Raw genomic sequence first — 55522 nt, forward strand, 5'->3', positions numbered from 1 at the left:
TTCCGGGGCGCGGTGCGGCACGCTTGGTCCTGCCCGAATCTTGCCGTCCGCTGTTTGCAGGCACACTTGCGCCTGGCGTTCCGTTACAGCGCGCGTGCGATCGCCTGTTCCAGCAGCGACAGCCCGAGATCGATTTCCGCTTCGCTGACGGTCAGCGGCGGCGCGATCCGGAACACGCCGCCCATGCCCGGCAACTGCACGATGTTCATGCTGAGCCCGAGGTTCATGCACTCGCGCGTGATCTTCGCGCCGAGCCCGTCCGCCGGTTCCTTCGTCCGCCGGTCCTTGACGATCTCGACGCCGAGCAGCAAGCCGCGTCCGCGCACGTCGCCGATGCAGTCGAAGCGCTCCATCAGGTCGAGCAGCCCGCGCCGCAGCCGGTCGCCCATCACGTTCGCGCGCTGGACGAGGCCGTCGCGCTGCACCACGTCGAGCACGCGCAGCCCGACCGCGGCCGGCAGCGGGTCCGACACGTGCGTCGTGTAGAACAGGTAGCCGAGTTCGTGCGCGCGTTCCTCGATCCGCGCGGACGTGACGACCGCCGCGAGCGGCAGCCCCGCGCCGAGCGTCTTCGACAGCGTGAGGAGGTCGGGCGTCACGCCGTCGCGCTGGCACGCGAACATCGTGCCGGTGCGCCCGACGCCGGTTTGCGCTTCGTCGAGGATCAGCAGCATCCCGCGCTCCTCGCACTTGCGCTTGAGCGCCGCCATGTAGCCTTCCGGCAGTTCGATGATGCCGCCTGAACTCAGGATCGGTTCCGCGATGAACGCGGCGAGGTTGCCGCTCGACTGGCGATCGATCAGGTCGAATGCGTAGTCGAGTTCGGCGAGATAGTCGTAGGTGCCGTTGCGCTCGAAGCGCGGCCGGTACGTGAACGGCGCCGGAATCGCGAACGAACCGACGGCGGCCGGGCCGACGCCCTTGCGGCCGGCGCTGTACGTGGCGGACGCCGCCGCGCCCGTCATCCCGTGCCACGACTGCGCGAAGCCGACGATCTCGTACTTGCCGGTGACGAGCTTCGCCATCCGGATCGCCGCTTCGTTCGATTCCGCGCCGGTGCTCAGCAGCAGCGCGCGATCGAGCCCGGGCGGCGTGAGGTCGGCGAGGCGCGTCGCGAGCTCGACGACGGGGCGCGACAGCATCCCGCTGAACAGGTGATCGAGCTTGCCCGCGTATTCGTTGATGACGGAGACGATCTCCGGATGGCTGTGCCCGAGCACCGCGCTCATCTGGCCCGACGTGAAATCGAGGATCGCGCGGCCGTCCGCGTCGTAGACGAAGCTGCCTTGCGCGCGTTCGATGATCATCGGCTCGAACGTGCCGCCGTAGCGGATCAGGTGCTGCCTGGCGTTGTGCCAGAAGGTTGCGTCGTCGTTCAGGGACATCGGGCTTCTCCGGACAAGGGCCAAGGATCGCTTGCAGTCTAGGCGCCGGTCTGGTTTTATGGAAACGAATAGTTCTTATGCAAGGTAGAAAAGGAGCTAATACCTTGGCACGTTCGCTCGAAATCGATCTGCTGCGCTCGTTCGTCGTCATCGCCGAGGTGCGCTCGCTCAGCCGCGCGGCGGCGCGGGTCGGCCGCACGCAGTCGGCGCTCAGCCAGCAGATGCGGCGGCTCGAGGAAAGCGTCGACCAGCCGCTGTTCCAGCGCACCGGCCGCGGCGTGGTGCTCACGCATCCGGGCGAGCGGCTGCTCGTGCATGCGCAGCGCATCCTGCGGCAGCACGACGAGGCGATGGCCGACCTGTGCGGCACCGGGTTGTCGGGCACGATCCGGTTCGGCTGCCCGGACGATTACGCGGGCGTGTTCCTGCCGTCGCTGCTGCGGCAGTTCTCGAGCCAGCATCCGCAGGCGATCGTCGAGGTCGTGTGCGGGCCGACGCCGCGGCTGCTCGAACAGCTCGACAAGCGGGCGGTCGATCTGGCGATGGTGTCCGTGCCGGACGATGGTTCGGGCGGTGACTTCATCCGCCGCGAGCAACTGGTCTGGATCGGTTATCCGGGGCTCGATGCGGCGCGGTTCGATCCGTTGCCGCTCGCGCTGTCCGATCCCGATACGCTCGATCACATCGCGGCCTGTGACGCGCTGCATCGCGCGGGCCGCGATTATCGCGTCGCGTATGCGAGCAGCAGCCTCGCGGGGCTGACCGCGCTGGTGCGTTCAGGGCAGGCATTCGCGGTGATGACGCAGACGGCGGTGCCGGCGGATCTGGCCATCCTCACCGGCGATCGCGGGCTGCCGCCGCTGCCGGCGGTGGGCATTACGCTGCGGTTCGACCGGAAGCGGCCGTCGCATCTGACGGCGGCGTTTTCGGAGCATATTCGGATCACGCTGCCGTTGCTGTGACGCACGGTGCGAGGTCGATGCGGCATCGCGCTTCGAAATTAATCAGTAGATCTGATGTTGTGCGGCTGCCTCGTGATCGCAATCTCGTCTGCCGTGCGACGTCTCGCGCCGGCACGACGAGTCGTAAGCCGGTCCATATCGCGGATGCGACCGGGGCTCGCGACCCGTCCTACGACGTCGCGGGGCTTCTGTCCGATTTACGCGCGCCGACGGCGAAATAGACTTCCAATCGAGCGAAATGATCGTATGGGTCCGGACACGAAGCCGGCCGGCCCACGTCGCTCGTGCAAGGGCTTCGGCATGTCGCTCGACGGTCGCACGCTGCCGGCACCGTCGACGTCGAGCCGCTCTTGGGGGAGCGGCCCGCCCGAATCGGCAGACGAGCGGGCACCGCCCTGAAACGAGGCGCTGCCCGACTGCTTCCGCACGAAATCGTTCTGCTCCGATGTTCGACACGTGTCGTGCCGGTTCGCCGGCCGATCGTCGACGCGTTGCGACCGGATGCCGTCGCATCGCGCTGCGTCGGGTGGATGCCTACCGAGGGGGTCATCATGACCAGGTCATTTCGTATTGTCGGCGCCGGGGTGGTTGCATTCGCGTGTTGTGTTGCCAGCTTCCCGGGTCAGGTTTGCGCGGCGGCGCTTGCCGGTTACGCCGCGCCGTGGCGTATCGCGCATGCGCGATCGCGACCGGTCGCGACGACCGTGCCGGCGGCCGTGACGGTCAGGCCGGCAAGCGACGGCAGCGACCAGACCGATGCATTGCAGGCCGCGCTCAACGCACTGCAGGTCGGACAAACGCTGATACTCGCGCCGGGACGCTATACCGTTAGCCGCTCGTTGTCGGTGGCGGTGCGGGGTGTCGTGGTGTCGGGATACGGCGCGACGCTCGTCGCGACCAATCCGTCCGACCAGACGATCGTGATGAGCGGTGCCGGTTCGACGCTGGTCGGCGTCACGCTGATCGGCACCGGCACGACGCGGCTCACCACGCCCGGATCGAGCAAGGTCGAGGTGACGGGCACGGACGTCCAGGTGCTCGGCGTGACGATCCAGGGCGCTGCCAGCGGCGGGGTTTTCGTGTTCGGCGCGAGCAACGTCGCGATCGTGGGCAATACCGTGCGCGACACGTTGGCCGACGGCATCCACACCACCTACGGCTCGACCAACGTGCTCGTGCAGGGCAATACGGTGTCGGGCACCGGCGACGACCTGATCGCGGTCGTCAGCTATCTCGGCGACGGCCGCCTCAGCAGCAACGTGCTGATCGACCACAACACCGTGTCGGGGAATTACTGGGGGCGAGGCATTTCCGTTGTTGGCGGCCAGGCCGTGACGATCTCGAACAACACGGTCGACGGCGTGCAGAAGGCGGCCGGCATTCTCGTCGCACAGGAGGACAGCTGGCGTACCTACGGCGTGTCGAACGTCGTGATCGACAACAATGTAGTGACCAACATCCAGAATTCGAACGTGAACAACGGTTTGCAGCCGACGCAGCAGGGTGCTATCGAGCTGGACACGTGGTCGGGCACGGTGTCGTACGTCAAGGTGACGCGCAATCGCGTATCGGGATCGGGCTACGCCGGGTTCCGGGCAGCCGGCAACGTGTGCGAATTCCAGGTTTCCGACAACACGTTCGCGTCGATCGCCGGCACGCCGGTGTCGTTGCTGTCGCGCGGCTGCACGGCCAGCCGGATCGTCGTCAGCGGCAATACGATGGACGGTGTCGCGCTGGTTCAGCCGGTCGGTGCATCGTCGTCCGGAACGATTCAGGCTGCCGGCGCGGTGGCGGCAACGATGCCGCAGGTGCGAACCGGCCTGATGCGGTCGACGGGCGGCGCTGCGCCGGCAACCGGCGCGTGGCGATGAGATCGCGTGCACGTCGATGGAACGGCGCCGCCGGCATGGCCGGCGCGCGCCGGCCACGGCGCATGTACGCCGTCGGGTTCGTATCGCCCGGCGCGTCGATCGCGCACGCGCGACGAGGCCGGTCAGAGGAGCCCCAGGCGCTGGCCCGTCGCGGCGGCCTGGGTGCGATTGCGCACGTGAAGCGCCTTGAAGATCGCGGTGATGTGCGCCTTCACCGTCTTCTCCGACAGGCCGAGCCGGTCGGCGATGAGCTTGTTCGGCACGCCTTCGGCGATCAGGCGCAGCACGTCGAGCTGGCGCAGCGTCAGGCGCGGGCCGTCGGGTTCGTGTGCGGGCGGCGGATCGCGATGCGCCGACTGCGTTTCGAGCAGCAGCGGCGGCACGTAGCGCTCGCCGTTCATGACCATCTTGATGGCAGACAGCAGCGTGTGCGCGGTCGCGGATTTGGGGATGTAGCCGAGCGCGCCGTGCGAGAAGGCGGCACGCACGTCGTGCGGATCCTCGGACGAGGACAGCACGATGATCGGCAGTTCGGGCCGGACCTGCGTGATCGCCGCGATCGCGGCGAAACCGTCCATGCCGTTCATCTTCAGATCCAGCACGATGACGTCGAGGTCGGTGTGCTGTTCGAGCAGCCGCATCGCATCGTCGGCGTTGCTCGCCTGGATGTCGACCATCCCGCCGTGATCCTGGCGCAACAACGTCGCCACGCCATCTCGCAGAACCGGATGATCATCGACAATGAGTATTTTCATGTAAATAAAAATGAAGTCTGGAGGCGGACCTCTTCTGCTTTTGGAGAACCCGGTTGTTTCGAAAAGTCTTAATACTTTGGTCGTATTCGATTCTGTTTCGCCACGGCCTAACGTCGGATTTACATCCGGAAAGTCATGGCTGACACTAGATCGTGCGGCTTTCGGTGCGGTGAGGCGCACAACGAGCATAACGAAAATCGCGACAGCAAGGCCCGGGAAAGTCGCGGAATGCGACAGTTTTCGGGGTGCGATCGAAACCCGGGTGCAGACTATACGATAAAAATAACCGAACGTGCCAATACGGGGTGCGCTGATTATTTCAATCGATTGCTTTCTGAAAATCGGCAATTGACGTTGAGGTGGGTGATTTACCCCGCGAAACAGGGCATTTTCCTATGCGCGAATTTGCGAGACGTCTCCATCGGCTGATTCGATATCAATCAAGGTGCAATATGGGAACTATCAATGAAGAAGAGTCAATTCGCGACCTGAACCTGTCGTATCTGTGGCTGGCGCAGCGGCTGTTGCAGACGGATCGCGCGACCGGCATGTTTCGCCTCGGCGCCACGCCGGAAATGGCCGGCGCGCTGGAAAGCCTGACGATGCGATCGATGATGAGCCTGTCGTCGTCGGGGCAGTTGCTTTGTGTATTGCGCCTGAGCCGATGCGACACGGTCGCGGCACTCGCGCGGCCGGAACCCACGGGCGACGTGGCGCGGCTGCATGTCGCGATGGCGCTGTCGAGCCTCGGGGCGTTCGACCAGGACGCGCCGTGAGCGGCGGCCCCCGGCCGGTGCATGCCGCGAGTCTTGCCGACGACGCGCAGCACGTGCTGGAAGCCGTGACGCTGATTCGGCTCGGCGCGCGTCCGCAGATGCTCGAAATCGAACTGTCGCTGCCGCACGAGCGCCTGGTTCGGCTGTATCGCGAGGTGCGGGGCGTCGCGCCGCCGAAAGGCCTGCTGCCGTTTTCCAGCGACTGGTACATGACGTGGAAGGCCAACATCCACGCGTCGCTGTTTCATAACGTCTACCGCTTTCTGCGGAGCAACGCGCAGTGCGCGCGGCTTGATGCGCTCGTGAAGGCATATGAATGGTATGCGTCGCGATGCGGCGCGGCACACTGCGAGCCGCTGCTCGACCTGACGCGTGCGTGGCTGCTGATTCGTTTCGTCGACGGCGGCGTGCTCTCGACGGCGCGCTGTGTCCGATGCGACGCGGCATTCGTGACGTATCGCCACGACCTGCGGGCCAATCGCGTCTGCGTCGCGTGCCGTCCGCCGGCGCGGGCCGGCAAGCGCGCCGGCCGCACGAAACCGCAGCCATGTACCGCAAGCGCGTCCGGCACGAACACGCGCATCGAGCCGGAGCCGATCGCGGCCTGCGGGCCCGCGCAGTGCCGCTAGAGCGCGACGCCGTGTGCGTCCGCGTTCGCGTTGGCCGTCGAGCGTTGCCGCGCCCCCGCGGCGACGAGATGGCCGACCGCCGCGCGCAGTTTGCCGTTGGGCAACGGCCGGTGAAGCAGCACCAGCCCGCGCGCATGCGCTGCGGCCAGTTGTTCGTCGGTCGTATCGCCGCTGATCAGCAATGCCGGAAGGGCTGCGTCGAGTGCCGCACGCAGTCGTTCGATCACGGCGATGCCGTTTTCGCCGCGAGGCGGCAGGTAATCGCAGATCAGCAAGTCGGGGCGGCGGGCACCTGCCGACAGCCGGTCGAGCGCCTCCTTGCCCGAGCGCGCCGCGATCGTGTCGTATCCCCAGGTCGCCAGCAGTTCCGCCAATCCGGTACGGGTCGCGCGATTGCCGTCGATCACCACCACGAGCCCGGTCGAACCCGGTACGTCGCCATGACTGACGATCGGCGTGTCGAGCGGGGCGGCCGTGACGGTGGCGAGCGTCATCGCGACTTCGAAGCACGATCCGCGTCCGGGCGTCGAACGCACGGCCAGCCGGCACTCGAGCAGGTCGGCGAGGCGCCGCACGATCGCGAGTCCGAGCCCGAAGCCCTTTTCGTGATCGCGCTCGGCATTGCCGATCTGGTAATACTCGTGGAACACGAGCTTCTGCAGGTGATCGGGAATGCCGCAGCCCGTGTCCCAGACCTGGATCGCGAGGTGCGTGCCGCGGCGCCGGCAGCCGACGACAATCCTGCCTCGATCGGTGTAGCGCACGGCATTGGACACGAGATTGCGCACGATGCGCTCGACCAGCAGCGGATCCGATTGAACCACCGCGCGGCACGGCACGCGCGACAGCGCGATGCCTTTGGCCTGCGCATCGAGCAGGCAGTCGTTGCACACGTATTCGAGCACAGTATCGATCGCGAACGGCCGGCACTGTGCTTCGACGCGGCCGGCGTCGAGCCGGGACAGGTCGAGCAGCGCGCCGAAGAGCCGGCTCAGCGCATCCGACGAGCGCCCGATGCGCTCGACGAGCCGTCGTCCTTCCGGCGGCATCGGGATGCTGTGCAGCGCGCCGATCAACAGGTTCAGCGCATGCGCGGACTGGCGCAGATCGTGACTGGCGGCCGCGAGGAATTGCGATTTGGCGAGATTGGCGTGGTCGGCGATCTGGCGCTCGCAACGGAGATCGACGGCGAGCTGTTCGATCCGTTCGTTCTGCATTTGAAGATCGCCGGCGATCTGTTCCGCGCTGAAGCGCAGGCGGATGTTCTGCGTTGCGGCGCGGTTCGCCTGCAGCCCGAGATAGCCGACCACGCCGGCGATCAGCAGCATCATCGGCGCGGTTGCCTGCTGGATCGCATTCGGCGACATGACCGCGGCGCCGATGTACGGGACTGTGGCCGGCAACAGAAAGGCGATGAACGCCGGGAAATACGCACTGAACCCCGGGATCGCGCAGGCGACCACGGTGAATGTCGCGATGACCACGAGGCTCGCGATTCCGAAGTCGGCGCCTGTCGCGAGATGAATCGATGCCCATCCCCAGCCCATGCCGGCGGCCGTGCTGAACGCCGAGAGCCAAAGGGCCCAGCGCCGCCAGTGGCTGACGGACGTCGGCGAGCGGTGGTAAAGACGGGACAGGAATACCTGACCGGCCGAACACGCCGCAATGTAGATCATCCACGCCGGGCCGGACACGGTGTCCGGTTGGTCGAGCGAGTCGATCGAGAGGGTCGCGGAAACGGCAAGTAGCGCCCCGCCGACGACGTAGGGCGTCGCCGCGTCGTAGACGATCCTGATCTGTTCGGTGGCTATCTGGTCTCGCGACTGCATGTGCGCTCACAGGGGGCACGGCGGACTGCTGAGGGGAATATCGGCGCGCCCGGCACAGGCGCGTATTCCCGTAATAAAAGAATAGTCGCTGTGAGCGACGAAACAGGTCACATTTTTATATAGTCGAAAAAAATATATGGACTGCGAAATTACTGACGAAGGTTGCGTTCAATTCGATGGTGGCCGGTGCATTGTGTTCTGGCAGTGTGCAATCCGTTACATGCGCTCGGGATTCGTGCCACGGGAGCCGCCGTGCGAATTTCGCCGACGTTCGACTGAAGCCAGCTTCACGGGATGAGCCGGCCATATCCGATCAGGATATCGAATGGATGGTGAGGCCGGATTCGTGCTCGTGACGGTGTTCGGCGTGACGCGAGCATTGATCGGAAGATTACCTTTCCATAATCAAATTTTGTCAACTTTCTTTCTTGGGAACGGGCGTGGTGCTACCGTTTGAAACCACTACAGGCACCATGATCCTCACTCGCCGAATGGCGGATTCTGCAGGATTTCGGGGGAGACACGACATGAAGCGGCCAGGCTGACCGAACGAGAATAACGACCAGAGATGAAAAAATTCCTGTTCCTGGTACTGCTGTCGGCGCTTCCTTCCCTTGCCTTTGCACAACCCGTGGCGCAGTCCGGCGTGCTGCAATTTCCGGGATGTGCCGCGGGTGTCGTGCCGGGACAACCGGGATGTGGCGGAGACGTGGATGACGAGCCCGCTCCCTCGACGGCACGACGTCCTCCTCCAGGCGGCTGGAGGCCGCCCGGGGTGGGAGACGGCTGGCTGCCCTACGATTCCAGGCTTGAGCGCGGCCAGGACGATTGCGCTGAAGAGTTGCAAGGACGCGGGTTATTCGACGTGCAAGCTGCTTTATAGCGGCTGCAGTCTTCCAGTGAAGCGGCAATGACCGGGCGTGTCGTAGAGGTGCTGCGTCAAATGCGCAGGTTTTCATGCGAACTGAATCGCAAGTGATGGTTTAATTTCTGGTCAATATGATATCGATCGTCTCGATGGCGATCGAACAAATAATAGAGAGGGTCGACATCATGCAACGTGCTCGTTTTCCGGTTGGCACTGCCTTCACGTTCTCGCTCATCGTCGGGGCGGCTGGGGTCGGTCTTCAACCGATTGGAACGGCGCTGGCCGCGCCTCAATCGACGCGTTTCGTTTGCTCCGGCGTCTTCAGCTCCGGCTCGGGCATGGCGGGCTCGTCGCTGGAAAAGGACGGAAAGCCGACTTGCTTCTTCGAGGCGGATACCGACGCGGAAGCCAAGGTGCAACGCGAATGCGGGCAGAACGCGGTATGTGACGTCACGGCGATAACGAGAACGGAAGGCAATAGCCGCATCGTCGAACAGGTGCTGTCGGTCAAGCGGCTCGGCGGTCCGGCGGATGATCGCTCGACTCGAGCGGCCAATGAAGCCCCGCCGCTGGTCGACCCGGGTGCATGCCCGTCGAGCGAATTCGAGACCTTCGCGAAGAAATTCGCGAGCAGAATCTCGATCCAGTCTCATTTCACCCGCTGGCCCCTCGCGGTCACCAGGATTGATGCCGCTGCCCAGCCGGAGCCCAAGCCGGTGACGAAGCAAGTCGCCGAGCAGAAGATGTCCTATCCGCTGATGATGGATATCGAGCGTGCCAAGCGGGAAGGAAAGGTGGTTCGAATCGATCAGGATAACAAAACGACGGGACATGTCGAATATTCCGGATCGGATAACGGCCAGAAGATTCGCTATCTTTTCCAGCGGTCGGGATCGTGCTGGCAACTCGTGGCTATCGATGACCAATCGTTGTAGCCGTTCGCGAAGTGAAAGCCGGACGCTGAAATGAACGATCCGTTGTGTGCTTCCGTCTCGATCGGGTGAGGAGTGTGATCGATGAAACCTTGCTACGTGCTTTTGCTGTGCCTGTTCGCCTTTGCCTGCAAGCCGCATTCGATGTCCGGCAGCGCAGCAGCGGGCGGATCGAAATGTGCGGCAAGTCTGGCACTGTACAAGACCCAGGTGGACAGCGCGCTTGCGGAAAAGACCATCGACCAGCCCGTCTACGACAATCAGCAAAGGCACATCGCGAAAGTTGAGAAAATCTGTGCGGCGGGCGACGAGCAAGCCGCCCTGACGTTGCTTCTCGACGCGGCTATCGCCCTGAACGTCGGGGCGGACGATGCCTACGCACGCTCGCTGAATAAGGGCAGCGATCCGGCCGTGCCGCGCGGGGCGAGCGAGAAATGAATGCGTCGGGAAATCGCGTGGCCGGGTACCGGGCAGCATCGAAGCGCAGGGTGCAACGATGAAGCAGGCGATTATCACCCTCCTGATCGGAGCGAGCGCCGGGCTTGTTGCGTTCGTCGGCGCCTTGAACAACAGCCGGCGTGTCAAGCAGGTACGAGCGGCGGCACGCAGACCGGGGCCGGCGGCATCGTCATCGCTGGATTTTCGATACTATCCCGGCGAACCGAAAGGCTATGCGGGATATACCGATCACATCGCGATGCTGCAAACCATCACCGACGATCTCGTCGGTCGCGATGCCGAATGGCAATTCAGGAGGATAGGATTCGCGGAGGGATTTCTGGGAACGGTACTGCTCCGGGCTGGCGACTCGGAGGGCGCGCCCGGCATTTTTCGCATGACGGATGTGACCGAGGACGACGCGGCAGCAATCGGCTGGATCGCGCTCATGCAGACGGAAGGAACCGACAACGCGCTTCCGTCCACGTCGAATCTGAAGTCGATCGTGTGTGGTATCGCGTCCGAGCTTGTTTCGACCGGCCCGTGCCGCAGCAAGTTTTGGAGCGAGACGCGAGACGATCGTGAAGAGAATCCGGAAGAAGACGGGCTGGCTTCCGAACGATTGCGCGAACTCATGAACATCATGAAGAACGCGGAACGCCGGGGCGCGTCGTTGGCGGCGGGTGCGCAGATCATGCCCTTGGCATCCGGTCGCCCAAGGGTTTCCGGTGTCACCGGGGATCAAGTGTGAGAGCAGTTGCAATGAAACAAAAAAACCGCGAAGCCTTGCGCTGTCGCGGTTTTTTGCTAGTGCCCCGAAACACGGAGCAACCGTGTTCTGGTGCCGACGGCGAGACTCGAACTCGCACAGCTTTCGCCACTACCCCCTCAAGATAGCGTGTCTACCAATTTCACCACGTCGGCACTTCAGTACTGCAAGGGGCGCAATTCTAGCGTCACATTGCGCGTTTGTGAAGGGGGTATGACGCGATCGCGGGGCAGGCGACGGTGAACCCGGTAAAATTCGCCGGATCGATCCGACGATCCTCGCAACCGCAACCCGTTTTCTCCCCGTGACGACGACCCTCGAACAACTGCAGGCCGGCCAGCTGTCGGGCGCCCGGCAACTGAAGCTCGCGTGCGGGCTGACCGAATTCCCGCGCGAGATCTTCGATCTGGCGGACACGCTCGAAGTGCTCGACCTGTCCGGCAATGCGCTGTCCGCGCTGCCGGACGACCTGTCGCGGCTGCATCGCCTGCGCATCCTGTTCGCGTCCGGCAACCGCTTCACCGAATTCCCCGACGTGCTCGGCACGTGCGCGCAACTCGACATGATCGGCTTCAAGGCGAACCGGATCCGCACGGTGCCGCGCGATTCGCTGCCGCGTGCGCTGCGCTGGCTGATCCTGACCGACAACGAAATCGACGCACTGCCTGCCGAGATCGGCGATTGCGCGCGCCTGCAGAAGCTGATGCTCGCTGGCAACCGGCTGCGTGCGTTGCCGCCGGAAATGGCCGCCTGCCGTTCGCTGGAGCTGGTGCGGCTGTCGGCGAACCGGCTCGACGCGCTCCCGGACTGGCTGCTGCGCCTGCCGCGCCTCGCGTGGCTCGCGTCGGCGGGCAATCCGTTCGGCGCCGCGCCGGAAGCCGCGGCCTCGGCCGAGCCGGGCGTCGCGGACATCGATTGGACGTCGCTGACCTGCGACGAGAAGCTCGGCGAAGGCGCGTCGGGCGTAATCTACCGCGCGCAATGGCGTGTGGACGGCGCCGCGCCGCGCGCGGTCGCGGTCAAGCTGTTCAAGGGGGCGGTGACGAGCGACGGCCTGCCCGATTGCGAAATGGCCGCCTGCCTGCACGCCGGGCGCCACCCGAACATGATTCCGGTGATCGGCAAGGTGCGCGGTCATCCGGACGGTACGCACGGCCTCGTGATGGCGCTGGTCGATCCGGCGCTGACCAACCTCGCCGGGCCGCCGAGCTTCGCGTCCTGCACGCGCGACGTGTATGTGGCCGATGCGCGATTCGCGCCGGCCGACGCGTCGCGGATCGCGCTCGGCATCGCGTCGGTCGCCGCGCATCTGCACGCGCGCGGCATCATGCACGGCGACCTGTACGCGCACAACATCCTGCACGACGGCAAGGGCGGCGCGCTGCTCGGCGATTTCGGCGCGGCGTCGGTCTACGACGTGAACGACCGCGAGCGCGCGGCGCGGCTCGAACGGCTGGAGGTCAGGGCGTTCGGCCATCTGCTCGGCGAGTTGCTGGCGCGCTGCGAGCCGCGTGCGTGGGAAGGCTCGCACGCACTCGACGCGCTGGCGGCCGCGTGCCTGAACGAAGATATCGACGCACGGCCGTCGTTCGGCGAGATTGCGGCAGCGCTGGCCGCATCGAAGGACTGACGATTCCGCCCGCGCCGCGGCGCGGGCCGTCGCCGTGCGGATGCTTACGCCTGCCGCGCGGTCAGCAGCTTGATCCCGAGCCCGACGAACAGCAGCCCGCTCGCGCGCTTGGCCGCGCGTACCCACGGGCTGATGCCGAGGCCGCGATGGAGGCGGCGCACGCCGAACGAATAGACGCTGTGCACGATGACGACGGTGCAGGCGATCGTCGCGTACATCGCGACGAACTGCATCGCGAGCGGGCGATCGTGCGCGATGAACTGCGGCATGAATGCCGACAGGAAGATCATCGTCTTCGGATTGCTGCCCGACACGAACAGCGCTTCGCGGAACAGTTTCCTGCGGTCGGGTTCGACGATCGCGGCCTCGCCGTCCGGCGAACGGCGGTTGCGCCCGCCGCGCAGTTGCCGGATGCCCAGATAGATCAGATACGCGGCGCCGACGACCTTCATCGCGATGAACAGCGGCGGCATCTCGGCCAGCACGGCGCCGACGCCGAACGCGACGAGCATGACCACCGCGCCTTGCGCGACGAGGTTGCCCGCGATTGTCGCGGCGGTGCCGCGCGAGCCATAGCGCACCGTGTTGCGGATGACGAGCAGCACGTTGGGGCCCGGCGACAGCGTGGTGGCGAGATAGGCTGCGGCAAACAGCATCCAGGTCTGAATGGACATGCGGCGCTCCGAAAGGCGGGTTCTGCGGTCGGGGTGAATCCGTGCATGATGCCACGGCGGCGCGGTTCACCCCGACTCACGGCGTCAACGCGCGTCGCGCACGCAGTAGGCGGCGATCGACGACGGCGAATCGATCGCGGACGGCCGCGTCATCCAGGCGATCCACCCCGCCCATAGCCCGCAGACGGTCAGCACGGCGACATTCAGCGGCGTCCGGTAGCGGACGATCAGGTTGGCCAGCGGCAGGCGTTCCTTGCTCATGTGTGTCTCCTTCGGTCGTTGCGCAGGCGGCGTTACTGGCCGGTGTAGGACGGCGCCTTCGCGTCGCAGGTCACGGATGCCGTCGCGCCGTCGGCGAAATGCAGCCGCAACGGCACCTTCGCGCCGGGCGCGACGGGCTGGCGCGGCTCCTCCAGCATCACGTGATAGCCCTTCGGCCTGAACGTCACCGTGCCGTGCGCGGGCACGTCGACCGCGTCGACGTGAACCATCTTCGCGGTGCTGCCGGCCGTCTGCGTTTCGTGCATCATCGCCATCCCGAACGCGGGCGTATCGATGCCCGTGAGCGTGACGGGCTTGTCGCCGTCGTTCTTCAGCGTGAAATAGCCGGATGACGGCACCGTCGCCGGCATCGTGCGGATCCAGCATGCATCGGCCTGGACGGCCGACGCGGCGAACGTGGCGGGCGCCTGCAGCGCCAGCAGTGCGAACAGCAGGCTGGTCGGAATCGAGCGTTTCATTGTTTGTGTTCCTGATCGGGTAGGGAAGCGCGATGCGGGCAGCGTGTGCGTTACTTCAGCGTGAACGCGTAGCGGCCCTGCGTGCGATGGCCGTCGCTCGCCACCGCGACCCATGCGACCGTGTACGTGCCGGGCGTCAGGTTCGCCAGTGCGACCTGCATCCGCTTCCGGTTGCCGGCGTCGACCGCGGATTTCCCGTCGGCGACCGACTGGCCGTGGCTGTCGGTGACGGCGATCGAACTGAATGCGGGTTCGAGCGTTTCGCTGAAGTCGATCGTGACCGCGTGCGGCGCGCTCGACAGCGTGGCGTCGGCAGCCGGTTCCAGGGTTTTCGGGTGCGCGTGCGCGTGTGCGGCCTGGGCGACGACGAAGCCGAGAGCGACGAGTGCGCCGCGGAGGAATGCAGTGGTTTTCATGACGGGATGATCCGGTTGGAAATGATAAGGAAAGCGATGTATTCGAATTCGGCACACGGCCGCGCGTTCGCGCATGCGCAACCGCCTGAAGCGGGCGAGCGCACACACGGCACGGCGCCGCGAGCAATACGGTCGAACATGATCGTCCTTCGAAACGAGACACGGCATGCACGCGCGTGCGGACGGCGCGCTGCGCTGCGGCATCACGCGCGGTGACGACGAATCAGGACGCGAACGGCGGGGCGCGCGGCTGCGCGGCCGTGAGCGGCAGCGCGCGGCGCAGGCTTTCGAAGCGGGTTGCTTCGCGGTGCTGGAGCGGGTGGACGTTGGCCGCGAACGTCAGTTCGGGCGCGGGCAGGGCCGGCGTATGGGCGAGCAGGCTGCAATAGCCGCAGGCCTGCAGATGCGCCTGCAGGCTTTTCGACGACGCATCGCCGGCATGGCCGCCGTCAGCCGGTGCGGCCGTGCAGTGGCCGGCAAGCAGCGCGTCGACGCGGCCTTGCGTCGTCAGCGCTTGCGAGATCGTCGGCGCGAGCGCCGTCATCAGGATGGCGAGCATCCCGATCAGACTGACGATCTTCCGGAAACGACGACTCAGCATGCGATGCGCGGGGCGGCGGAGGGACAACGATGGAGCGGATTATGCCACGCACCCGCAGCGAGGGCATGCGGGCACGCGGATACCGGGAATGACGCGCGCCGCGCTTACGCGTGCTTCGCCAGATATTTCGTGATCAGCATCATCTGCGCGGCCCAGCCGTGATCGTTCATCTCGCGCGCCTTCGCACGGCGCGCTTCGATCAGCTGGTCGAAACCCGTCTCGGTGACCGTCAGCAGCGTGCCGCCGTCCTTTTCCGCGAGCGCGAACGTGACGAGCGTCATCGGCTCGGACGTGTAATCGAAGTTCGGGTCGATCGCGAACGGATGCCAGCGAAAGGAGAACAGTTGTTTCGGCTCGACGCGATCGACGACGATTTCGAACACAGTGCCCGCATACGGCTCCTGTGCCTTGGCGACGTCGTCGTCGACGCGCGTCGGCGTGATGCGACCGAACAGCGGCTGGTCGGGCACGAACGGCCCGTCGAACGACACGCCGAACCAGGTGCCGAATTCCCCGGCATTGCTGACGGCTGCCCAGACGCGCGCCAGCGGCGCGGCGAGCAGGGCTTGTTTCTCGATGCGATCGGTAGACTGGGTCATCATCTTCTCCAGACAGGCATCATCGTTGCGGGACGGCGCGCGGCCGCGCGCCGCGTTCAGTCGATCATCACCGCGTCGGGCACGTCGAGCACGACATCCGAAGTCGCGACGGCCACGCACGGCAGCGTATAGCCGTCGGCCTTTTCCTCGCGGCTCAGACCGGGCCATTCGATCGTATAGCGTACGCTGCCGCTGACGATCCTGCACAGGCAGCTTCGGCACGTGCCGTTGCGGCACGAACGCGGCAGCCGGACGTGCGCGAACGCGGCGGCCTCGAGCAGCGTCAGCGAATCGGGCGCGTCGAACGTCGTGCCGAGCGGCTCGATGCGCACGAGAGGCGGGTGGTCGGGATCGGTCATGGGTGAAAGCGGGCGGCGAATCGGCAGCGAAGCGAGGCAAGGCAGCGCGATGCTGGAAGGCAACGCAAGCGCCAAGCATACCCGAAGCCGCCAGCGGCCGGCGCCCGTCGGGCGGGCAACCGGCCCGGAACGTGTCAATGCCGGCGCAGGTAACGGTAAACGGTATTGCGCGCGAGCCCGAGCTCCCGCGCGGCGGCCGATACGTTGCCGCCGTGCCGTGCGAGCACGGCATCGATCACTGCGGCCTGGTGGCTCTGCAGCGTCGTCGCTTCGCGCACGTCGGCCGGTGCGGCTTCTGCCGCGGGTGTGTCGTCACAGTCGAGCCAGAAATCGTCGGGCAGGTGCGCGAGCGTGATTTCGGCTTCGTCTTCGGCGAGCATGCCGGCCGTGCGCAGCACGTTGGTCATTTGCCGCAGGTTGCCGGGCCAGCGGTGCCGCATGAACGCGTCGAGCACGTCGGCCGCGAGGCGGCCCGGCATCGGCTCGCTGCGCGCCAGCCGCGCGAGGATCCGCTCGACCAGCGCGGGCAGGTCGGTGCGCGCGGCGAGCGGCGGCAGCGTGACCGCGAGCCCGTTGATCCGGTAGAACAGGTCTTCGCGGAACGTGCCTGCGGCGATCATCGCGCGCAGGTCGCGGTGGGTCGCGCAGACCACGCGCACGTCGACCGGCACCGCGCGTGCGCCGCCGAGCGGCATCACCGCGCGCTCCTGCAGCACGCGCATCAGCCTGACCTGCTGCGCGAGCGGCATGTCGCCGATTTCGTCGAGAAACAGCGTGCCGCCGTCGGCCTGCACGATCTTGCCGGGGCTGCCGCGCTTGCGCGCGCCGGTGAACGCGCCGTCCTCATAGCCGAACAGTTCGGCCTCGATCAGCGAATCCGGCAGCGCCGCGCAGTTGACCGCGACGAACGGGCCGTCCGCGCGCGGCGATGCCTGGTGCAGCGCACGCGCGAGCCATTCCTTGCCGGTGCCGGTCTGGCCGAGGATCAGCAACGGCAGGTCGCGTCCGCGGATCTTCGCGACGCGTTCGAGCACGGCGGCCATCCGCGCGTCACCGGTGTCGAGCGTCGCGAACGTGATCGCGTCGGGGTCCGGCGCGCGCGTGCGCACGGCGGGGGCGGGCGGCGTGACGGCGACGGTCGTCTTGTGCGCTTCCGCGAATTCGCAGCGGGCGAGCACGCGCACGCCGGTCGACAGCGTGAGGCGGAACGGCGTGCCGGCCGCGCGGGCCGCCTGCTGCGCGAGCTGGCCGAAGTGCATGCCGAACAGCGCGTCGCAGCCTTGATGTTGCAATGCATCGAACGTCGCGCCGAGCTGGAATTGCGCGCTCCGGTTCGCGGCGATCAGCCCGCCGTCGGGGCCGAACGCGACGAGCCCGGCGAACAGCGAGTCGACGCAATCCTCGTGGGCGTGGAAGCGCAGCCGCAGCGCTTCCGCGCACTGGTTCGCGAACAGATGGTTCTCGATCAGCTGCGCGGACATCCGCACCAGCGCGAGCGTATGGGGGCTGAAGCCGCGCGGGTCGCCGCTCACGTCGAGCGTGCCGAGGGTGCGGCCGAACGGATCGATGATCGGCGCGCACGAGCAGGTGAGGATATGGTTCGCGCGCAGGAAGTGTTCCGACCCGTGCACGGCGACCGCCTGGCCCGATGCGAGCGCGGTGCCGATCGCGTTGGTGCCGCGTGCGCCTTCGGCCCATGACACGCCGGTGCACAGTGCGACGCGGTTCGCCTTCTCGATGAAGTCCGCGTCGCCGATGCTGTGCAGGATCACGCCGTCGGCATCGGTGAGCAGCACGAGGCTTTGCGTGTCGGCGATTTGCGCGTGGAGGTTTTCCATCACCGGGCGCGCGTGCGCGAACAATGCGTGGTTCGTGTCGAGCAGTTCGCGCAGTGCGAGCCGCGACAGCGGCGAGAAATCGGGGCGCTCGTTCGCGCGCAGGCCGACCGCGGTCGAACGGGCATGCGCCTGCGCAAGCAGGTCGGTGCGGCCCGCGGTGGCGGGCAGCACGAAAGATTGAGGCATGTCTTGTCTCCTGTCGGCCGGAGTTAGCGCTTCAGCGCTTACTCCGGCCCCATGCTTCGCGGTCGGTCCGAGTTAGCGCTTTAGCGCTTACTTGGGCCCCATGCTTCGCGGTCGGCCGGAGTCGGCGCTTTAGCGCTTACTCTAGTCCCATGCTTCGCGGTCGGCCCGAGTTAGCGCTTCAGCGCCTACTTGGACTCCATGCTTCGCGGTCTACCCGCGTTCCGGGGCCCCACCTTGCAGTCGAACCCCCTTGACGCTTTGCACCGCACCATCCGCCACCCGGGCCGCCGCCGTCGATATCGCCTCATCATACAAGCGCCGCGCACGTTGTGCGACTGCGTACAAAAACCCCTTGCTTTTAAGCGCCCGCCTGCAATGATGGAAATGGAACACGCACGCGCCGTGTTCCGCATCGCAACATGCATGCGACGCGACATGCATCCGTTCGGGAGACGCATCATGGTTCGGACGGAACTGAGAGTCGTGCTGGCGGCCATCGCCACCTTCATCATGCTGGGCGGCATCGCCGTGGCGATCCACGGTCTGCTGTTCGACCTGAGCGACGCGGTGCAATACGGAGCGGCCGCGATTGCGGCGGGCGCCACGACCGCCGCGATCGCGCTGAACGTCTGGCCCACCGATCCTCACTGACGCTGTTCGGCAAAACGGTGCCGGATGTTGCGATGGTCAGAGGAAATGCGCGTCGGAACGACGCACATCGCAAATTTTGCCTCCTGCGCGAAACCGTCTAAAGTGGAATGCAACCGGCATGCATTAGTCCGCGCTATATCCCCGTGGATCGTGCCTCTGCCGGCGAGCCCGCGTACATTTTCGTCCGGCCGGTAGCGGACGACGGACGCGGTCATTTGCTTTCTACCGGACGAGGCGGCTCCCATGCAGATCCATTTCACGAATGAGAAGCCCGAATATTCGGGGCGCGACCTGATGCTGGGTTTCACGGCGCTGGTCAATGGCGAGCGCGTCCAATGTCAGATCACCGCCGAGGCGCTGGAGGATCATTTCGGTGCGGCATCGCCGCGCTTCGAGGACATGGTCGGTGCGTACGATCAGCACCGCGAGCGGATCGAGGCAGCCGCACGGCGGTTGCTGTCCGAGACGCGCGCGCAATGCGTGACGCTGCGCAGCGGCTACGTGCGCTTCTACGAAGCGAACTGGCGCTGAGCCGGACGACCGGGCAGCGACGGAGCGGGCGCCGGATACCGGCGCCCGTGTCATATCGGGGCAGGCTCGTCCGCTAGATCGCTCGCGCGGGACGATGCGCTGCACGGTCCGGGCATCGTGCGGCGCGATGGCGTGCCCGCGTTCCGTTTCGCTTGATCCCGTTTCGCTCAATCTGCGCCGATCAGCGCATACGCGCCGCCCGTTGCGTCGTGCGTGCGCGCGATGCGTGCGAAGCCTGCGTCGGCGAGGTGCATGCCTGCAATCAGCACGCTATCCGAAGCGGCTTCGGCGAGCGTGGCCGCGCGGGTCGCCGATGCCTGCGACGGATCGTGATCGAACGCGATCGACACGTCGGGGCGAGCAACCTGAATCGGCGCGAAATGCACGAGATCGCCCCAGATCAGCAGGCGCTCGCCCTGCGATTCGACGCGATAGCCGGTATGGCCGGGCGTGTGCCCCGGCAGTGGCACGGCGACGACACCGGGCAGCACGTCGCCTGCCGCGATGGTGCGCAGCTGCGCCGCGCAGGCGTCGAACGCGCGCCGCGCGATTCGGACATTGACGCGCGCGCGCTCGCTGGCCCGCTCGTACATATCGTCGTCCAGCCAGAACATACGTTCCCGTTCGTCGATGAGCACCTCCGCTTGCGGAAAGGCCGGGCACCCATCTGCGTCGAGCAGGCCGCCGATGTGGTCCGGATGCGCGTGCGTCAGCAGGACCGTGTCGATCTCGCGTGCATCGATGCCGGCTTGCGACAGCGACGGACGCAGCAGGCCGCCCCAGTTGCGGATGCCGCCGGCACCGGTGTCGACGAGCACGGTGTGTCCGTTGCCGCGTATGACATAGCAGTTGATGTTGACCTCCGACGGCGCATGCATGCCGGCCCGGTGCATGATGCGGGTCGCGTCGTCGACGTCGATGTTCGACAGCAGATCGAGGCCGGCCGTCAGCGTGCCGTCGCTGATCGCGGTCACCGTGAAATCGCCGACTTGGCGGCGCGGGAAAGAAGGGCGTGGAACGGGTGCGCTCATGCGGTCAATGTCGGGCGTGAAGGTGGGTGGTGTCGTAGCCGAAGCAGCGGATGCGTGCGACGAATCCGGTGTGGCGGAGAATCTCGCGATCCAGTTCGGCCATGAACCGGTCCATCAATTCAGTGGTACGAAATGACGCGATGCGAAAGCGGATCTCCGCGCTGACCGGATGTCCGCGGCCGTGCCGGACCGGAACGTACGCGACGTGGATCGTGCCGGGTGCGGCGCTCAACACATCGGTGCAGAGCGTCTCGCAGGCTGACGACAGTGCGTCGAGTGCCGCGTTGGATGGCATGCTCGTTTCGGGGATGAAAATCGTGACGCTGGGCATGGCCGGGCTCCCGTCAGCGTGCGGTCGACGTCGCCGACGCGCTGATGAGCCGGTCGCCCATCGGCGCATAGCGCCGGATCGCGGCGCTCGACGCATCGGACGCGAGCCGTGCCTGATCGTGATCGAGGGCCGCCAGCCAGCGAGCGGCCGGCTGGCGGTCCAGCGCGACCGCATGCATGGCCGTGGCTGCGATACCTGCTCGCGCGAACGGGGCGGCGTCGTCGCAAACGGCCAGCCATTGATGGCCGGAGACGGCCGGCGCGGGTGCCGCGCTGTCGTACACGTTACGGCGCCATTCGACGATGTGCGGCTGCCAGCGCGCGAAATTGCCGCCGCCCTTGTCGTGATACTCGGCCGACGTCAGCACGTCCGGGCCGTCGATCGTATGCAGCGCCAGGTAGACGGGGCCGTCGCCGCCGAGGGCGCGAAAGCGTTGCGACGTGCGGAAGCCGGATACCGAGATCAGCGCCGGCAGTTTGACGCGGCTGTAGAAGTCGTTCCACTCGGCTTCGACGGTGGGCTCGGCGATGCTGCATTCAACGGCATAGATCATGACATCTCCACGGGTGGCGAGCGGCCTTCGGGAGCGATCGGCCGGCTCGACGGGTTGAGTTTTTGTCATGATAATGAGCGGAAGAATGGGCGGAAAACGATGATTCGTCACCGTTCAGTGACATTTGATCAAGCCATGACCGACGGCGGTCGGACCGGGAGAAAACGTGACGCGACGCAGGATTCCGAGCAATTCGGCATTGATGGCATTCGAGGCCGCGGCGCGGCATGGGAGCTTCGCGCGCGCCGCCGATGAGCTGGCGTTGACGGAAGGCGCGATCAGCCGGCAGATCGGCCGGCTGGAGACGTTCCTGGGCGTCGCGCTGTTCGAACGGGTCGGCAACCGCGTGCGGGTGGCGCCGAACGGCGCGCGCTACGCGGCGCAGGTTCGCGAAGTGCTGGACCGGCTCGAGCGCGACAGCCAGTACATGATGGGGCAGCCCGGCGACGGCGGCAGCGTCGATATCGCCGTGACGCCGACGTTTGCGACGCGCTGGCTGATTCCGCGGCTCAAGGGATTCCAGACGCAGCATCCGAACATCACGGTGCATTTCGCCGATCGCGCCGAGCCGTTCGTGCTGGCCGGCAGCGGCTTCGACGCGGCGATTCACTTCGAGCATCCGGCCTGGGCCGGCATGCATACGTACCGGTTGTGCGAGGAGGTGCTGGTGCCGGTCTGCCATCCGTCGCTGCTCGCGGGCGGGCAGCCGGACACCTTGCTGGGCACGCTGCCGCGCCTGCACAAGCGCCAGACGCCCGATGCGTGGTCGGCGTACGTGCAGGAGACGGGGTTGCCGGTGAACAATCCGGCCGCCGGCGCGCGCTACGATCTTTACTCGATGCTGATCGCCGCGGCGCTGGCCGGGCTCGGCATCGCGCTGGTGCCGCGCCTCTATGTCGACACCGAAATCGCGCAGGGGCTGCTCGCGGCGCCCTGGCCGGACGGGCGGGGCGTGGTCAAGCGCTTCTGTCTCGTGTTGCCGGAGGCGCTGGAACTGGCCGAGGGGCCGTTGCAGACATTCGCGCGCTGGGTGCTCCGGCAGGCGGACGCGTGACCTGACGTCGCTCGCACCAGGCGGGCGCCCATGTGAAACGACCCGGCCGCAAATGCGACCGGGTCGTCAGGGCCCGTCCTTCTCGCCATGCCGCTCGGTTCCGCGACAGGAACCGGACGGCACTACACCTGAAGGTGGCGTTTTTTCATCGTGCAGCGCACCGATGCGCGTGCGTCACTCGCTGCCGAGATAGAAGAAGCGGAACAGGAACACGGCCGCGATGATCCACACGATCGGCTTGACCGTGCGCGCCTGGCCCGTCAGCAGCTTCAGGCCGCCGTACGCGATGAAGCCGAACGCGACGCCGTTCGCGATCGAGTACGTGAACGGCATCAGCAGTGCGGTCAGCGCGGCCGGCACGGCTTCGGTCGCGTCGTCCCACGGCACGTCGACCATCTCGCGCAGCATCAGGCACGACACGTACAGCAGTGCCGGTGCCGTTGCGTAGCCCGGCACGACGCCGGCGAGCGGCGCGATGAACAGGCACGCGAGGAACAGCACGGCGACGGTGATCGCCGTCACGCCGGTGCGGCCGCCGGCCTGCACGCCCGACGCGCTTTCGATATACGCGGTGGTCGACGACGTGCCGAGCACCGAGCCCGCGACGATCGCGGTGCTGTCGGCGAGCAGCGCCTTGTTCAGGCGGTTCATCTTGCCTTCGACGAGCAGGCCCGCGCGGTTCGCGACGCCCATCAGCGTGCCGGTCGCATCGAACAGCTCGACGAGGAAGAACACGAGGATCACGTTGATGATGCCGGTCGACAGCGCGGCGCCGATGTCGAGCTTGAACAGCGTCGCGTCGATCGACGGCGGCGCGGAGAACACGCCATGGAACTGGTTGTCGCCGAAGAAGAACGACAGGACCGTGACGCCGATGATGCCGATCAGGATCGCGCCGCGCACGCGCAGGTGGTCGAGCGTGACGATCGTGAAGAAGCCGATGATCGCGAGGATCGTCGTGGGCTTGTGCAGGTCGCCGAGCGTGACGAGCGTGGCCGGGCTGCCGACGATCACGCCCGAGGTCTTCAGCGAGATGATGCCGAGGAACAGGCCGATGCCGGCGGTGATCGAGATGCGCAGCGATTTCGGAATGCCGTTGACGATCGCCTCGCGCACGCGGAACAGCGTGACGAGCAGGAACAGGCAGCCGGAGATGAACACCGCGCCGAGCGCGGCCTGCCACGTGAAGCCCATCCCCTTGACGACCGTATAAGCGAAATACGCGTTCAGGCCCATGCCGGGCGCGCAGGCGATCGGATAGTTCGCGTACAGCCCCATGATGATCGATGCCAGCGCCGCGACGAGGCAGGTCGCGACGAACACGGATTCCTTCGGCATGCCGGCGTCGCCGAGGATCGCGGGGTTGACGAAGATGATATAGGCCATCGTCAGGAACGTGGTGACGCCCGCGAGTATTTCGGTGCGGAAGTCGGTGCCGGCTTCAGCGAAGCCGAAATACCGCTTGATGGATTCCATGAAGGCGTTTTCTCCGGTCGGGTTGTCGTGTTGCTTGTTGTTTGTGCCGAATTGTTGTAAGGCAGCGCGAGGCCGGCCTACTGTAACCAGCCACTATTGCCGCGCTATCGGCGGATTGTAATAGCGCGGATAGCTCGGACGATATAGTTGCGGGGCACGATCGGCTGCGTTCGCGCGAACGGTCGGACAGGCCGCCCGCGCGAGGAAGGCGCGCATTTTACCGGTTCGGACGAAGCGGGCAGGGAGAAACGATGGAAACGATTCGATGAGGGGCGGCGGGCCGGGTCGGCCGATGCGGGCGCAACGACATGACCGGCATGCGGCGCGCGGCCGCCGCGCGATGACATGCGATGACATGCGACTGCAATGGCGCACCCGCATGCTGGACGAACGCAGGACGGCCGCAATGCATGCGCGAACGCGCGCGCGGCATGACCGGCGCGGGTGCGCACCGGCCTGCAGCGGCCATTCATCAGTCGAGGCGGTTGCAGATATCGGGCTATCCTGCGCCGAACCCGTTCCGTCCGCAACTGTCATTTCGCGCTGCGGGCCCGACTGTGGTTTCTGTGTAAAAGATTGCAAGACGTCATCGCGTTAACCGGCAAGTCTTTCTAGGATAGATACACCGCGCGCACACGCCGGCCAGTTGTTGCCGACGCGGGGGAGTCGCAGTCCGTGCAGGCCAGGCGGTGAAGTGCGGTGACGGTCGTTGCGCATTCGGGCAGGCGCGACCGGTTGCGATTGCCCGATGCGGGTTCGTCCGTCATCCCGGAGGTGAGCATGTTGAACTGGATCAGCCGTTGGGCGATGCGGCACGCCCCCACGCCGGAAAAAACCGCTGCGTCGATGCTCGTGACGGCGCGCATGGAACTGTTCGCAGCCGAACAGCGCGTCATCGATGCGAAATTACAGGCGGATTACTGGCGTGCACGGGTGTCATTTCTCGAGGAGGTGCAAAAGCAAGGCATCGACCCGTGGGTGACCTCGCAGGCGGCGCAACGCCCCGACCTCGATGCCACTCCCCGCAGCACGGGCCCGCGTCTCGCCGCCAGCACCTGATGCACGCGATGCATGCAAGGGTTGCGCACGGCGCGCGATCGCTCGCGGCACGCACGCGCGTGCCGCGTCATTCGATGCGCACCTGCGACGCATGGCGCCGCGGGTGCGTCCGTTTCCGGATGCGTTGATTCCGCGCGTTCCGGTGTCCCGTCGCGCGACGGAATCGCGCATCGTCACTCCCGTCTTCGCCATCGTCCGGCGAGCAAACGTTGCATTCGCGCGAGCGTGCGTCTCAGCCGTTCGCCGCGCCGCACGTACGCCGTGGTGATCGACGCTTCGGCCGGCCGGTCGTCATCGGTGCCGAGCCAGATGCGATCGCCGCGCGCGATGCGCAGCACGTCGCCGGGTTGTACCCAGTAGTCGTCGACGCTCGGCGGCCGCGTGATCCACAGCGGCGCGCCGTGCGCACGAATTTCCGCATCGCCCGGCGCGCGCCAGGTCAGCGTCGTGCGCGGCGCAACCGCGAAACGGATCACGACGGTCGGTAACGCGATCGCGCCGGTGCGGCGCGAATCGGGACGGTGTAACAACGGGCTTGCCTGGTCCATCGTCTTCTCCATTCGTAGAGCCGGACGGATGACGCGCACCAGAACAAAAAGGCCTCATCCGTTTCCGGTGAGGCCTCGTGTGACATGCGGTACTGCTCGGATGCTAACGCACAAGCGCCTCCCGTGATCCATTCTTTCGAATGTTCACCGGGCAATGATTCGCGATGGCGATGAGCTTGAACGTAGGCATGCGAACGAGTTTGTCGATGTCGTACGGCGTTGTCAACGACTATTTTCGAGAAACGTGGCGCGTCACGCGTCGCGCTGGGCGAGGCCGTTGACGAGCAGTTCGGACAGCAGGCCCGTCATGCCGTTCGGATGCGTGGCGGCGCGTGCCTTCAGCTGTTCGACGAGTTCGGCGTTGAGCTTGCACGCGAACGGCACGAGGCCCTGTTCCTGGTCGAGCTTGCGCTGCGCGCGGCGATCGAGCTTCGCCGCGTCCTCGGCGCCCTTGCCGAAACGGGCGGAGCCCGACTGCTTCAGCGCGTGCGTCAGCTTGAGCGCCTTGTTCTTTTCTAGATCGGTTTTCTTCATGGCCATCGCGGCACCTCCGGGAAATGAAGCCGCGATTGTACGCATTTCGGCGGACGCCCCCGCCGAAACCGTCGCGAACCCGCCGGCGAACCCGGTCACGCGCCTTTCGTCGTGCCCCAGTTGCCGCCGTGCGCGGCCGCCTGCGCGGCCGGCGAGCGCGCCAGATACGCGAGCGCCTGCTCGGTCGAGCCTTCGTGGTGCGGCGTATAGCCCGGCTTGAAATAGCGCAGCGCCGCGCCGATCACTTTCCAGAACGACGGCAGGTGGCCGCGCCGCGAACCCTTCCACCACGCGAGCACGAAACCCGGATACCGGCCGGCGGCCGGATCGCGCCGGTACATGAACTTCGCGCCGCTCGTGATGAAGTAGAGCAGCAGCACGATCACGAACGCCATGTGCAGGCAGCGCTCCGGGTAGTTGCCGCCCATGTGGTTGTAGATGTCGAACGCGACGGTCCGGTGCTCGACTTCCTCCGCGCCGTGCCAGCGCAGCAGGTCGACCATCGTCGGATCGGCACGGCCTTCGTCGAGCCCGTGCGCGTTGAGCACCCAGTTGCCGAGATAGCCGAAGAAATGCTCGAGCGACGCGATCACCGCGAGCTGCTGCCGCAGCCAGAAGCGCGTATGGCCGATCTTCAGCCCGAACGGCGCTTCGCCCAGCACGCGCGTGAACAGCCAGTTCAGCTTCTGCGTGAACGGCTTCGTGTCGATCCCGTGCCGGTCGTAGTAATGCTTGAGCACGCCGCCGTGCGAGCGCGAATGCACCGCTTCCTGGCGCAGGAAGCCTTCGGCGTCGTCGCGCAGGCGTGCATCGGTGATGTGCGGCAGCGCCTTGTTGTACACGCGGCAGAACCACAGTTCGCCTTCCGGGAACAGCAGGTTCAGCGTGTTGATGATGTGCGTGCTGCCCGGGTCGTTCGGCACCCAGGTGATCGGCGTGTCGCCGAAGTCGAACTTCACGTGCCGGGCCTTGATCTTGTGATAGTCGGCGGTAGCGGTCATCTGTGTCTCTCCGTTCCTGTGCGGCGCGCTGCGCCGTCAATGCGAGGCCATGCTGATGCGGGCGAGCATCCGGCCGAGCCACGGCATGAAGCGGCCGACGAAGCGCAGCGCATGCGCCTCGGTGCCCACCGCCACGACCGGCCGGTTGCGCAACACGCCGTCGACCATCGCCTGCGCGACGGTTTCCGGCTTCAGGCCGCGTATCTGGTACAGCTTCGTCGCGCGCTTGCGCAGCCGCGCTTCGTCCTGTGCGTTGGCACCCGCGTATTGCGTCGACGCCATGATTCCGGTTTCCGCGAAACCCGGGCACACGGCCGTCACGCCGATGCCTTTTTCCGCGAGTTCCGCGCGCATGCATTCGCTGAGCATCAGTACGGCGGCCTTCGTCGTCGCGTAAGCGGGCAGGTCGCGCGACGGCCCGAACGCGGCGGCCGACGCGGTGTTGACGATGTGGCCGCCCGCGCCGCGCTCGGCCATCTGCTGCGCGAACAGCCGCGAGCCGTGGATCACGCCCCACAGGTTCACGTGCAGGATGCGCTCCCAGTGCCGCTCGCTCGTGTCGAGGATGCCGCCGGCCATGCCGATGCCCGCGTTGTTGATCACGATGTCCGCGCCGCCGAGCTCGCTGCCGACCCATGCCGCGAGCGCTTCCATCTCGTCGGCGGCGCCGACGTCCACGCGTTTCGCGTATGCCTGCGCACCGGTCAGCCCGAGCAGCAGCGCGGTGCGCTCGGCGCTCGCGAGATCGATGTCGCACGCGACGACGGTCGCGCCTTCGCGGGCGAACGCGAGCGCCGCGCAGCGGCCGATGCCGCTGCCCGCGCCGGTGACGACCGCGACCTTGCCGCTGAAGCGGCCGCTGGTCGCGCGGCGGCGTGCGTTCGCGAGCGCGGGCGGCTCTTCGCCCGATTCGATCGCGTCGATCAGCTGCTCGGCGAGGCCCGCGAAGCGCGCGGGATCGGCGAGCGGCAGCCAGTGGCCGGCCGCGACTTCACGGCGGTAGTACTGCGGCACCCAGCGCGACAGGTTCTCGGACAGCGCCGGGCTCACGTACTTGTCGCCGAGCGGCACGATCGTCTGCACCGGTGCGTGCGCGTAGCGCTCGCGCGGCGCGAACAGGCAGCGGATGAAGTTCGCGCGATAGAGGCGCACGCCGCGCGCGCCGTCGTCGGCCTGCGTCGGGCGCGGCGTGGCCGGCGTCTTCTCGACCCGGCGCAACAGGCCCGGCCACGCGCGGCCGAGCCACAGCCGCCAGCCGAGTTCGGGGACGAACGGCAGGTGGAACAGGTACACGTACCACGAGCGCACGAGCTGGCCGCCGAGTTTGCCGAGCGACGCGGGCGTCGGGTGCAGCACGCGTTCGCGCAGCCAGAAGCCGACATGGTCGAGGCACGGCCCCGAGCACGACGTGTACGACGCAATGCGGCCGGCGAGCCGCGGATCGGTGACGAACTCCCAGCCCTGGATCGAACCCCAGTCGTGCGCGATCAGGTGCACCGCGCGGCCGGGGCAGAGCGAGTCGATCACCGCGATGAAGTCGTCCGTCAGCTTCGCGAGGTGATAGTCGGCCGTGCGCTTCGGCACGCCGGACAGGCCCGCGCCGCGCACGTCGTAGGCGATCACGTAGTGCTTGCGCGCGAGCAGCGGCGCGACCTGCTGCCAGACGCTGCTGTCGTCGGGGTAGCCGTGCACGAGCACGACCGGCGAGCGGGCCGGGTCGCCCCAGGTTCGCACCGCGAGCGTCAGGTCGCCGGAGGCGACGGCCGTTTCGCTGTGGACCGATTCGAACAGGGCCAGCGGCGCTTCGTCGGAAAGAGGCTGCATCGTGAGTCCGTCGTTCAGGGATTCGGGAGGAAGGCGCAACGCGTGCGTGTCAGGCGGCGGCCTGCACGGTCGCGACGGCCGGCGCGCGTTCGGCCTGGCGGCGCTGCCAGCGGCGCACGTGCGGCAGGTCGTCGTCGAGCCAGTACGCGTCGTCGTCGGTGATCACCAGCAATTCCTCGAATTTCGCGCCGACGCCGGCGAAGCCGAGATGCGGCTCCACGGCCCACAGGCCCGGCACGGGCGCATGCTCGGAGCGGCGGTCGATCGACCACAGCGGCGACCAGCCCTGCTGCTTCGCCGCGCGGCCCTGGTCGAGCAGCAGGTTGCGCGTCGCGTTCAGCCCGAAGCGCGCGACGAAGCGCGGCTTCGACAGCTTGTGGATCTTCGCGACACGATGCGCGAGCACCTTGAACGGATAGGCCTTGTGGCGCGGCTCGACGCCCTGGCGGCGGCACAGCGCGTCGACCGCCTGCGCGACTTCGGCCATCGGACGGCGCGCCTTCACGAGCTGCACGATCAGGTCGCGATGGTCCATCAGGTCGTCCTGCAGCTGTTCGAGGATCGGGTTGTGGCCGAGGCAGTGCGCGTAGCCGACGTCCGCGACGATCCCGTCGAGCACGGGCGCGACGTCGAGGATCACAGGCATGTCGGTCTCGAGCTGGCGGTTGCTCGGGAAGAACGCGAGGTTGAAGCCGCCCATGTGCTTCAGGCCCGAGAAGCCCTGGAACGCGGTGCGGTCGCCGAACCACGCGAACGGCTTGTGCAGCCAGTCGTGCACGCCGTTGTCCTGCAGCCATTCGGTCAGCAGGCGCGCGGCTTCCTTCTCGGTGATGCCGGGGTAGAGCATCGCGCCGACGGTCTCGACGCAGCGGTACGCAAGCTGCTGGACCGCGCGGAATTGCGGCAGTTCGTCGAGGTGGACTTCCGGCAGCGGATGGTGGGCGGTCATGATGCGTCTCCATGTGTCGGCCCGGGTTCGCGCCTCGGCGCGACGCGGGTCCGGTGCAAGGCTGGGGCGCTGATCCGGAATGCATCCGCCGGTGATCCGGCGGCGGGTTATTCAGTCAGCATTTAATGTGTCATTGATCGATGTAAAGATCATAGCGGGTTCGACCTGGCGCGGAGGTGAGGATTTCTCCTAATGAAGGCCGAAATGGAGGGGAAGCTCTAGGTTTGCGGCGGTCGGGGCCGGATGGCCGTCGCTGCGCACGTGTGCCGAACGGGGGAGCCGGCCGGGGAGCGCCACGCGAGTTCCGCGCGGGCCCGGGATGTCGCGCCGGATCAAGTCTCCGTCGTGTCGCGACGAGACGCTGTCAAATTGCCGAAATAATTTCGTCACATCATCGGCCCCCGTTTCGACGCCTTCGCGGCTTCGCGGGACCGGTGTGCCGCGCGTCGTGCGGGGCAGCACCGAAGTCGATTCGACCTTCCTACGGAGAGAGACCATGCAACGCCGCAAGTTCATGAACACCCTTGCCGCGGCGACCGCTGCGACGCCGCTGATGCTCAAGGCCGGCATGGCCGGCGCGAAGAGCGCAACCGCGCCGGACGCGCTCGACCCGGGCCGCTGGTCGCCGTTCAACGCCGCGCGCCTGCAGGCGGTGCTCGACCAGCACGGCGTCGCGAGCGCGCGCTACGACGGGAAGCGCCGCCCGTACGCGGTGTTCGACTGGGACAACACGTGCATCATGAACGACTGCGAAGAGGCGTTGCTGATGTACCAGATCAACCATCTGCAGTACAAGCTGACGCCGGACGAGTTCGTCGGCGTGATGTGGAAGGACGTGCCGAAGGGCGCGTTCATGAAGGACTACACGACCGTCGACGGCAAGCCGGTGACGATGGAGGATCTCGCCGCCGACGTCGAGTCCGACTACCGCTGGCTTTACGCGAACTACAAGGGTTTCGGCGGCGACAAGAGCCTCGACGAGATTCGCGAGACCGACCAGTTCAAGGATTTTCGCGCGAAGCTGTACTTCATGTACGACGCGATCTGCGACACGCATCCGCTCGAAGTCGGCTACAAGTGGATCATCTACTTCTACAAGAACATGACGACCGCCGAGCTGCAGGCGATGGCGGAAGCGTCGAACAACTACGGTATCGGCGACGCGCTGCGCAAGGTCCGCTACGAAAGCCCGAAGGCGCTGCCGGGCAAGGCAGGCGTGGTGGCCGACACGCATTTCCACGGCATCCGCATTCACGAGGAAATCCGCGCGGTGATGCATACGCTGCGTGCGAACGGCATCGACGTGTACGTGAGCACCGCTTCGCTCGACGATGTCGTGCGCGTATTCGCCGGCAATCCGAACTATGGCTACGGCGTGCCGCCCGAGAACGTGATCGGCCTGCGTCTCGACATGCAGGACGGCAAGTACACGAGCACCTATCCGGCCGGCTGGCATTTCAACTGGGGGCCCGGCAAGACGGTGGGCATCCGCAACGTCCTCGCGTCGAAGAAGGGCTACGGCCCGCTGCTGGTGTTCGGCGACAGCGACGGCGACGCATGGATGCTGCGCGACTTCAAGGACACCGCGGCCGGCGTGATCGTCAACCGAATGAAGAAGGGCGAGATCGGCGCGGACAGCAAGCTCGCGGCCGAGCAGATCGGCAAGCCGGACGCGCGCTTCCTGCTGCAGGGCCGCGACGAGCACACGGGCCTGATGATCCCGGACGAGAAGTCGATCAAGTACGGCAAGACCGACCGTAAGCTGCTGGCCTGACGCGGGCCGGGCGCCGGGCGACGGGCACCCGGCCGCCGCGGCCCCGCGCCCCCGCGCCCGTCGGTCGGCATCGGCCGCGGCATCGTGCGGGCCGGCGCACGCGCGTCTCACTACTCGCGCGGCGGGCTCAATCGCTCGAGCAGCGCCCCCAGCAGATCCACTGGCAGCGGAAACACGATCGTCGAATTCTTGTCCGCCGCGATCGTCGTCAATGTCTGAAGGTAGCGCAGCTGCATCGCCTGCGGCTGCAGCGCGAGCCGCTGCGCGGCCTGCAGCAGCTTCTCCGACGCCTGCAGTTCGCCTTCCGCATGGATCACCTTCGCGCGCCGCTCGCGTTCGGCCTCGGCCTGCCGCGCGATCGCGCGGATCATCGTCTCGTTCAGGTCGACGTGCTTGATCTCGACCGTCGACACCTTGATGCCCCACGCATCGGTCTGCGCGTCGAGCGTTTTCTGGATGTCGGCATTCAACTGCTCGCGTTCGGCGAGCAACGCGTCGAGCTCGTGCTTGCCGAGCACCGCGCGCAGCGTCGTCTGCGCGAGCTGGCTCGTCGCCTCGAAGAAGCGCGCAACCTGGATCACGGCCTTCTCCGGATCGACGACGCGGAAATACACGACCGCATTGACCTTCACCGACACGTTGTCGCGCGTGATCACGTCCTGCGCGGGCACGTCGAACACGACGGTGCGCAGGTCGATCCGCACGACCTGCTGGACGATCGGGATGATCAGCACGAGCCCCGGCCCCTTCACCTTCCAGAACCGGCCGAGCATGAAGACGACGCCGCGCTCGTACTCGCGGAAGATGCGGATCGACGATGCGACGAGCACCACGATGAAGACGATCAGGACGCTGCTGAAGCCAAACGTGTAGCCCATCATGACGGTGCTCCCTGGTGTTGTTGTTCGTGTGCCGGCACGTCGTAAAGCGGCGCGACGGTGAGCGTCAGCCCTTGGCGGCCGGTGACGCGCACGCGGCAACCGGCGGCCAGCGGCGTGCTGCTCGCGACGCGCCAGCGCTCGCCGTGCACGCGCGCCCAGCCCGCCGCCGACGGGGCGGGGCCGGCCGCGCCCTGCGGCTGGTCGGCGTGCAGGCCGTCGTCGAGCACTTCGCCGATGCTGCCGACCATCGCCTCGGCGCCCGTCACCACCGGCCGCCGCCGCGCGCGCAGCGCGACGCTCGACACGACGGCGACGAGCAGCCCGCCGCCGGCCGCGAGGCCCACGATCACCGGCCACGGAATGCCGTAGCCGGGCACGTCGGTGTCGATCAGCATCAGCGCGCCGATCGTGAAGGCGACGATCCCGCCGAATCCGAGCACGCCGAAGGTCGGCAGGAACGCCTCGGCGACGAGGCAGCCGAGCCCGAGCAGCACGAGCCCGAGGCCCGCATAGCTGACCGGCAGCAACTGCATCGCGAACAGCCCGATCAGCAGGCAGATGGTGCCGGCGACGCCCGGCAGCACGAAGCCGGGATTCGCGAACTCGAAGAACAGCCCGTAGATGCCGATCGTCAGCAGGATCAGCGCGACGTTCGGATCGGTGATGATCGACAGGAAGCGGCTGCGCCAGTCGGGCGCCAGCACGACGAGCGGTGCGTGCGCGGTCGCGAGGTGCAGCGTGCCGGCGGTCGTCGTCACGGTGCGGCCGTCGAGCTGGCGCGCGAGGTCGGCCGGGTCCTGCGCGACCAGGTCGACGACATGCTGCGCACGCGCCTCCGTTGCCGACAGGCTCAAGGCCTCGCGCACCGCGCGCTCGGCCCACTCGGCATTGCGTCCGCGCAACTGCGCGAGGCCGCGAATGTACGCGGCGGCATCCTGGGTCGCCTTGCGGATCTCGGTCGACTGCGTGTCGTTCGGCAACTCGGCCGGTGTCGCGGATGCGCCGGACGCGCCCGATGCGCCGGCCGGCGACGGCTTCGTCGCACCTGGTGCCCCCGGCGTACCGGGCGTACCCGGCGCGCCGCCGCCGATGCCGAACTGCACCGGCGACGCCGCGCCGAGATTGGTGCCGGGCGCCATCGCGGCAATGTGGCTCGCGTAGACGATATAGGTACCGGCGCTCGCGGCCCGTGCGCCACCCGGCGCGACGAACGCGGCGACCGGCACCGGCGAGCCGAGGATCGCCTTGATGATCAGCCGCATCGACGTGTCGAGCCCGCCGGGCGTATCGAGTTGCAGGATCGCGAGCGGCGCGTGCTCGTGCGCCGCGCGGTCGAGCGAGCGGACGATGAAGTCGGCGCTGGCCGGCCCGATCGCGCCGTTGACCGGAATCACGACGACCGGCGGCGCGGCGACGGGTGCGGTGGCGGGCTGGGTAGCGGGAGGCGCAGCGGCAACCGCCGCGCACACGACGAGCAGCGCCGCGAACAGCGCGGCGCGCGCGACCCGCGCGGACAGCGGGTGACGGGGGCGGCCACCGGGCGATGCAGGTGCCGGCGGCGGCCCATGACGGTGAATGCGCATTGGGGCGTCCGGGCGGCGCGCGGCCGCACGCCGTCCGGCTCGCGGAAAGGGCGTTGGCCCGATATTTGAAGATTAGGCGGTTTCGGCGGAAAGCGCGAAGGCGGAGCCGCCGGCCGCGCACTCAGCCGGCGGCGCCGCCCCGCGCGAGCGCTTCTTCCCGGTACTCGGCCGGGCTGCGCCCGCTCCATTTGCGAAACGCGCGGTAGAACGCGCTCGGTTCCGCGAAACCGGCGGCGGCCGCAACGTCGGCGATGGTCCGCGCCGGATCGGCCAGCGCCTCGAACGCGAGGTCGCGCCGCAACGTGTCCTTGATCGACTGGTACGCGTGGCCTTCCTGGTGCAGCTTGCGGCGCAGCGTCGCCTCGGCCACGTGCAGCCGCGCGGCCATCCCGCCGGCGCCCGGCCACGCGGCGGGCGGCATCCCGCGCAGCACCGTGCGCACGCGCTGCGCGAGCGCGTTCGGGTTGCGGTACTTGACGATGAAGCTGGCCGGCGCGTTGCGCAGGAAGGCCTTCAGCGTCTTCGCGTTCTGCACGACCGGCAGCGTCGCGAATTCGGGATCGAAATCGACATACGAATCGGGCTGGTTGAAGCGCATGTCGTCGCACAGCATCGACGGGTATTCGTGGTCGGCCGGCGGCGTGTCGCAGCGGAAGCTCGCGTGCAGCAGCGGGATGCGGCGTCCGATCAGCCAGCAGGTGAGCCCGTACACGATGATGAAATAGGTCGCGTACGTAAACATCGCGGGCGCCGCGGCGCTGTTGCGGTGCACGAAGCGCAGCCGCACGCGCTGCGGGTTGGCGTCGAGCTCCGCGTGCAGGTCGTCGAGCACGCAGTGCATGAAATTCACCGCGCGCGCCATCGCGTGCAGCCCGTCCTGCGCGGACAGCGCGGCCTGGCTCATCGCAATGAAGCTGCCGCTGCGCATCGGGTGGCGATCCTGCCCGAAAAACTCGTCGTCGAGCGCGCGCGCAATGGCGTTCCACAGCGCGCCGTATTGCTGCGCCGACACCCGCGCGCGCGGCTGCGCGAGCAGCGCGGGCGCGATGCCGGCCTGCGCGAGCAGCGGCTCGGCCGCGACGCCGCGCCGGGTGGCGAGCGCGACGCTGTAGGCGACGAGGCTGATCGCGACGGTTCCCTTCTCTTCCTGCTTCATCGACGCCGCCGGTATGGCAAAAACGCTCAGTGTAAATGAGCGGCGCGAGCATCGAACAGTCGCGCGCGCTTGCCTACACTTGTTGCATCGAAACGAAAGGTCGGTCGCGGCACGCGGCCGCGGGAGACAGCAGCGCCATGGACGAGCTTTACACCGAAGACCAGCGGATGATCCGCGACGCCGCGCGCGCTTTTGCCACCGAGGTGCTGGCACCGAACGCCGCGCAGTGGGACCACGACGCGCACCTGCCCGACGCCGTCGTCGCGCAGCTCGGCGAACTCGGCCTGCTCGGGATGATCGTGCCGCAGGAGCTGGGCGGCGCGTATACGGATTACGTCGCCTATGCGCTGGCGATGGAAGAGATCGCGGCGGGCGACGCCGCCTGCGCGACGATGATGAGCGTGCACAACTCGGTCGGCTGCGGGCCGATCCTCGGCTTCGGCACGCCCGCGCAGAAGGATCGCTGGCTGGCCGAGATGGCGGCGGGCCGCATCATCGGCGCGTTCTGCCTGACCGAGCCGCAGGCCGGCTCCGAAGCGCACAACCTGCGCACGCGGGCGGAGCTGCGCGATGGCAAGTGGGTGCTGAACGGCGCGAAGCAGTTCGTGACCAACGGCCAGCGCGCCGGGGTCGCGATCGTTTTTGCCATGACCGACCCGGAAGCCGGCAAGCGCGGCATTTCCGCGTTCCTGGTGCCGACCGACACGCCGGGCTTCATCGTCGGCAAGCCGGAGAAGAAGATGGGCATCCGCGCATCCGATACGTGCCCGATCACGTTCGAGAACTGCGCGATTCCGGAAGAGAACCTGCTCGGCAAGCGCGGCGAAGGGCTGAAGATCGCGCTGTCGAACCTGGAAGGCGGGCGCATCGGCATCGCCGCGCAGGCGCTCGGCATCGCGCGCGCCGCATTCGACAAGGCGCGCCGCTATGCGGGCGAGCGCGTGCAGTTCGGCAAGCCGCTCGCCGAGCACCAGGCGATCCAGCAGAAGCTCGCCGACATGGCCACCCAGATCAACGCGGCGCGCCTGCTCGTGCATCACGCGGCGAAGCTGCGCACGGCCGGGTTGCCGTGCCTGTCGGAAGCATCGCAGGCGAAGCTGTTCGCGTCCGAGATGGCCGAGCGCGTGTGCTCGGACGCGATCCAGATCCACGGCGGCTACGGCTACCTCGCCGATTATGAAGTCGAGCGCCACTATCGCGACGCGCGCATCACGCAGATTTACGAAGGCACCAGCGAAGTGCAGCGGATGGTGATCGCGCGACAGCTTTGAGTCGCGACGCTCGCGCTACCGGCAACCACGCAAACAACAAGACAGACAGGCCGGCAAACAGGCAGGGCACGAGGGCAGCGCGGCAAACGCGGCACGCAACGACGTGACCGTGCGCCGCGCGACACGGAACCGGGCATGCGCTGCAGCGCGTGCCCGGTTGACCGCTGGGCATGGAGACTAGAGACAGGAGACGACACGATGACGGTACAGGCATTCCTGGACGCACGCGACTTTCTGCTGCGCCATCGCACCGACTACGAAACCGCTTACCGCGATTTCGAATGGCCGGTGCTCGATGCGTTCAACTGGGCGCTCGACTACTTCGACCCGATGGCGCGCGGCAACGACAAGCCCGCGCTGTGGATCGTCGACGCGGCAACCGGTACGGGCGACCCGTATTCGTTCGCGCAGATGTCCGAGCGCTCGGCGCGGATCGCGAACTGGCTGCGCGGCATCGGCGTCGTGCGCGGCGACCGGATCCTGCTGATGCTGCCGAACCGTGTCGAGCTGTGGGACGCGATGCTCGCCGCGATGAAGCTCGGCGCGATCGTGCTGCCCGCGACCACGCAGCTGTCGGCCGACGACGTGCGCGATCGCGTGCAGATCGGCGGCGCGACCTACGCGATCGTCGACGAGAACGAAACCGAGAAGTTCGAGCAACCCGATCTCGGCCTCAAGCAGAAGATCGTCGCCGGCGCGCCGCGCGATGGCTGGCTCGCGATGAACGACGGCTATGCGGCGAGCGCCGCGTTCGAGCCGGACGCAGTCACGCACGCGAGCGATCCGATGCTGCTGTACTTCACGTCGGGCACGACGTCGAAGCCGAAGCTCGTCGAGCATACGCACCGCACCTATCCGGTCGGACACCTGTCGACCATGTACTGGGTCGGCCTGCAGCCGGGCGACATCCACTGGAACATCAGTTCGCCGGGCTGGGCGAAGCATGCATGGAGCTGTTTCTTCGCGCCGTGGAATGCGCAGGCGTGCGTGTTCGCGTTCAACTACGCGCGCTTCGAGCCGAAGGTCGTGCTCGATGCGCTCGTCAAATACCAGGTGACCACGCTGTGCGCGCCGCCGACCGTGTGGCGCATGCTCGTGCAGCAGCCGCTCGCGTCGTTCGACGTGAAGCTGCGCGAGATCGTCGGCGCGGGCGAGCCGCTGAATCCCGAGATCATCGAGCGCGTGAAGAAGGCGTGGGGCATCACGATTCGCGACGGCTACGGCCAGACCGAAACCACCTGCCTGATCGGCAACACGCCGGGCCAGCCGGTCGTCGCGGGCTCGATGGGGCGGCCGCTGCCCGGCTACCGGATCGCGCTGCTCGACCCGGACGGCGCGCCGGTGACCGAAGGCGAGGTCGCGCTGCCGATCGGCGCCGGCGTGACGCGCCCGGTCGGCCTGATGACCGGCTATGCGAACAATCCCGACGCGACGGCCCACGCGATGCGCGACGGCCATTACCGCACGTCGGACATCGCGATGCGCGGCGACGACGGCTACTACGTGTACATCGGCCGCGCGGACGACGTGTTCAAGTCGTCCGACTACCGGCTGAGCCCGTTCGAACTGGAAAGCGTGCTGATCGAGCATCCGGCGATCGCGGAAGCAGCCGTCGTGCCGAGCCCGGACCCGCTGCGGCTGTCGGTACCGAAGACTTTCATCACGCTGCGCCAGGGCTACGAGGAGAGCCCCGCGCTCGCGCTGGAGATCTTCCGCTTCTCGCGCGAGAAGCTCGCGCCGTACAAGCGTATCCGCCGCCTGCAGTTCGCGGAATTGCCGAAGACGATCTCGGGGAAGATCCGCCGCGTCGAGCTGCGCCGCCGCGAGATCGAGCGCGGCGACGATGCGACCACGCGGATGCCCGGCGAATACTGGGAAGAAGATTTCGCCGCCGAACTGAAATGACCGGCCGCGGGCCGCGCGCGCCGCGTTTTGGCGTGCGTCGCCCGCCACCGGACTGAACCGAACCGGCCGCGCGTGGCATCACGCCATGCGGCCCACTGCAAGGAGAGTGCACTGATGAACGCGAATCCGACGCCCCGCACGGGGCAAGACGTGCCGACGGTCAAGCTGCTGATCGACGGCGCCTTCGTCGAGTCCACCACGAGCGAGTGGCGCGACATCGTCAACCCGGCGACGCAGCAGGTCCTCGCGCGCGTGCCGTTCGCGACCGTCGCCGAAGTCGACGCGGCCGTGCAGGCCGCGCACGCCGCGTATGCGACGTGGAAGAACACGCCGATCGCCGCGCGCATGCGCATCATGCTGAAGTTCCAGGATCTGGTGCGTGCGAACCTGCAGCGCATCGCGAAGACGCTGACGGCCGAGCAGGGCAAGACGCTGCCCGATGCCGAGGGCGACATCTTCCGCGGCCTCGAAGTGGTCGAGCACGCGTGCTCGGTCGGCACGCTGCAGCTCGGCGAATTCGCGGAGAACGTCGCGGGCGGCGTCGACACCTACACGCTGCGCCAGCCGCTCGGCGTGTGCGCGGGCATCACGCCGTTCAACTTCCCCGCGATGATTCCGCTGTGGATGTTCCCGATGGCGATCGTGTGCGGCAACACGTTCGTGCTGAAGCCGTCGGAGCAGGATCCGATGTCGACGATGCAACTCGTCGAACTGGCAGTCGAGGCCGGCGTGCCGAAGGGCGTGCTGAACGTCGTGCACGGCGGCAAGGAAGTGGTCGACGCGATCTGCACGCATCCGCTCGTGAAGGCGATCTCGTTCGTCGGTTCGACGGCCGTCGGCACGCACGTGTACCACCTCGGCAGCCAGCACGGCAAGCGCGTGCAGTCGATGATGGGTGCGAAGAACCACGCGGTGGTGCTGCCCGACGCGAATCGCGAGCAGACCCTCAACGCGCTGGTCGGCGCGGGCTTCGGCGCGGCCGGCCAGCGCTGCATGGCGACGTCGGTCGCGGTGCTGGTCGGCGAGGCGCGCGACTGGCTGCCCGATCTCGTCGCGAAGGCGAAGCTGCTGAAGGTGAACGCGGGCGCGGAAGCCGGCACCGACGTCGGCCCGGTCGTGTCGCGCGGAGCGAAGGCGCGCATCCTGTCGCTGATCGAAGCGGGCGTGAAGGAAGGCGCGAAGCTCGAGCTCGACGGCCGCGACGTGAAGGTGGCCGGTTACGAGGAGGGCAATTTCGTCGGCCCGACCATCTTCTCCGGCGTGAAGACCGACATGTCGATCTACACGCACGAGATCTTCGGTCCGGTGCTGGTCGTGCTCGAAGCCGACTCGCTCGACGAAGCGATCGCGCTCGTCAACGCGAACCCGATGGGCAACGGCGTGGGCATCTTCACGCAGAGCGGCGCGGCGGCACGCAAGTTCCAGAGCGAGATCGACGTCGGCCAGGTCGGCATCAACATCCCGATCCCGGTCCCGGTGCCGTTCTTCAGCTTCACCGGTTCGCGCGGTTCGAAGCTCGGCGATCTCGGCCCGTACGGCAAGCAGGTCGTGCAGTTCTACACGCAGACCAAGACGGTCACCGCGCGCTGGTTCGACGACGACACGACGGCCGGCCCGGTGAACACGACGATCCGGCTGCATTGAGCCGCGGAGGACACGAACATGAAGATCGGTTTTATCGGACTGGGTCATATGGGTGCGCCGATGGCGCTGAACCTGTTGAAGGCCGGCCATGAAGTGCATGCGTTCGACCTGAGCGCCGACGCATTGCGCGCGCTGCAGGACGCCGGCGCGCAGGTGGCCGCATCGCCGCGCGACGCGGCGTCGGGCGCGGCCTTCGTGATCACGATGCTGCCGGCCGCACCGCACGTGCGCTCGGTGCTCGCCGGCGAGAACGGCGTGCTGGCCGGCCTCGGCGCCGGCGCGACCGTGATCGATTCAAGCACGATCGACCCGGCGAGCGCGCAGGCGTTCGGCGCGCTCGTGCGCGAGCACGGCGGCGCGTTCGTCGATGCGCCGGTGTCGGGCGGCACGGGTGGCGCGGCGGCCGGCACCTTGACCTTCATGGTCGGCGGCAGCGATGCGGATTTCGAGCGCGTGAAGCCGGTGCTCGCGGGCATGGGCAAGAACATCGTCCACTGCGGGCCGACGGGGATGGGGCAGGTCGCGAAGGTCTGCAACAACCTCGTGCTCGGCATCTCGATGGCGGCCGTGTCGGAGGCGATGTCGCTCGGCGTCGCGCTCGGCATCGACCCGAAGGTGCTGGCCGGCATCGTCAACACGTCGACGGGCCGCTGCTGGAGCTCGGACACCTACAACCCGTATCCGGGCGTGATCGACACCGCGCCGTCGTCGCGCGGCTACAGCGGCGGCTTCGGCACCGACCTGATGCTGAAGGATCTCGGCCTCGCGAACGACGCCGCGAAGCAGGCGCGCCAGCCCGTCTATCTCGGTGCGCTCGCGCAGCAGCTGTACCAGACGATGAGCAGCCGCGGCGACGGGCAGCTCGATTTCTCGGCGGTGATCCGCCTGTATCAACCGGCCACCAAGAAGGACGCCTCATGATCGAACTGGACTACGTCGACGACGGCGCGATCGCGTGCGCGACGCTCAAGCGTCCGCCCGCGAACGCCTTCACCGCCGACGGGCTGCAGCAGCTGCAGGCCACCGTCGCCGCATTGAATGCGAACCCGCGCGTGCGCGCGCTGGTGATCACCGGCGACGGCCCGAAGTTCTTCAGCGCGGGCGCCGACCTGAACACGTTCGCCGACGGCGACCGCGCGGTCGCGCGCGCGATGGCCGCGCGTTTCGGCGCGGCATTCGAGGCGCTGCACGACGCGCGCGTCGTGACGATCGCGGCGATCAACGGCTATGCGATGGGCGGCGGCCTCGAATGCGCGCTCGCGTGCGACCTGCGGATCGCCGAGACGCACGCGCAGATGGCGCTGCCCGAGCCGTCGGTCGGCCTGCTGCCGTGCGGGCTCGGCACGCAGACGCTGCCCTGGCTCGTCGGTGAAGGCTGGGCGAAGAAGATCATCCTGGCCGGCACGCGCGTCGACGCGGCGACGGCCCTCAGGATCGGCCTCGTCGAGGACGTGGTCGAAAGCGGCGCGGCCCGCGATGCGGCGCTGGCGCTCGCGCGCAACGTCGCACGGCAGAGTCCGCATGCGGTCGCCTACAGCAAGGAGCTGATCGGCCTCGCGCGCCGCGGCGTGCCGCGCGGCGCGGCGCTCGCGGTCGAGCGCGAGCGCTTCGTCGACCTGTTCGACACGAACGATCCGCGCGAGGGCGTGGCCGCGTTTCTCGGCAAGCGCGCGCCGCAATGGCACACCGACGGGGAGCCGCAACGATGAGCACGCCGGTGACGACTCATGACAGCTTCGCGCAACCCGCGCCCGAGGTGCTGTTTCGCGTGGTGAACCGCGTGGCGCTCGTTACGCTGAACCGGCCGGCCGCGCTCAATGCGTTGTCCTATTCGATGATCGGCGAGCTGGCCGCGCTCCTCGAACGTTGCCGCACCGACGACCAGATCGTCGCGGTCGTGCTGCGCGGTGCTGGCGAGAAGGGCTTCTGCGCGGGCGGCGACGTGCGCGCGCTCTTCCGGATGGTCGCGCAGCGCGAGACCTGGCTGCCGTTCTTCGTCGACGAATACCGGCTTGATTACGCGATCCACACGTTCCCGAAGCCGGTGGTCGCGCTGATGGACGGCGTGACGATGGGCGGCGGAATGGGGCTCGCGCAAGGCGCGGCGCTGCGCGTCGCGACCGAGCGCAGCAAGATCGCGATGCCCGAGACGCGCATCGGCCTCGTGCCCGACGTCGGCGCAACGCATTTCCTGTCGCGCATGCCGGTCGAGCTCGAGCTGTACGTGGGGCTGACGGGCGCGATGCTGTCGGGTGCCGACGCGCTGAGCGCGAAGCTCGCGGATCTGTGCGTGCCGTCGGCGTGGCTCGATACGTTCGAGACGCGCATCGACAGCGTCAAGTGGGACGGCGACGTGCTGCCGGCACTGCGCAAGGTGTTCGAGCCGCCGTGCAACGTCGTGCCGCATGCGGCGCTCGATACGCAGATGGCGTGGATCGTCCGTCACTTCGACAAGCGCTCGACCGTCGAGCGGATCGTCGCGACGCTCACGCAGGAGCTCGCGCGCGACGAGTTGTCGCGCGAGCATCGTCAATGGCTGCAGGCGACGCTCGATGCACTCGCCGGCCATTCGCCGACGATGCTGTGCGTGACGCGCGAAGCGCTGCTGCGCGGACGTCAGATGACGCTCGCCGAGTCGTTCCGGATGGAGCTCGGCATCGTCGCGCGCGCGATCGAGGAGGGCGACTTCTGCGAAGGCGTGCGCGCGCATCTCGTCGACAAGGATCGCAAGCCGCGCTGGGCGCCGGCGTCGCTCGTCGAGCTGCGCGCCGAGCGCGTGCGGCATTTCCTGACGTCGCCGTGGAAGCTGTTCGCGCATCCGCTCGCCGATCTCGGCGCGGCGTGAGCGCCGCGTGACGGCCCGGCGCGCCCGTGCGGCGCGTCGGTTTCAACCTGTTTTCTTGAGGCTCGCGGGCTCCTGGCGCTCGATCATCGGCGGCACCGCCTGCACGAGCGCGTCGATTACGCAGCGCGTCTTGCGCGGCAGGTAGCGCGTTTTCGGCCAGATCGCGTGAATGTCGCCTTCGCACACGAAGCAGCGGTCGAGCACGACGACCATCTCGCCGCGCTTCACGTAATGATCGAGCAGCCAGCTCGGCAGCCACGCGATCCCGAACCCCGATGCGCCGGCCGCCGCGATCGCCTGCACGTCGTCGAAGCTGAGCTGGTGCGGCATGTCGATGCGCACCGTCGAGCCGTCCGGCGCGCGCAGGTCCCACGGCTGCGCGACGCCCGAGCGTGAGTACGCGATCGTCCGGTGGTTCCTCAGGTCGTCGAGCGATTGCGGCATCCCGTAGCGCGCGAGATACGACGGCGCGGCGCCGAGGCTCCCGTATTGCGTGCCGAGCCGCCGCACCGCGAGGCTCGTGCTGTCCGCGAGCGGGCCGATCCGCACCGCGAGGTCGATCCCTTCCTCGACCAGGTCGACGAAGCGGTCGGTGATCGACACGTCGATCCGCAGGTGCGGATAGGTGCGCGCGAGATCGAGCACGATCGGCGTCACGCAGTGATGCCCGAACGCGAGCGGCACACTCAGCCGCAGCTTGCCGCGCGCTTCGTTGCGGCCGCAATCGAGATCGGCTTCGGCCGCCTCCAGCTCCGCCAGCGCGCGCACGCAGCGGTCGTAGTACGCCTGGCCGTCGTCCGTCAGGCTCTGGCTGCGCGTCGTGCGCTGCAGCAGCCGCGCGCCGAGCCGCTTCTCGAGCCGCGCGATCGCCTTGCCGACCGCCGAGCGCGTCATGTCGAGGCGTTCCGCGGCGAGCGCGAAGCTGCCGGATTCCACGACCTGGACGAAGGTCGTTACGCCGTCGAGTCTGTCGGTCATGGCGGGGTGTGCTGGGGTTGCCCTGATTGCGTCCTGTGATTCCCCAGTCCGGGGAAGTGGACGCATCAATGGGGAGGGAAATTCTCACTATAGTACCGATTCCCGCTCAGCGTGCGTTGCCGGCCGCACGCGGCGCATCCTTCTCACCTGGAGGCGCACGGCCTGTCGCGGGCCGTCGCGCAATACGCATGACCCTATCCGACTCCCGCAGGAATGCGGTCGCGCTCGCGGCCGTCTGTCTCACGTCGCTGATGTTCGGCCTCGAGATCTCGAGCGTGCCGGTGATCCTGCCGACGCTCGAACGCGTGCTGCACGGCGACTTCAACGGCATGCAGTGGATCATGAACGCGTACACGATCGCGTGCACGACGGTGCTGATGGCGGCCGGCACGCTCGCCGACCGGTTCGGCCGCAAGCGCGTGTACGTGATCGGCACCGTGCTGTTCGGCGCGACGTCGCTGCTGTGCGGGCTCGCGCCGAACGTGCCGGTGCTGGTCGCGGGCCGGCTGCTGCAGGGCGCGAGCGGCGGCGCGATGCTGATCTGCCAGATCGCGGTGCTGTCGCACCAGTTCCGCGAGGGGCGCGAGCGTGGCCGCGCGTTCGGGATCTGGGGCATCGTGTTCGGGATCGGCCTCGGCTTCGGGCCGATCGTCGGCGGCGCGATTGTCGCGGCGACGAGCTGGCCGTGGGTGTTTCTTGTGCATGCGCCGCTCGCGGCCGTCGCGCTCGTGCTGATCGGCGGCGCGGTGCAGGAGTCGCGCGATCCGCATGCGGGCACGCTCGACGTCGCGGGCATCGTCACGCTGTCGCTCGCGGTGCTCGGCCTCGCGTTCTACATTACCCAGAGCGCGGAATTGGGGCTCACGAGTGCGGCCGGCCTCGGCGTGCTCGGCGCGACCGTGCTCGCGCTGGCCGGGTTTTTCGTCGCGGAGCGCGCGAGCGCGCGGCCGATGTTCGACTTCTCCGTGTTCCGGATTCGCGCGTTCAGCGGTGCGATCTTCGGTTCGATGGGGATGAACTTCAGCTTCTGGCCGTTCATGATCTATCTGCCGATCTGGTTCCAGGTCGCGCTCGGCTACGACAGCGTGACGGCCGGCCTCGCGCTGCTCGCGTACACGCTGCCGACACTGGTCGCGCCGCCGTTCGGCGAACGGCTCGCGCTGCGCTACGGGCCCGGCGTCGTGATTCCGGGCGGCCTGTTCACGATCGCGGCCGGCTTCGCGCTGATGCGGATCGGCAGCGGCGTCGAGCACGCGAGCTGGCTCACGATGCTGCCCGGCTGCGTGATCGCCGGCATCGGGCTCGGGCTCACCAACACGCCGGTCACGAACACGACGACGGGCGCGGTGCCGAGTTCGCGGGCCGGGATGGCGTCGGGCATCGACATGAGCGCGCGGATGATCTCGCTCGCGCTGAACATCGCGACGATGGGTTTCGTGCTGGTCGCGGGGATCGTCGCGAGCCTGAAGGCCGGCGTCGCGGGAGCGGTCGATGCGGGGACGCTGCGCGCGCTGGCGCAGCAGATCGCGTCGGGCCATACCGACGGGCTGCAGGCGATCGCGCCGGCGCTCGCCAAGGCCGACCCGAGCGGTGCGGCGCTGCACGCGGCGCTCGTGCACGGCTTCGGCTGGGTGATGGTGTACGGCGCAGCCGGCGTGGCCGTGCTCGCGACGGCAAGCGCGGTGGCGTTCGCGCCGGCGCGGCGGGGGGCGACGGTGTGCGAATGACGCATGCGCCGCGCGTCGTGTGACGCGTCGTTGCCGTGACGCGGCAACGAGCGCCATCATCGGCCGGTCGCGTTCCTCGCCGAGCGCGGGCATCGCGCCGATTCCCATCCGTTCAGGTGCGTGCGCATCTTGTGCGATTGCCGCACGCGATGTGGTGCGCGGCTGGTTCCGCGCGCTTACGCGCCGTCGCCGCGTGTGTCGATCCTGCGTTGCGTGTCCGCGTCGACGATCGCACGGATCGCGTTGAACAGCGGCGCCGCATCGGTGTAGCGCCGGCCGTAGCCGAGGTTGAACGCGTAGTTAAAGTCCGGCGGATTGCTGCCCTGGTTGTGCTGCAGGATCGTCTCGAGCTTGTCGAGTGCCTTCGCGGCGCGCGCTTCCGGTGATGCCGCCGCCTCGTATTCGTCCCACAGTGCGACGATCTCGTCGCGCAGCGCGCGATCGAGCCCGGCCGTCAGCGTGAGCAGGTCGTCGCGTTCGTGCGTGCTCTTGTCCGGATGCGCGGCCTGCTCGATCGCGGGGATGTCGCCGTGCAGCGCTTCGCCGAGATCGTGGACGACGCACAGTTTCAGCAGCTTCGTCGTGTCGACGTCGGGCAGCGCGTCGGCGAACACGAGCGCCATCAGGCACAGCCGCCAGCTGTGCTCGGCCGTGCTTTCGGCGCGCCCGCTCGACGTGTGGCCGCTGCGCAGCACGTCTTTCAGGCGTTCGGCTTCACGCAGGAAATCGAGCCGCGCGTGGATCGTGTCGAGGTTCATGGCTGGTGGGAATGCTTGAATCGTGCCGTCGAGCGTACGCCGTGCGGCCACGCTGCGTCCACGCATGAAATATGCGCGCCGCGCTCGCCCCCGCGACCGCCGCGTGTGCTACAGCGTTTCGACGAGGCGCGCGGCGGAGCCGTCCGACAGCGTCATCCGCGTCCATCGGCAGGTGCTGCCGCGGATCGGCACGACGCGCGACGCATTGGCGCCGGTCGCGAATTCGACGCTTGGCGGCCCCGCGCGATCGTGCCAGCCGAGCGGGTCGAGCGCGGCTTCCATGCGGACGATCTCCGGCGACGCATAGCGCCACAGCGACGTGCCGAGCAGCGTCGGCAGCGGCCGCGAGAACTCGGCCGCGCGCGACGGCGAGCACGCGAGCAGACGGTGCGTGAGGTCGCACACGAGATGCATGCGGGCCGTGCTGCTCGCGATCAGCCGGGCGAGCGCGTGGTCGCCCGCCGAATCGAGACGCGCGGCAAGCAGCCGCTCTGCCGTCGCGCGCTCATTCGGCGACATCTGCTGGATGCCGGCTTCCCAGCGCGAGATCGTCGATTGGGCGACGCCGAACAACTCGGCCGCATGGCTCTGCTTCATGCGATGCAGCGTGCGCCACCGCTTGAGTTGCGGGCCGAGCGGCGGGGTGTGAAGCGGTGAGGTCGTCATGGCGATGCTCCGGTTTGCGTTCGAGTTGCGCGTGCACGCATGGCGGGCGAACGTCCTCGTCGGCCGTTGCCGTCACATGATTCGCAGGCCGCCGTTCGCACTGATCGCGACGGCCGCGATCGGCACGAGCACGATGCCGCCCAGCACGAGCACGCCGTCGGCGGCGACCGTGACCGGCGTCGCGAGGATCCGCAAGCCCATGCCGAGCGCGGACGGCGATTCCGTGATGTACACGATGTACCGCTGGTTGAAGGCCTGCGCCGTGTTGTCGTTGACCTTGTCCCTGGCGACGAAGCCGTCGGTCGAGTAGCGCTTGCCGCCGATGTCGCCTTCGAGCACGAGACCGGTCTGCCCGGCCGTGAAGCCGTCGGCGGTCGCGGCCGTTTGATCGTCCGCCGATGCTTCCTTCGGCAACAGGATCCTGTAGCGGCCGGTCACGCTGCTGCCGCTCGCGTGAAAGCCGATGAACGCGGTGTGCAGCGACTTCCGGTAGCCGGACAGCAGCACCGGCCGCAGCGACGCAGGCAGATCGAAGATGTAGTGGTAATCCGTGCCGAGGACGACGAGCTTTTTGCCGTCTTCGGTGATCAGGAATCCGGACACCTGTTCGTGGTAGTTGCTGTCCTTGTACAGCTTCGGCGTGAAACAGCCGGACAGCGGAAGGCTGGCCGCAGCCAGGCCGGCGGCCAGCAGGCGCCGGCGCGTGATCGATGTGCGCATTTCTTGTTGTCCCGTCTTTGCGGTTTGAAGTGGCTTTCGCCCTCGGAGTGGCGATTCTCGCGTATCCGGTGCGCATTGTCGAACGGGGATGCCGCCGACAATGTTTTCGCCAGGCTTTCAACCGGCTCCGCCATATCTTATTATTCGGCGAAAGCGGCGCGAGCCGGCCGCCATTGGTCATGTCGACGCATGAAGCGCCGGTCAGCATTGCCGCCGTCCGACTTCCGCATCGCACGATGCACGATCGGCACGACCGGAGACGCGTGACCTGCGCGTATCCCGAAAAAATCAATACGAGGGCGCCATGGTACGACTGGTCTTGCTGCTGCTGGGCATCGAATATCTGCGAACGCGCTGGCGCGGGCTGACCGTGCTGGGCTGGCTGTGGGTCGTCGCGGGCGTCGGCATCTTCGTCGACGCACTCGACGGCGCGCTGCATTTTCCGATCGAACTGTTCGCGTGGCTGTTCCTGATCGAGGGGCTCGCGACGCTCGCGCTGGCCGGCAGCGGCGTTGGCGGGCAGCGCATCCTGCGCTACGTGAAGGGCATCGTGGTCGTGGTGGCCGCCGGGCTCGTGTTCGCGGGACATCATCACGGTCACTTCCTGCTGTCTATGATCTTCGGCACGCTGTTCCTCGTCGACGGGCTGCTGCAGTGCACGTCCGCGTGGATGGTGCGTTACCGGCGCTGGCACGTCGCATTCGCGTGGGGCGTCGTCGAGATCCTGCTCGCGATCTTCTTCTATCAGCCGTATCCGACTCACTATGTGGGCACCGTGCCGTACTGCCTCGGCTTGCTGCTGATGTTCGGCGGGATGCACATGCTGAGCCTCGCCGCGCGCGTGCGGCGGCTGACACGCAATCCCGCGTTCGTCACGTCGCCGGCGCCGGCGATCGTGCCCGACATCGACACGGCAGCCGACCTCCCGCGCTTCACGCAATCCGAATGGGACGGCCCGCCGGCCGACCACGAGCACGCGCTGACCGTGCACGTGTGGACGCCGACCGGCACGTCGAAGGCCGAAGCGCAACGCTATCCGGTGATCGACCGCTACATCGCGGCGGTGGACGTCAATGGCGTGATCTCCACCGGCCATGCGGCGCTGGAGTCGCCCGAGGGCATCTATATCAGCTTGTATCCGGCCGTCGAGATCGATCGTTCTCCCGATGAATTCACACGGATCCTGCGCGCGACGCGCGAGAACGACGTGCCCGGGTTGTTCCAGCCCGACTATGCGACCGAGTCGAAGGCGTGGTGTCCGTCGACCGTGCGCGTGCGGATCCGCAACTACGATCCGGCGAAGCTGGCCGCATTCTGGTCGTCGTATCGGCAGACCGTCACGTACAACCTCACGCACCGCAACTGCTCGAGCACCGTGTCGAACGCGCTCGAAGCGGCGCTCGACGGCGCGGTGTGGCGGCTCAAGGGCACGCGGGCCGGGTGGGGCGCATTCGTGCGGCTGCTGCTCACGCCCGAGCTGTGGGTCGCCGCGCAGATCCGCAAGCGCGCTGTGACGATGGCCTGGACGCCCGGGCTCACGCTCGACTATGCGCGCGCGCTCAGCATGCTCGCCGATCCGCGGCCGTTCGCGTGGTGGAAGGTCGCGCGCTCGGCCGTGCAGGCGATCATCGCGTCGCGCCGCGCGTGGCGCGAGCAGGACAGCGCGGCGCTGTCGTCCGGCGGATCGGAAGCCGCGTCGGTGAAATGATCGCGTGGCGCAGGACGAGGGCCGGCGCGTGAGCACCGGCATGCGACAGATTCTCGCGCTCGAAGCCCCGGATTCGGCTGCGCGTGCGTGCACGCTGCTCGGCAGCGAGCCGTGAGCAGGGGCGTGCCGTCCGCGAGTTCGAGGCTTTGCCCGTTTCCGATCTCGACGCGATAGGGCTTGCCCGGCCGGCTGGCCGTCATCATGGGATGCTCCGTTGCAGCGTGAAGATGGCGACAGGGTGGGCCAGCGTCTCCGGCGCAAGAGGGCGCGTGTTGGTACCTGTGTCGGCGCTAACAACGGCGGCGTTCGACTACGAATTCCTTCGTCCACCTTCATATTGATGCCACGTTGCGCGAGCAACAATCGCGGGCAGACATTCGACAACCTTGCGGCGCATCTCGCGACCGCAAGCCTTTTCCGAGGAAACGCCATGCTCAAGACGCTCGCCCGCGCCGCGGCCGCACTCGCCGTCGCATCCGCCTCGCTGCACGCCGTCGCGCAGACCAGCTACGACTACCTGTTGCTCGCGGCTTCGTGGGAGCCTGGTTTCTGCGCGTCGCACGACACGCCGGAGTGTACGAGCCTCGCCGGCACGTATGCGGCGACGAGCCTGTCGCTGCACGGCCTGTGGCCGAACCGGTACGACGGCAACCAGCCGTTTTACTGCGGCGTGCCGCAGAGCGATGTCGATCTCGACAACGCGCACCAGTGGTGCAGCATGGATGCGTATCCGGTCAGCACCGCGACCCGCAGCACGCTGTCGACCTACATGCCGGGCGTGGCGTCGTGCCTCGACAAGCACGAATGGTTCAAGCACGGCACCTGCTCGAACTCGGCGTCGCCGGATGCGTACTGGAACCAGGCGGCCGGCATGATCAGCCGGCTCGGCAACACGTCGTTCAACGCGTTCCTGCAGGTGAACGCGGGCAAGACGGTGACGCGCAACCAGCTGTTGTCCGCGTTCGAAGGCGCGTTCGGCAGCAATACGCGCAGCGCGGTGTCGCTGAAGTGCACGAAGACCAATGGCGTCAGCTATTTCACGGAAGCATGGATCGCGGTCAAGACGAATGCGACCACGCAGTTTCCGAGTGCGGCATCGCTCGTGACGGACGGGAATACGCAGGGGACGTGCCCGACGTCGGGCGTGTATATCGCGAAGTAACGCGCGAAGTTGCGCACGGCGTAATGCGCGAGGCGCCGGCCGGAAGCGTTCCGGCCGGCGTGGCGTGGATATCGTGCGCCTAAGCGAGCAGCCGCAGCGCGTCCGCGAGCGACAGCACCGTCGTGCGCGTCTCGAACGCCGTCGCGAACAGATGCTCGTGCACGACCTGATCCGGGTCGTAGCAGCAGTCCTTCACCGTATACAGCCGGAAATCCGCGTCGCTGGCGTGCGCAACCGACGACAGCACGACGCCGGTCGACGCAATCCCGACCAGGATCAGCGTATCGATACCCCGCGCGATGAGCCGCGCCTGCAGGTCGGTGCGGAAGAACACGCTCGCGCGATGCGCGATAGTCAGCGGCTCGCTGTCGAGCCGGCCGAGCTCCGGGCATGGGCCGTCGTCGACGAACAGGCCGAGTTGCTTGATCCCTTGCCCGTTCTTGTTGCGCGGACTGACTTCCGGATAGCCGGGGCTGAAGCGGAGATTCGCGAAGCAGACGTGGACACCGCCCGCCCGGGCTGCATCGCACAGCTTGCGCGTGTTGGCGAGCAGGGCGGGGGCGACAGACGGAAAGAGGCCGAGGATGTCGGTCTGGTAGTGCATCACGACCAGCGCGGTTTTTGCCGGCACGATCGACGGAATCGGCGTGTGCGTGTGGGTGTCCGCGCCAGCGTGGTAAGTCGTTGCGAGATCTGAAGCGTGTTCCGGTTGCATGACTGATGCTCTCCCATGAGTCACTTCGGTGTTTTCAGAAAATCGACCGCTCCGTATATGTCGCCAACCATTCTGGCGCGAGCGTGCTGGAACTCCGGCAATATAAACCGAGATTTCATCCTGGTGCCGACCGAGCGAGTGCGGTGCTGCCTCGGACGGCCGGTTGAATTCGCCACCCGTTCCGGACATTGGGTCGGCGGTACTGAAATGCCGGCAATCTGGCAAACTTCGCGAAACACCGACACTTGGAGAACGGTGGTGTCCATCAATGTACGCGGCACGGAAGGCTACGCGGAGCATGCACATTCGCTCATCGAGCAATGGCAAGACATCTCGTTTGAGGAACACCATGGGCCCATCCTGCATCTCGTTGCCACGCGCCCGTCTTGCATTCTCGATGTTGGAGCCGGTATCGGAACCGATGCGGCTGCATTCGCGGCGATGGGGCATTCGGTCGTAGCCGTCGAACCGGTGGACGCGCTGCGCGTTGCGGGAATCAGGCAGCATTCGTCTCCGCGGATCGAATGGCTGGACGATAGCCTGCCGGATCTCGCGATCTTGCGTACGAGGCGAAAGGAATTTGACTTCGTGATGCTGTCGGCCGTCTGGATGCACCTTGACGAAGACGAGCGTCGTCGGGCGATACCGAACGTCAGCGCTCTCCTGTGCGACGGCGCGGTGCTGGTCGTGTCCTTGCGTTACGGACCGGTTCCGGAAGGACGACGGATGTTCGACGTTTCAGCGGAAGAAACCATCCAGCTCGCACGTGCTCATGGCTTGCGCAATGTGCTGAATGTCCAGACCGAATCCGTGCAGCGTGGAAATCGGCGTGCGGGTGTGACGTGGAGCCGATTGGCTTTCGTCAAAGGCGGCGCGCGGGGTTAGATTCGGTCGAAGCTCGGGACAGTGAAGCTTCGGGTGAGCGCGTGTATGGATCGATCAGCGCGGATTCTCGAAGAGAGCGGGATCCGTAAGGCGGGGGGCTCTACCGTCTACGTCCCGTCCACATCAGGCAGTAGTCGGCCAACTGCAGACGTTCGAGTCGCGAATCGATCGGACATTCGAATGTCCGATTCGTATAGCTAAGCGATGGTCCGACCACGATAAACGCTTCTTCGTCCCTAACGGGATTCCCATAGGATCTGAATGTGCATCGAATTCTTTGCACCACGAGCTCCGCATACTTTTAACACCGACATCCTCGGCTGATACAGGCGTGTAGATCAAACTGAAAAGCGTCACGCCGCGTTGCGCATGAACCAGGTCGATCAATGAGAATGCAATACTAACGGCGAAAATATCGGGACCGTAAGGGCCATCCTATCGTGCTTCTGATCGATCAGCCGACCAGTCGCCTGACGGCTTCCCGATACTCTTCGACGATCCGCTCGACCACCTCGGCCGCACCCGGAAGGTCGCGAATCAATCCAGCCGATTGGCCGATTTCGACCTTGCCGCGTTCGATATCGCCGTCGAGGGCAGCCTGACGGAGTGTGCTGCTAGCGAAAAGTGCATCGTATGCCGAATCATCGGGCTCATGCTTATCTGCATGCAATACGTCCTTCGCGAAGGCGTTCTTCGTCATCCGCACCGGCAGTTTTCGGACACCGACGAGCACTGTGCCGTCTATGTCAGTGTCGAGCACGGCTTGCTTGTAGTTCTCGTGCACGCCCGATTCGTGCGTCGCGATAAATCGCGTTCCTAGTTGCACGGCGTCTGCACCCAGCGCGAGCAAGGCCGCCACGCCGAAGCCGTCCGCGACACCACCGCCCGCGACGATCGGCAGCGAAAACTCCTGCACGGCCCGTCGAACTGCGATCAGTGTGCTGACGCCGTTTGCGGGTGGGTGGCCGCCGGCTTCGGCGCCCACGACGACGAGCGCATCGACACCCGCTGCTGCCGCCTTGCGCGCATGCTCGAGCGTGGAAACGACGTGAATCCAGCGTGTACCGATGCGTCGAAAGCGCTCGAGATGCGCCTTCGGGCCGCCTTGCGAAGCGAACACAACCGGTACGCGTTCTTCCTCGATCACATCGAGAAACAGTTCCGCTTGTGGTCGGTAGAGTGGAATATTTACGCCGAACGCGCGACCGTTGGTCGCCGCCTTGAGTTCGCGCACAGCCTCGCGGAAGGCGTCGAGATACATTGGACCTGCCGCTATCACGCCAAGGCCACCCGCGTTGCTGACTGCGGCGGGTAGTGCGGCGTTCGACGACGCCCAACTCATGCCCGCCTGGATTATCGGATAGCGGATGTTCAGCATCCGGGTGAGTCGGGTGGCGATCATTGTGATTTCCTTTGGTTGAATGCGATCAAGCCTGGACGAGTGCACGAGAAAATCATTGCACAGCTCCGTTCGTCAGAAGCGGTACCGGCGTGTGGTCAGGCGAGTCCAAATTCGCGAATAGCGTAGTCGCGCAATTTGTTCTTCTGGACCTTGGAGCTCCCAGTCATGCCAATGTCGTCAAACGATGTCACCAGTTGCAAATAGCGCGGCACCTTGAAGTTCGCGCAGCGGCTCTTGCACCATGCGATGAGATCTTCGCTTGTCGCATGGGTGCCTGGGCGCAGCACGACGAAGGCGGCCGCTACTTCACCCAGACGTGCGTCGGGTACGCCGACGACTTGTGCAAGTTGCACCGAGGGGTGCGAGAACAATGTTTCTTCGACTTCTGCCGGAGCGACGTTCTCACCTCCGACGCGGAACACGTCCTTCAGGCGCCCGAGCATGCGCATGCGACCGTCGGCTTCAATGACACCGAGATCGCCCGTGCGCAGCCAGCCGTCTTCGCTGAACGCTTTCGCGGTTTCTTCGGGTTTGTTGTAGTAACCCTTCATCACGCTCCAGCCTCGCACCTGAATTTCGCCGGGCGCATTGACGGGTTGTACTTCGCCCGTTTCCGTCGATACCGTTCGAATATCGATTCCCGGATGAGGGGATGCCCAGCCCGCGACGCGAATCTCGAGCGGATCACGCCAATCATTGAGCACCACGTTCGGCGAGGCCTCCGATTGGCCGTACGCGCCAACCATGTATTTCACTCCCATCACATCGTGGATTTTTTGCATGATCTCCGGACCAGCTGCCGCCCAGCCGCCGCGCAGATGAACGCGTTCACGTTTGAATTCAGGGTGCCCCATCATCATCAAAAAGATGGTGTCGTTGCCGCTTGTCAGCGTGCAGCGCTCTACATCGAGAATCGTGAGCACATTCGATACATCGAACGACGGCACGGACAGCAGGCAAGCGCCTGTGACCAGCGCGACGAGCAGCGACATGGTAGTACCCGCGACATGGAAGAACGGCCGCACGCTGAAATAGCGGTCGTCGCTGCGCACGCCGATTCGCATCGCTGACGCTGCTGCGTTCATCAGCATATTTCGATGGCGCAGTAGCACCCCTTTCGGAAACGATGTCGTGCCTGACGTGTACTGGATCAGCAAAATGTCGTCTGGGCTTACGCGTTGCGCACGATCAGCGACTTGGGCGCGCAACTCGTCTGTGTCATGCAAGGTCTCGAAGCGCTCGACGCCTGCGGGAATTGGGCGATCTGTGTCGCCAACCAGAATGGCGCGACGCAGGATCGGCAGTATGTCGCCGGGGAGCTTCGCATCGAACGCGGGTTCGACCTCGCGCAGCAATTGCGTGTAGTCGATATTCAAAAACCTGTCAACGTAGAAGAGGAAGCGTATGTCGCCTTGCTTAAGGCAATAGTTCAACTCGTCGAGCTTGAAGCGCGTATTGACCGGCACCGTCACTGCGCCGATGGACGCTGCAGCATAAAACATCACGACCCAGTCGACCGAGTTGCCCATCAGAATGCCGACATGTTCGCCGTGTTGCACACCCGTCGCGACCATGCGCGCGGCGGCGCTTTGCACGCGTTCGTGGAGCGTGCTGTAGTCGATGCGCACATCGTCGATGACGAGCGCTTCCGCGTCTGGGGTGTCATTCGCGCGTTGCGCAAGGATTGCGGGGAGCGTGACCGGACCAGTAAGACCGAACTGCTGCGCGTACTCGAGGTAGTCCACATTGACGTCATGCATGGCCATTTTCCCTAGATTGAATACTGGTGTTGCTACCTTGGCCGAACGTCGAAATGGATTGCTTCCAGTCCGACGTTTGCAGGAGCGTGTCGATCGCGAGCATTTCGATTGCGAGCGCACCCGCCGGATCAGTCTCGACACCACGATCGATGCAATCGCGTGTCAGGCGCATCGCGAGCGGCG

54 protein-coding genes and 1 tRNA gene (1 of these 55 running past the window's edge) are annotated in these 55522 nt (G+C 66.8%); 23 read left to right on the forward strand and 32 right to left on the reverse strand.

Annotation, left to right across the window (positions count from 1 at the left end; translation table 11 throughout):
* Nucleotides 1-83: 83 nt before the first annotated feature.
* The gene (locus tag U4Y91_RS22430; protein ID WP_321806908.1) at nucleotides 84-1385 is read right to left on the reverse strand and encodes an aspartate aminotransferase family protein; all 1302 of its coding nucleotides are present in this window, start codon (nucleotides 1383-1385) and stop codon (nucleotides 84-86) included.
* Nucleotides 1386-1462: 77 nt separating this feature from the next.
* On the opposite strand from U4Y91_RS22430, the gene U4Y91_RS22435 reads away from it, so the two are divergent.
* Both U4Y91_RS22435 and U4Y91_RS22440 read left to right on the forward strand, forming a co-directional pair.
* Nucleotides 1463-2347, forward strand: a complete 885-nt coding sequence (locus U4Y91_RS22435; RefSeq protein ID WP_321806909.1) for a LysR family transcriptional regulator — start codon at nucleotides 1463-1465, stop codon at nucleotides 2345-2347.
* A 551-nt stretch (nucleotides 2348-2898) separates the two neighbouring features.
* Entirely contained in the window at nucleotides 2899-4218 is a 1320-nt protein-coding gene (locus tag U4Y91_RS22440) for a right-handed parallel beta-helix repeat-containing protein (RefSeq protein WP_321806910.1), read from the forward strand.
* Between the two features lie 122 nt (nucleotides 4219-4340).
* Here U4Y91_RS22440 and U4Y91_RS22445 read toward each other — a convergent pair whose 3' ends face one another.
* Entirely contained in the window at nucleotides 4341-5162 is an 822-nt protein-coding gene (locus U4Y91_RS22445; protein ID WP_321806911.1) for a response regulator transcription factor, read from the reverse strand.
* 263 nt (nucleotides 5163-5425) lie between these two features.
* Here U4Y91_RS22445 and U4Y91_RS22450 point away from each other — a divergent pair, with 263 nt between their 5' ends.
* Nucleotides 5426-5749 (forward strand): flagellar transcriptional regulator FlhD, encoded by a 324-nt coding sequence (locus U4Y91_RS22450; RefSeq protein WP_321806912.1) that lies wholly within the window; start codon nucleotides 5426-5428, stop codon nucleotides 5747-5749.
* Entirely contained in the window at nucleotides 5746-6378 is a 633-nt protein-coding gene (flhC, locus tag U4Y91_RS22455) for a flagellar transcriptional regulator FlhC (RefSeq protein ID WP_321806913.1), read from the forward strand. Before U4Y91_RS22450 ends, flhC begins: the two co-directional genes overlap by 4 nt.
* On the opposite strand, the gene U4Y91_RS22460 is transcribed toward flhC, so the two are convergent.
* On the reverse strand, nucleotides 6375-8207 hold the full coding sequence (locus U4Y91_RS22460) for a hybrid sensor histidine kinase/response regulator (protein WP_321806914.1): 1833 nt from the start codon (nucleotides 8205-8207) through the stop codon (nucleotides 6375-6377). The genes flhC and U4Y91_RS22460 overlap by 4 nt on opposite strands.
* A gap of 1017 nt (nucleotides 8208-9224) precedes the next feature.
* On the opposite strand from U4Y91_RS22460, the gene U4Y91_RS22465 reads away from it, so the two are divergent.
* The 3 genes from U4Y91_RS22465 (at nucleotide 9225) to U4Y91_RS22475 (ending at nucleotide 11196) form a co-directional block, all read left to right on the forward strand.
* Nucleotides 9225-10010: a hypothetical protein gene (locus U4Y91_RS22465; protein WP_321806915.1), complete on the forward strand. Its 786-nt coding sequence runs from the start codon at nucleotides 9225-9227 to the stop codon at nucleotides 10008-10010.
* Between the two features lie 81 nt (nucleotides 10011-10091).
* A complete protein-coding gene (locus tag U4Y91_RS22470) occupies nucleotides 10092-10445 on the forward strand; it encodes a hypothetical protein (protein WP_321806916.1) in 354 nt (117 codons plus the stop codon).
* 58 nt (nucleotides 10446-10503) lie between these two features.
* Nucleotides 10504-11196: a hypothetical protein gene (locus tag U4Y91_RS22475; protein ID WP_321806917.1), complete on the forward strand. Its 693-nt coding sequence runs from the start codon at nucleotides 10504-10506 to the stop codon at nucleotides 11194-11196.
* An 88-nt stretch (nucleotides 11197-11284) separates the two neighbouring features.
* Here U4Y91_RS22475 and U4Y91_RS22480 read toward each other — a convergent pair.
* Nucleotides 11285-11369, reverse strand: a tRNA-Leu gene (locus U4Y91_RS22480).
* Nucleotides 11370-11518: 149 nt separating this feature from the next.
* On the opposite strand from U4Y91_RS22480, the gene U4Y91_RS22485 reads away from it, so the two are divergent.
* Nucleotides 11519-12844 (forward strand): leucine-rich repeat-containing protein kinase family protein, encoded by a 1326-nt coding sequence (locus U4Y91_RS22485; protein WP_321806918.1) that lies wholly within the window; start codon nucleotides 11519-11521, stop codon nucleotides 12842-12844.
* Nucleotides 12845-12888: 44 nt separating this feature from the next.
* On the opposite strand, the gene U4Y91_RS22490 is transcribed toward U4Y91_RS22485, so the two are convergent.
* The 8 genes from U4Y91_RS22490 to U4Y91_RS22525 form a co-directional block, all read right to left on the reverse strand.
* Nucleotides 12889-13518: a LysE family translocator gene (locus U4Y91_RS22490; RefSeq protein ID WP_321806919.1), complete on the reverse strand. Its 630-nt coding sequence runs from the start codon at nucleotides 13516-13518 to the stop codon at nucleotides 12889-12891.
* An 84-nt stretch (nucleotides 13519-13602) separates the two neighbouring features.
* Nucleotides 13603-13779, reverse strand: a complete 177-nt coding sequence (locus U4Y91_RS22495; RefSeq protein WP_321806920.1) for a hypothetical protein — start codon at nucleotides 13777-13779, stop codon at nucleotides 13603-13605.
* Nucleotides 13780-13811: 32 nt separating this feature from the next.
* On the reverse strand, nucleotides 13812-14258 hold the full coding sequence (locus U4Y91_RS22500) for a copper chaperone PCu(A)C (protein ID WP_321806921.1): 447 nt from the start codon (nucleotides 14256-14258) through the stop codon (nucleotides 13812-13814).
* Nucleotides 14259-14308: 50 nt separating this feature from the next.
* On the reverse strand, nucleotides 14309-14674 hold the full coding sequence (gene copC / locus U4Y91_RS22505; protein ID WP_321806922.1) for a copper homeostasis periplasmic binding protein CopC: 366 nt from the start codon (nucleotides 14672-14674) through the stop codon (nucleotides 14309-14311).
* A 223-nt stretch (nucleotides 14675-14897) separates the two neighbouring features.
* Entirely contained in the window at nucleotides 14898-15275 is a 378-nt protein-coding gene (locus tag U4Y91_RS22510; protein WP_321806923.1) for a DUF2946 domain-containing protein, read from the reverse strand.
* Nucleotides 15276-15379: 104 nt separating this feature from the next.
* Nucleotides 15380-15874: an SRPBCC family protein gene (locus U4Y91_RS22515; protein WP_321806924.1), complete on the reverse strand. Its 495-nt coding sequence runs from the start codon at nucleotides 15872-15874 to the stop codon at nucleotides 15380-15382.
* A 56-nt stretch (nucleotides 15875-15930) separates the two neighbouring features.
* The gene (locus U4Y91_RS22520; protein WP_321806925.1) at nucleotides 15931-16233 is read right to left on the reverse strand and encodes a 2Fe-2S iron-sulfur cluster-binding protein; all 303 of its coding nucleotides are present in this window, start codon (nucleotides 16231-16233) and stop codon (nucleotides 15931-15933) included.
* A 134-nt stretch (nucleotides 16234-16367) separates the two neighbouring features.
* A complete protein-coding gene (locus U4Y91_RS22525) occupies nucleotides 16368-18257 on the reverse strand; it encodes a sigma-54-dependent Fis family transcriptional regulator (RefSeq protein WP_321806926.1) in 1890 nt (629 codons plus the stop codon).
* A 375-nt stretch (nucleotides 18258-18632) separates the two neighbouring features.
* Here U4Y91_RS22525 and U4Y91_RS22530 point away from each other — a divergent pair, with 375 nt between their 5' ends.
* A complete protein-coding gene (locus U4Y91_RS22530; RefSeq protein WP_235879236.1) occupies nucleotides 18633-18908 on the forward strand; it encodes a DUF2964 family protein in 276 nt (91 codons plus the stop codon).
* 243 nt (nucleotides 18909-19151) lie between these two features.
* Entirely contained in the window at nucleotides 19152-19439 is a 288-nt protein-coding gene (locus U4Y91_RS22535; protein ID WP_014898618.1) for a DUF1488 domain-containing protein, read from the forward strand.
* A 167-nt stretch (nucleotides 19440-19606) separates the two neighbouring features.
* On the opposite strand, the gene U4Y91_RS22540 is transcribed toward U4Y91_RS22535, so the two are convergent.
* From U4Y91_RS22540 to U4Y91_RS22550, 3 genes are read right to left on the reverse strand one after another with little or no spacing between them, the layout of a single operon-like run.
* The gene (locus U4Y91_RS22540) at nucleotides 19607-20470 is read right to left on the reverse strand and encodes an MBL fold metallo-hydrolase (RefSeq protein ID WP_321806927.1); all 864 of its coding nucleotides are present in this window, start codon (nucleotides 20468-20470) and stop codon (nucleotides 19607-19609) included.
* Between the two features lie 4 nt (nucleotides 20471-20474).
* A complete protein-coding gene (locus U4Y91_RS22545) occupies nucleotides 20475-20801 on the reverse strand; it encodes a hypothetical protein (protein WP_321806928.1) in 327 nt (108 codons plus the stop codon).
* A gap of 13 nt (nucleotides 20802-20814) precedes the next feature.
* A complete protein-coding gene (locus U4Y91_RS22550) occupies nucleotides 20815-21354 on the reverse strand; it encodes a sugar ABC transporter (protein WP_321806929.1) in 540 nt (179 codons plus the stop codon).
* 202 nt (nucleotides 21355-21556) lie between these two features.
* Here U4Y91_RS22550 and U4Y91_RS22555 point away from each other — a divergent pair, with 202 nt between their 5' ends.
* Complete coding sequence (locus U4Y91_RS22555; protein WP_321807060.1) at nucleotides 21557-22408, forward strand: LysR substrate-binding domain-containing protein; 852 nt, start codon at nucleotides 21557-21559, stop codon at nucleotides 22406-22408.
* Nucleotides 22409-22582: 174 nt separating this feature from the next.
* On the opposite strand, the gene U4Y91_RS22560 is transcribed toward U4Y91_RS22555, so the two are convergent.
* Nucleotides 22583-23884 carry an NCS2 family permease gene (locus U4Y91_RS22560; RefSeq protein ID WP_321806930.1) on the reverse strand — a complete coding sequence of 434 codons (1302 nt, stop codon included), beginning with the start codon at nucleotides 23882-23884 and terminating at the stop codon, nucleotides 22583-22585.
* A 780-nt stretch (nucleotides 23885-24664) separates the two neighbouring features.
* Here U4Y91_RS22560 and U4Y91_RS22565 point away from each other — a divergent pair.
* A complete protein-coding gene (locus tag U4Y91_RS22565; RefSeq protein WP_321806931.1) occupies nucleotides 24665-24943 on the forward strand; it encodes a hypothetical protein in 279 nt (92 codons plus the stop codon).
* 173 nt (nucleotides 24944-25116) lie between these two features.
* On the opposite strand, the gene U4Y91_RS22570 is transcribed toward U4Y91_RS22565, so the two are convergent.
* The 5 genes from U4Y91_RS22570 to U4Y91_RS22590 all read right to left on the reverse strand — a co-directional run bounded on the left by U4Y91_RS22570 (nucleotide 25117) and on the right by U4Y91_RS22590 (nucleotide 29799).
* Complete coding sequence (locus U4Y91_RS22570; RefSeq protein WP_321806932.1) at nucleotides 25117-25491, reverse strand: DUF2917 domain-containing protein; 375 nt, start codon at nucleotides 25489-25491, stop codon at nucleotides 25117-25119.
* Nucleotides 25492-25743: 252 nt separating this feature from the next.
* Nucleotides 25744-26031: a hypothetical protein gene (locus U4Y91_RS22575; RefSeq protein ID WP_321806933.1), complete on the reverse strand. Its 288-nt coding sequence runs from the start codon at nucleotides 26029-26031 to the stop codon at nucleotides 25744-25746.
* A gap of 89 nt (nucleotides 26032-26120) precedes the next feature.
* The gene (locus U4Y91_RS22580) at nucleotides 26121-27026 is read right to left on the reverse strand and encodes a metal-dependent hydrolase (protein WP_321806934.1); all 906 of its coding nucleotides are present in this window, start codon (nucleotides 27024-27026) and stop codon (nucleotides 26121-26123) included.
* Between the two features lie 36 nt (nucleotides 27027-27062).
* Nucleotides 27063-28850 carry an SDR family oxidoreductase gene (locus U4Y91_RS22585; protein ID WP_321806935.1) on the reverse strand — a complete coding sequence of 596 codons (1788 nt, stop codon included), beginning with the start codon at nucleotides 28848-28850 and terminating at the stop codon, nucleotides 27063-27065.
* Between the two features lie 49 nt (nucleotides 28851-28899).
* Entirely contained in the window at nucleotides 28900-29799 is a 900-nt protein-coding gene (locus U4Y91_RS22590) for a M24 family metallopeptidase (RefSeq protein WP_044846879.1), read from the reverse strand.
* Between the two features lie 496 nt (nucleotides 29800-30295).
* Between U4Y91_RS22590 and U4Y91_RS22595 the strand changes: the two genes are divergently transcribed.
* Nucleotides 30296-31573 (forward strand): haloacid dehalogenase-like hydrolase, encoded by a 1278-nt coding sequence (locus U4Y91_RS22595; RefSeq protein WP_044846880.1) that lies wholly within the window; start codon nucleotides 30296-30298, stop codon nucleotides 31571-31573.
* Nucleotides 31574-31683: 110 nt separating this feature from the next.
* Here the strand turns inward: U4Y91_RS22595 and U4Y91_RS22600 are convergent, their stop codons facing one another.
* From U4Y91_RS22600 to U4Y91_RS22610, 3 genes are all read right to left on the reverse strand, one after another.
* Nucleotides 31684-32454 carry a slipin family protein gene (locus tag U4Y91_RS22600; protein ID WP_321806936.1) on the reverse strand — a complete coding sequence of 257 codons (771 nt, stop codon included), beginning with the start codon at nucleotides 32452-32454 and terminating at the stop codon, nucleotides 31684-31686.
* Entirely contained in the window at nucleotides 32451-34037 is a 1587-nt protein-coding gene (locus U4Y91_RS22605) for a nodulation protein NfeD (RefSeq protein ID WP_321806937.1), read from the reverse strand. The genes U4Y91_RS22600 and U4Y91_RS22605 overlap by 4 nt, the downstream gene beginning before the upstream one ends.
* Before the next feature lie 121 nt (nucleotides 34038-34158).
* Nucleotides 34159-35193, reverse strand: a complete 1035-nt coding sequence (locus U4Y91_RS22610) for an AraC family transcriptional regulator (RefSeq protein WP_321806938.1) — start codon at nucleotides 35191-35193, stop codon at nucleotides 34159-34161.
* 137 nt (nucleotides 35194-35330) lie between these two features.
* Between U4Y91_RS22610 and U4Y91_RS22615 the strand changes: the two genes are divergently transcribed.
* From U4Y91_RS22615 to U4Y91_RS22640, 6 genes are all read left to right on the forward strand, one after another.
* Entirely contained in the window at nucleotides 35331-36464 is a 1134-nt protein-coding gene (locus U4Y91_RS22615) for an acyl-CoA dehydrogenase family protein (protein WP_321806939.1), read from the forward strand.
* Between the two features lie 198 nt (nucleotides 36465-36662).
* Nucleotides 36663-38369 (forward strand): AMP-binding protein, encoded by a 1707-nt coding sequence (locus tag U4Y91_RS22620; protein WP_321806940.1) that lies wholly within the window; start codon nucleotides 36663-36665, stop codon nucleotides 38367-38369.
* A 114-nt stretch (nucleotides 38370-38483) separates the two neighbouring features.
* Nucleotides 38484-40013: a CoA-acylating methylmalonate-semialdehyde dehydrogenase gene (locus tag U4Y91_RS22625; RefSeq protein WP_321806941.1), complete on the forward strand. Its 1530-nt coding sequence runs from the start codon at nucleotides 38484-38486 to the stop codon at nucleotides 40011-40013.
* A gap of 18 nt (nucleotides 40014-40031) precedes the next feature.
* Nucleotides 40032-40934 (forward strand): 3-hydroxyisobutyrate dehydrogenase, encoded by a 903-nt coding sequence (mmsB, locus tag U4Y91_RS22630; protein ID WP_044846886.1) that lies wholly within the window; start codon nucleotides 40032-40034, stop codon nucleotides 40932-40934.
* Nucleotides 40931-41722 carry an enoyl-CoA hydratase gene (locus U4Y91_RS22635; protein WP_321806942.1) on the forward strand — a complete coding sequence of 264 codons (792 nt, stop codon included), beginning with the start codon at nucleotides 40931-40933 and terminating at the stop codon, nucleotides 41720-41722. Before mmsB ends, U4Y91_RS22635 begins: the two co-directional genes overlap by 4 nt.
* Complete coding sequence (locus tag U4Y91_RS22640) at nucleotides 41719-42858, forward strand: enoyl-CoA hydratase/isomerase family protein (RefSeq protein WP_321806943.1); 1140 nt, start codon at nucleotides 41719-41721, stop codon at nucleotides 42856-42858. The genes U4Y91_RS22635 and U4Y91_RS22640 overlap by 4 nt, the downstream gene beginning before the upstream one ends.
* Before the next feature lie 42 nt (nucleotides 42859-42900).
* Here U4Y91_RS22640 and U4Y91_RS22645 read toward each other — a convergent pair whose 3' ends face one another.
* On the reverse strand, nucleotides 42901-43836 hold the full coding sequence (locus U4Y91_RS22645) for a LysR family transcriptional regulator (RefSeq protein WP_321806944.1): 936 nt from the start codon (nucleotides 43834-43836) through the stop codon (nucleotides 42901-42903).
* A 188-nt stretch (nucleotides 43837-44024) separates the two neighbouring features.
* On the opposite strand from U4Y91_RS22645, the gene U4Y91_RS22650 reads away from it, so the two are divergent.
* The gene (locus U4Y91_RS22650; RefSeq protein WP_321806945.1) at nucleotides 44025-45563 is read left to right on the forward strand and encodes an MFS transporter; all 1539 of its coding nucleotides are present in this window, start codon (nucleotides 44025-44027) and stop codon (nucleotides 45561-45563) included.
* 176 nt (nucleotides 45564-45739) lie between these two features.
* On the opposite strand, the gene U4Y91_RS22655 is transcribed toward U4Y91_RS22650, so the two are convergent.
* From U4Y91_RS22655 to U4Y91_RS22665, 3 genes are all read right to left on the reverse strand, one after another.
* Nucleotides 45740-46321 carry an HD domain-containing protein gene (locus U4Y91_RS22655; RefSeq protein WP_321807061.1) on the reverse strand — a complete coding sequence of 194 codons (582 nt, stop codon included), beginning with the start codon at nucleotides 46319-46321 and terminating at the stop codon, nucleotides 45740-45742.
* A 108-nt stretch (nucleotides 46322-46429) separates the two neighbouring features.
* A complete protein-coding gene (locus tag U4Y91_RS22660; protein WP_321806946.1) occupies nucleotides 46430-46987 on the reverse strand; it encodes a helix-turn-helix transcriptional regulator in 558 nt (185 codons plus the stop codon).
* Nucleotides 46988-47059: 72 nt separating this feature from the next.
* Nucleotides 47060-47707 (reverse strand): hypothetical protein, encoded by a 648-nt coding sequence (locus U4Y91_RS22665; protein ID WP_321806947.1) that lies wholly within the window; start codon nucleotides 47705-47707, stop codon nucleotides 47060-47062.
* 304 nt (nucleotides 47708-48011) lie between these two features.
* Here U4Y91_RS22665 and U4Y91_RS22670 point away from each other — a divergent pair, with 304 nt between their 5' ends.
* Both U4Y91_RS22670 and U4Y91_RS22675 read left to right on the forward strand, forming a co-directional pair.
* Nucleotides 48012-49415 (forward strand): DUF308 domain-containing protein, encoded by a 1404-nt coding sequence (locus U4Y91_RS22670; RefSeq protein ID WP_321806948.1) that lies wholly within the window; start codon nucleotides 48012-48014, stop codon nucleotides 49413-49415.
* A gap of 430 nt (nucleotides 49416-49845) precedes the next feature.
* Nucleotides 49846-50577, forward strand: coding sequence for a ribonuclease T2 (locus U4Y91_RS22675; protein ID WP_321806949.1), 732 nt, complete (start codon nucleotides 49846-49848; stop codon nucleotides 50575-50577).
* Nucleotides 50578-50656: 79 nt separating this feature from the next.
* Here the strand turns inward: U4Y91_RS22675 and U4Y91_RS22680 are convergent, their stop codons facing one another.
* On the reverse strand, nucleotides 50657-51292 hold the full coding sequence (locus U4Y91_RS22680) for an isochorismatase family cysteine hydrolase (RefSeq protein WP_321806950.1): 636 nt from the start codon (nucleotides 51290-51292) through the stop codon (nucleotides 50657-50659).
* Between the two features lie 15 nt (nucleotides 51293-51307).
* Between U4Y91_RS22680 and U4Y91_RS22685 the strand changes: the two genes are divergently transcribed.
* A complete protein-coding gene (locus tag U4Y91_RS22685) occupies nucleotides 51308-52177 on the forward strand; it encodes a class I SAM-dependent methyltransferase (protein ID WP_321806951.1) in 870 nt (289 codons plus the stop codon).
* A gap of 454 nt (nucleotides 52178-52631) precedes the next feature.
* On the opposite strand, the gene U4Y91_RS22690 is transcribed toward U4Y91_RS22685, so the two are convergent.
* The 3 genes in view from U4Y91_RS22690 to U4Y91_RS22700 are tightly spaced (at most 50 nt apart) and all read right to left on the reverse strand, a layout consistent with a single transcriptional unit that may run on beyond the window.
* Complete coding sequence (locus tag U4Y91_RS22690) at nucleotides 52632-53624, reverse strand: NAD(P)H-dependent flavin oxidoreductase (protein ID WP_321806952.1); 993 nt, start codon at nucleotides 53622-53624, stop codon at nucleotides 52632-52634.
* A gap of 50 nt (nucleotides 53625-53674) precedes the next feature.
* Nucleotides 53675-55339 carry an AMP-binding protein gene (locus U4Y91_RS22695; protein WP_321806953.1) on the reverse strand — a complete coding sequence of 555 codons (1665 nt, stop codon included), beginning with the start codon at nucleotides 55337-55339 and terminating at the stop codon, nucleotides 53675-53677.
* Nucleotides 55332-55522: the end of an enoyl-CoA hydratase/isomerase family protein gene (locus U4Y91_RS22700; RefSeq protein WP_321806954.1), read on the reverse strand. It continues 640 nt past the right edge of the window; only the last 191 of its 831 coding nucleotides appear in the window; its start codon lies beyond the right edge, outside the window; it ends in the stop codon at nucleotides 55332-55334. The genes U4Y91_RS22695 and U4Y91_RS22700 overlap by 8 nt, the downstream gene beginning before the upstream one ends.

The organism is Burkholderia sp. BCC1993 (genome assembly GCF_905339865.1).
Taxonomy (GTDB): Bacteria; Pseudomonadota; Gammaproteobacteria; order Burkholderiales; family Burkholderiaceae; genus Burkholderia.

Coding starts and splice junctions, on each gene's coding strand:
- copC (WP_321806922.1), bottom strand. CDS start 14,674: ATGAAAACCACTGCATTCCTCCGCGGCGCACTCGTCGCTCTCGGCTTC.
- U4Y91_RS22510 (WP_321806923.1), bottom strand. CDS start 15,275: ATGCTGAGTCGTCGTTTCCGGAAGATCGTCAGTCTGATCGGGATGCTC.
- U4Y91_RS22595 (WP_044846880.1), top strand. CDS start 30,296: ATGCAACGCCGCAAGTTCATGAACACCCTTGCCGCGGCGACCGCTGCG.
- U4Y91_RS22670 (WP_321806948.1), top strand. CDS start 48,012: ATGGTACGACTGGTCTTGCTGCTGCTGGGCATCGAATATCTGCGAACG.
- U4Y91_RS22615 (WP_321806939.1), top strand. CDS start 35,331: ATGGACGAGCTTTACACCGAAGACCAGCGGATGATCCGCGACGCCGCG.
- U4Y91_RS22515 (WP_321806924.1), bottom strand. CDS start 15,874: ATGACCCAGTCTACCGATCGCATCGAGAAACAAGCCCTGCTCGCCGCG.
- U4Y91_RS22555 (WP_321807060.1), top strand. CDS start 21,557: ATGGCATTCGAGGCCGCGGCGCGGCATGGGAGCTTCGCGCGCGCCGCC.
- U4Y91_RS22500 (WP_321806921.1), bottom strand. CDS start 14,258: ATGAAACGCTCGATTCCGACCAGCCTGCTGTTCGCACTGCTGGCGCTG.
- U4Y91_RS22450 (WP_321806912.1), top strand. CDS start 5,426: ATGGGAACTATCAATGAAGAAGAGTCAATTCGCGACCTGAACCTGTCG.
- U4Y91_RS22600 (WP_321806936.1), bottom strand. CDS start 32,454: ATGATGGGCTACACGTTTGGCTTCAGCAGCGTCCTGATCGTCTTCATC.
- U4Y91_RS22525 (WP_321806926.1), bottom strand. CDS start 18,257: ATGCCTCAATCTTTCGTGCTGCCCGCCACCGCGGGCCGCACCGACCTG.
- U4Y91_RS22430 (WP_321806908.1), bottom strand. CDS start 1,385: ATGTCCCTGAACGACGACGCAACCTTCTGGCACAACGCCAGGCAGCAC.
- U4Y91_RS22610 (WP_321806938.1), bottom strand. CDS start 35,193: ATGAAGCAGGAAGAGAAGGGAACCGTCGCGATCAGCCTCGTCGCCTAC.
- U4Y91_RS22645 (WP_321806944.1), bottom strand. CDS start 43,836: ATGACCGACAGACTCGACGGCGTAACGACCTTCGTCCAGGTCGTGGAA.
- U4Y91_RS22660 (WP_321806946.1), bottom strand. CDS start 46,987: ATGACGACCTCACCGCTTCACACCCCGCCGCTCGGCCCGCAACTCAAG.
- U4Y91_RS22590 (WP_044846879.1), bottom strand. CDS start 29,799: ATGACCGCCCACCATCCGCTGCCGGAAGTCCACCTCGACGAACTGCCG.
- U4Y91_RS22540 (WP_321806927.1), bottom strand. CDS start 20,470: ATGAGCGCACCCGTTCCACGCCCTTCTTTCCCGCGCCGCCAAGTCGGC.
- U4Y91_RS22465 (WP_321806915.1), top strand. CDS start 9,225: ATGGCGATCGAACAAATAATAGAGAGGGTCGACATCATGCAACGTGCT.
- U4Y91_RS22695 (WP_321806953.1), bottom strand. CDS start 55,339: ATGCATGACGTCAATGTGGACTACCTCGAGTACGCGCAGCAGTTCGGT.
- U4Y91_RS22665 (WP_321806947.1), bottom strand. CDS start 47,707: ATGCGCACATCGATCACGCGCCGGCGCCTGCTGGCCGCCGGCCTGGCT.
- U4Y91_RS22560 (WP_321806930.1), bottom strand. CDS start 23,884: ATGGAATCCATCAAGCGGTATTTCGGCTTCGCTGAAGCCGGCACCGAC.
- U4Y91_RS22635 (WP_321806942.1), top strand. CDS start 40,931: ATGATCGAACTGGACTACGTCGACGACGGCGCGATCGCGTGCGCGACG.
- U4Y91_RS22470 (WP_321806916.1), top strand. CDS start 10,092: ATGAAACCTTGCTACGTGCTTTTGCTGTGCCTGTTCGCCTTTGCCTGC.
- U4Y91_RS22620 (WP_321806940.1), top strand. CDS start 36,663: ATGACGGTACAGGCATTCCTGGACGCACGCGACTTTCTGCTGCGCCAT.
- mmsB (WP_044846886.1), top strand. CDS start 40,032: ATGAAGATCGGTTTTATCGGACTGGGTCATATGGGTGCGCCGATGGCG.
- U4Y91_RS22435 (WP_321806909.1), top strand. CDS start 1,463: ATGCAAGGTAGAAAAGGAGCTAATACCTTGGCACGTTCGCTCGAAATC.
- U4Y91_RS22550 (WP_321806929.1), bottom strand. CDS start 21,354: ATGATCTATGCCGTTGAATGCAGCATCGCCGAGCCCACCGTCGAAGCC.
- U4Y91_RS22650 (WP_321806945.1), top strand. CDS start 44,025: ATGACCCTATCCGACTCCCGCAGGAATGCGGTCGCGCTCGCGGCCGTC.
- U4Y91_RS22605 (WP_321806937.1), bottom strand. CDS start 34,037: ATGCGCATTCACCGTCATGGGCCGCCGCCGGCACCTGCATCGCCCGGT.
- U4Y91_RS22685 (WP_321806951.1), top strand. CDS start 51,308: ATGAGTCACTTCGGTGTTTTCAGAAAATCGACCGCTCCGTATATGTCG.
- U4Y91_RS22575 (WP_321806933.1), bottom strand. CDS start 26,031: ATGGCCATGAAGAAAACCGATCTAGAAAAGAACAAGGCGCTCAAGCTG.
- U4Y91_RS22580 (WP_321806934.1), bottom strand. CDS start 27,026: ATGACCGCTACCGCCGACTATCACAAGATCAAGGCCCGGCACGTGAAG.
- U4Y91_RS22585 (WP_321806935.1), bottom strand. CDS start 28,850: ATGCAGCCTCTTTCCGACGAAGCGCCGCTGGCCCTGTTCGAATCGGTC.
- U4Y91_RS22520 (WP_321806925.1), bottom strand. CDS start 16,233: ATGACCGATCCCGACCACCCGCCTCTCGTGCGCATCGAGCCGCTCGGC.
- U4Y91_RS22625 (WP_321806941.1), top strand. CDS start 38,484: ATGAACGCGAATCCGACGCCCCGCACGGGGCAAGACGTGCCGACGGTC.
- U4Y91_RS22490 (WP_321806919.1), bottom strand. CDS start 13,518: ATGTCCATTCAGACCTGGATGCTGTTTGCCGCAGCCTATCTCGCCACC.
- U4Y91_RS22440 (WP_321806910.1), top strand. CDS start 2,899: ATGACCAGGTCATTTCGTATTGTCGGCGCCGGGGTGGTTGCATTCGCG.
- U4Y91_RS22545 (WP_321806928.1), bottom strand. CDS start 20,801: ATGCCCAGCGTCACGATTTTCATCCCCGAAACGAGCATGCCATCCAAC.
- U4Y91_RS22535 (WP_014898618.1), top strand. CDS start 19,152: ATGCAGATCCATTTCACGAATGAGAAGCCCGAATATTCGGGGCGCGAC.
- U4Y91_RS22445 (WP_321806911.1), bottom strand. CDS start 5,162: ATGCTCGTTGTGCGCCTCACCGCACCGAAAGCCGCACGATCTAGTGTC.
- U4Y91_RS22495 (WP_321806920.1), bottom strand. CDS start 13,779: ATGAGCAAGGAACGCCTGCCGCTGGCCAACCTGATCGTCCGCTACCGG.
- U4Y91_RS22675 (WP_321806949.1), top strand. CDS start 49,846: ATGCTCAAGACGCTCGCCCGCGCCGCGGCCGCACTCGCCGTCGCATCC.
- U4Y91_RS22640 (WP_321806943.1), top strand. CDS start 41,719: ATGAGCACGCCGGTGACGACTCATGACAGCTTCGCGCAACCCGCGCCC.
- U4Y91_RS22460 (WP_321806914.1), bottom strand. CDS start 8,207: ATGCAGTCGCGAGACCAGATAGCCACCGAACAGATCAGGATCGTCTAC.
- U4Y91_RS22475 (WP_321806917.1), top strand. CDS start 10,504: ATGAAGCAGGCGATTATCACCCTCCTGATCGGAGCGAGCGCCGGGCTT.
- U4Y91_RS22655 (WP_321807061.1), bottom strand. CDS start 46,321: ATGAACCTCGACACGATCCACGCGCGGCTCGATTTCCTGCGTGAAGCC.
- U4Y91_RS22680 (WP_321806950.1), bottom strand. CDS start 51,292: ATGCAACCGGAACACGCTTCAGATCTCGCAACGACTTACCACGCTGGC.
- U4Y91_RS22570 (WP_321806932.1), bottom strand. CDS start 25,491: ATGGACCAGGCAAGCCCGTTGTTACACCGTCCCGATTCGCGCCGCACC.
- U4Y91_RS22565 (WP_321806931.1), top strand. CDS start 24,665: ATGTTGAACTGGATCAGCCGTTGGGCGATGCGGCACGCCCCCACGCCG.
- U4Y91_RS22530 (WP_235879236.1), top strand. CDS start 18,633: ATGATGGAAATGGAACACGCACGCGCCGTGTTCCGCATCGCAACATGC.